The sequence below is a fragment of the Kitasatospora sp. NPDC018619 genome (genome assembly GCF_044391605.1).
Classification (GTDB): domain Bacteria; phylum Actinomycetota; class Actinomycetes; order Streptomycetales; family Streptomycetaceae; genus Kitasatospora.
In genome coordinates, this window is record NZ_JBISAI010000014.1 from 1 (window position 1) to 55,853 (window position 55,853).

General features: G+C 76.0%; 51 protein-coding genes and 2 pseudogenes (1 of these 53 running past the window's edge). 34 read left to right on the plus strand and 19 right to left on the minus strand.

Going from position 1 to position 55,853, the window contains the following annotated elements:
* Window positions 1-159: 159 nt before the first annotated feature.
* The 4 genes from pcp to ACH5AR_RS22330 form a co-directional block, all read right to left on the minus strand.
* Window positions 160-843, minus strand: coding sequence for a pyroglutamyl-peptidase I (pcp, locus tag ACH5AR_RS22315; protein WP_396303435.1), 684 nt, complete (start codon window positions 841-843; stop codon window positions 160-162).
* A 120-nt stretch (window positions 844-963) separates the two neighbouring features.
* Window positions 964-2,169, minus strand: a complete 1,206-nt coding sequence (locus ACH5AR_RS22320) for an alpha-hydroxy-acid oxidizing protein (protein ID WP_396303210.1) — start codon at window positions 2,167-2,169, stop codon at window positions 964-966.
* A gap of 135 nt (window positions 2,170-2,304) precedes the next feature.
* Window positions 2,305-3,063 carry a MerR family transcriptional regulator gene (locus ACH5AR_RS22325; protein WP_396303211.1) on the minus strand — a complete coding sequence of 253 codons (759 nt, stop codon included), beginning with the start codon at window positions 3,061-3,063 and terminating at the stop codon, window positions 2,305-2,307.
* A gap of 46 nt (window positions 3,064-3,109) precedes the next feature.
* Entirely contained in the window at window positions 3,110-4,024 is a 915-nt protein-coding gene (locus tag ACH5AR_RS22330) for an alpha/beta fold hydrolase (protein ID WP_396303212.1), read from the minus strand.
* A gap of 295 nt (window positions 4,025-4,319) precedes the next feature.
* Here ACH5AR_RS22330 and ACH5AR_RS22335 point away from each other — a divergent pair, with 295 nt between their 5' ends.
* From ACH5AR_RS22335 to ACH5AR_RS22355, 5 genes are all read left to right on the plus strand, one after another.
* Complete coding sequence (locus ACH5AR_RS22335) at window positions 4,320-5,738, plus strand: DUF2079 domain-containing protein (protein ID WP_396303213.1); 1,419 nt, start codon at window positions 4,320-4,322, stop codon at window positions 5,736-5,738.
* Between the two features lie 112 nt (window positions 5,739-5,850).
* Window positions 5,851-6,300, plus strand: coding sequence for a GntR family transcriptional regulator (locus ACH5AR_RS22340; protein ID WP_396303214.1), 450 nt, complete (start codon window positions 5,851-5,853; stop codon window positions 6,298-6,300).
* Between the two features lie 85 nt (window positions 6,301-6,385).
* Complete coding sequence (locus ACH5AR_RS22345; RefSeq protein WP_396303215.1) at window positions 6,386-7,300, plus strand: ABC transporter ATP-binding protein; 915 nt, start codon at window positions 6,386-6,388, stop codon at window positions 7,298-7,300.
* Window positions 7,297-8,295 carry a hypothetical protein gene (locus ACH5AR_RS22350; protein ID WP_396303216.1) on the plus strand — a complete coding sequence of 333 codons (999 nt, stop codon included), beginning with the start codon at window positions 7,297-7,299 and terminating at the stop codon, window positions 8,293-8,295. Before ACH5AR_RS22345 ends, ACH5AR_RS22350 begins: the two co-directional genes overlap by 4 nt.
* Before the next feature lie 206 nt (window positions 8,296-8,501).
* The gene (locus ACH5AR_RS22355) at window positions 8,502-8,708 is read left to right on the plus strand and encodes a hypothetical protein (protein WP_396303217.1); all 207 of its coding nucleotides are present in this window, start codon (window positions 8,502-8,504) and stop codon (window positions 8,706-8,708) included.
* A 70-nt stretch (window positions 8,709-8,778) separates the two neighbouring features.
* On the opposite strand, the gene ACH5AR_RS22360 is transcribed toward ACH5AR_RS22355, so the two are convergent.
* Complete coding sequence (locus ACH5AR_RS22360) at window positions 8,779-9,015, minus strand: hypothetical protein (protein WP_396303218.1); 237 nt, start codon at window positions 9,013-9,015, stop codon at window positions 8,779-8,781.
* Window positions 9,016-9,077: 62 nt separating this feature from the next.
* Between ACH5AR_RS22360 and ACH5AR_RS22365 the strand changes: the two are divergent.
* A pseudogene (locus tag ACH5AR_RS22365) lies at window positions 9,078-9,167 on the plus strand (hypothetical protein); the annotation flags it as partial.
* A 343-nt stretch (window positions 9,168-9,510) separates the two neighbouring features.
* A pseudogene (locus ACH5AR_RS22370) lies at window positions 9,511-9,597 on the plus strand (hypothetical protein); the annotation flags it as partial.
* Between the two features lie 66 nt (window positions 9,598-9,663).
* Here ACH5AR_RS22370 and ACH5AR_RS22375 read toward each other — a convergent pair.
* Window positions 9,664-10,740, minus strand: a complete 1,077-nt coding sequence (locus tag ACH5AR_RS22375) for a GlxA family transcriptional regulator (protein ID WP_396303219.1) — start codon at window positions 10,738-10,740, stop codon at window positions 9,664-9,666.
* 123 nt (window positions 10,741-10,863) lie between these two features.
* Here ACH5AR_RS22375 and ACH5AR_RS22380 point away from each other — a divergent pair, with 123 nt between their 5' ends.
* Together ACH5AR_RS22380 and uppS are read left to right on the plus strand one after the other, a co-directional pair.
* Entirely contained in the window at window positions 10,864-11,454 is a 591-nt protein-coding gene (locus ACH5AR_RS22380; protein ID WP_396303220.1) for a cysteine hydrolase family protein, read from the plus strand.
* Window positions 11,455-11,591: 137 nt separating this feature from the next.
* On the plus strand, window positions 11,592-13,400 hold the full coding sequence (gene uppS, locus ACH5AR_RS22385) for a polyprenyl diphosphate synthase (RefSeq protein WP_396303221.1): 1,809 nt from the start codon (window positions 11,592-11,594) through the stop codon (window positions 13,398-13,400).
* 138 nt (window positions 13,401-13,538) lie between these two features.
* On the opposite strand, the gene ACH5AR_RS22390 is transcribed toward uppS, so the two are convergent.
* A complete protein-coding gene (locus ACH5AR_RS22390; RefSeq protein ID WP_396303222.1) occupies window positions 13,539-14,252 on the minus strand; it encodes a hypothetical protein in 714 nt (237 codons plus the stop codon).
* Window positions 14,253-14,573: 321 nt separating this feature from the next.
* On the opposite strand from ACH5AR_RS22390, the gene ACH5AR_RS22395 reads away from it, so the two are divergent.
* From ACH5AR_RS22395 to ACH5AR_RS22410, 4 genes are all read left to right on the plus strand, one after another.
* Window positions 14,574-15,353, plus strand: a complete 780-nt coding sequence (locus ACH5AR_RS22395; protein ID WP_396303223.1) for a DUF2071 domain-containing protein — start codon at window positions 14,574-14,576, stop codon at window positions 15,351-15,353.
* Complete coding sequence (locus ACH5AR_RS22400; protein ID WP_396303224.1) at window positions 15,350-16,225, plus strand: class I SAM-dependent methyltransferase; 876 nt, start codon at window positions 15,350-15,352, stop codon at window positions 16,223-16,225. Before ACH5AR_RS22395 ends, ACH5AR_RS22400 begins: the two co-directional genes overlap by 4 nt.
* Window positions 16,222-16,644, plus strand: a complete 423-nt coding sequence (locus tag ACH5AR_RS22405) for a hypothetical protein (RefSeq protein WP_396303225.1) — start codon at window positions 16,222-16,224, stop codon at window positions 16,642-16,644. The genes ACH5AR_RS22400 and ACH5AR_RS22405 overlap by 4 nt, the downstream gene beginning before the upstream one ends.
* 64 nt (window positions 16,645-16,708) lie before the next feature.
* Entirely contained in the window at window positions 16,709-17,215 is a 507-nt protein-coding gene (locus ACH5AR_RS22410; protein ID WP_396303226.1) for a hypothetical protein, read from the plus strand.
* Window positions 17,216-17,264: 49 nt separating this feature from the next.
* Here the strand turns inward: ACH5AR_RS22410 and ACH5AR_RS22415 are convergent, their stop codons facing one another.
* Window positions 17,265-18,029, minus strand: a complete 765-nt coding sequence (locus ACH5AR_RS22415) for an alpha/beta hydrolase (protein ID WP_396303227.1) — start codon at window positions 18,027-18,029, stop codon at window positions 17,265-17,267.
* A gap of 200 nt (window positions 18,030-18,229) precedes the next feature.
* Between ACH5AR_RS22415 and ACH5AR_RS22420 the strand changes: the two genes are divergently transcribed.
* The gene (locus tag ACH5AR_RS22420) at window positions 18,230-19,036 is read left to right on the plus strand and encodes a hypothetical protein (protein ID WP_396303228.1); all 807 of its coding nucleotides are present in this window, start codon (window positions 18,230-18,232) and stop codon (window positions 19,034-19,036) included.
* A gap of 41 nt (window positions 19,037-19,077) precedes the next feature.
* On the opposite strand, the gene ACH5AR_RS22425 is transcribed toward ACH5AR_RS22420, so the two are convergent.
* The gene (locus tag ACH5AR_RS22425; RefSeq protein WP_396303229.1) at window positions 19,078-19,431 is read right to left on the minus strand and encodes a DUF6401 family natural product biosynthesis protein; all 354 of its coding nucleotides are present in this window, start codon (window positions 19,429-19,431) and stop codon (window positions 19,078-19,080) included.
* 164 nt (window positions 19,432-19,595) lie between these two features.
* On the opposite strand from ACH5AR_RS22425, the gene ACH5AR_RS22430 reads away from it, so the two are divergent.
* The 5 genes from ACH5AR_RS22430 to ACH5AR_RS22450 all read left to right on the plus strand — a co-directional run bounded on the left by ACH5AR_RS22430 (window position 19,596) and on the right by ACH5AR_RS22450 (window position 23,946).
* On the plus strand, window positions 19,596-20,522 hold the full coding sequence (locus ACH5AR_RS22430) for an LLM class F420-dependent oxidoreductase (protein ID WP_396303230.1): 927 nt from the start codon (window positions 19,596-19,598) through the stop codon (window positions 20,520-20,522).
* A 95-nt stretch (window positions 20,523-20,617) separates the two neighbouring features.
* Window positions 20,618-21,328: an AAA family ATPase gene (locus tag ACH5AR_RS22435; protein WP_396303231.1), complete on the plus strand. Its 711-nt coding sequence runs from the start codon at window positions 20,618-20,620 to the stop codon at window positions 21,326-21,328.
* Between the two features lie 92 nt (window positions 21,329-21,420).
* Window positions 21,421-22,398 carry a zinc metalloprotease gene (locus tag ACH5AR_RS22440; RefSeq protein ID WP_396303232.1) on the plus strand — a complete coding sequence of 326 codons (978 nt, stop codon included), beginning with the start codon at window positions 21,421-21,423 and terminating at the stop codon, window positions 22,396-22,398.
* Window positions 22,399-22,578: 180 nt separating this feature from the next.
* Entirely contained in the window at window positions 22,579-23,037 is a 459-nt protein-coding gene (locus ACH5AR_RS22445; RefSeq protein ID WP_396303233.1) for a universal stress protein, read from the plus strand.
* 60 nt (window positions 23,038-23,097) lie between these two features.
* The gene (locus ACH5AR_RS22450) at window positions 23,098-23,946 is read left to right on the plus strand and encodes a DNA-formamidopyrimidine glycosylase family protein (RefSeq protein WP_396303234.1); all 849 of its coding nucleotides are present in this window, start codon (window positions 23,098-23,100) and stop codon (window positions 23,944-23,946) included.
* Here the strand turns inward: ACH5AR_RS22450 and ACH5AR_RS22455 are convergent.
* From ACH5AR_RS22455 to ACH5AR_RS22465, 3 genes are all read right to left on the minus strand, one after another.
* Window positions 23,894-24,529, minus strand: a complete 636-nt coding sequence (locus tag ACH5AR_RS22455; RefSeq protein WP_396303235.1) for a uridine kinase — start codon at window positions 24,527-24,529, stop codon at window positions 23,894-23,896. The genes ACH5AR_RS22450 and ACH5AR_RS22455 overlap by 53 nt on opposite strands.
* Window positions 24,530-24,618: 89 nt before the next feature.
* Complete coding sequence (locus ACH5AR_RS22460) at window positions 24,619-25,947, minus strand: PQQ-binding-like beta-propeller repeat protein (RefSeq protein WP_396303236.1); 1,329 nt, start codon at window positions 25,945-25,947, stop codon at window positions 24,619-24,621.
* 107 nt (window positions 25,948-26,054) lie between these two features.
* Complete coding sequence (locus tag ACH5AR_RS22465) at window positions 26,055-26,381, minus strand: DUF4326 domain-containing protein (RefSeq protein ID WP_396303237.1); 327 nt, start codon at window positions 26,379-26,381, stop codon at window positions 26,055-26,057.
* Between the two features lie 106 nt (window positions 26,382-26,487).
* On the opposite strand from ACH5AR_RS22465, the gene ACH5AR_RS22470 reads away from it, so the two are divergent.
* The 6 genes from ACH5AR_RS22470 (at window position 26,488) to ACH5AR_RS22495 (ending at window position 35,576) form a co-directional block, all read left to right on the plus strand.
* A complete protein-coding gene (locus ACH5AR_RS22470) occupies window positions 26,488-29,016 on the plus strand; it encodes a SpoIIE family protein phosphatase (RefSeq protein WP_396303238.1) in 2,529 nt (842 codons plus the stop codon).
* 205 nt (window positions 29,017-29,221) lie between these two features.
* The gene (locus ACH5AR_RS22475; protein WP_396303239.1) at window positions 29,222-30,907 is read left to right on the plus strand and encodes a sensor histidine kinase; all 1,686 of its coding nucleotides are present in this window, start codon (window positions 29,222-29,224) and stop codon (window positions 30,905-30,907) included.
* Between the two features lie 187 nt (window positions 30,908-31,094).
* On the plus strand, window positions 31,095-31,763 hold the full coding sequence (locus ACH5AR_RS22480; protein WP_396303436.1) for a response regulator: 669 nt from the start codon (window positions 31,095-31,097) through the stop codon (window positions 31,761-31,763).
* A 557-nt stretch (window positions 31,764-32,320) separates the two neighbouring features.
* Window positions 32,321-33,052, plus strand: coding sequence for a transglycosylase family protein (locus tag ACH5AR_RS22485; RefSeq protein ID WP_396303240.1), 732 nt, complete (start codon window positions 32,321-32,323; stop codon window positions 33,050-33,052).
* Between the two features lie 928 nt (window positions 33,053-33,980).
* A complete protein-coding gene (locus tag ACH5AR_RS22490) occupies window positions 33,981-34,754 on the plus strand; it encodes an SDR family NAD(P)-dependent oxidoreductase (protein WP_396303241.1) in 774 nt (257 codons plus the stop codon).
* 216 nt (window positions 34,755-34,970) lie between these two features.
* Window positions 34,971-35,576 carry a TIGR03086 family metal-binding protein gene (locus ACH5AR_RS22495; RefSeq protein ID WP_396303242.1) on the plus strand — a complete coding sequence of 202 codons (606 nt, stop codon included), beginning with the start codon at window positions 34,971-34,973 and terminating at the stop codon, window positions 35,574-35,576.
* A gap of 328 nt (window positions 35,577-35,904) precedes the next feature.
* Here ACH5AR_RS22495 and ACH5AR_RS22500 read toward each other — a convergent pair whose 3' ends face one another.
* Entirely contained in the window at window positions 35,905-36,372 is a 468-nt protein-coding gene (locus ACH5AR_RS22500) for a (2Fe-2S)-binding protein (protein ID WP_396303243.1), read from the minus strand.
* Between the two features lie 42 nt (window positions 36,373-36,414).
* The gene (locus ACH5AR_RS22505) at window positions 36,415-38,691 is read right to left on the minus strand and encodes a molybdopterin cofactor-binding domain-containing protein (protein WP_396303244.1); all 2,277 of its coding nucleotides are present in this window, start codon (window positions 38,689-38,691) and stop codon (window positions 36,415-36,417) included.
* A 651-nt stretch (window positions 38,692-39,342) separates the two neighbouring features.
* Here ACH5AR_RS22505 and ACH5AR_RS22510 point away from each other — a divergent pair.
* The 4 genes from ACH5AR_RS22510 to ACH5AR_RS22525 all read left to right on the plus strand — a co-directional run bounded on the left by ACH5AR_RS22510 (window position 39,343) and on the right by ACH5AR_RS22525 (window position 43,332).
* The gene (locus ACH5AR_RS22510) at window positions 39,343-40,605 is read left to right on the plus strand and encodes an MFS transporter (protein ID WP_396303245.1); all 1,263 of its coding nucleotides are present in this window, start codon (window positions 39,343-39,345) and stop codon (window positions 40,603-40,605) included.
* Between the two features lie 130 nt (window positions 40,606-40,735).
* Window positions 40,736-41,518 (plus strand): Mut7-C RNAse domain-containing protein, encoded by a 783-nt coding sequence (locus tag ACH5AR_RS22515; protein WP_396303246.1) that lies wholly within the window; start codon window positions 40,736-40,738, stop codon window positions 41,516-41,518.
* A gap of 96 nt (window positions 41,519-41,614) precedes the next feature.
* Window positions 41,615-42,040 (plus strand): cupin domain-containing protein, encoded by a 426-nt coding sequence (locus tag ACH5AR_RS22520; RefSeq protein WP_396303247.1) that lies wholly within the window; start codon window positions 41,615-41,617, stop codon window positions 42,038-42,040.
* Between the two features lie 74 nt (window positions 42,041-42,114).
* Window positions 42,115-43,332, plus strand: a complete 1,218-nt coding sequence (locus ACH5AR_RS22525; protein WP_396303437.1) for a CocE/NonD family hydrolase — start codon at window positions 42,115-42,117, stop codon at window positions 43,330-43,332.
* Between the two features lie 483 nt (window positions 43,333-43,815).
* Here the strand turns inward: ACH5AR_RS22525 and ACH5AR_RS22530 are convergent, their stop codons facing one another.
* Window positions 43,816-44,892, minus strand: a complete 1,077-nt coding sequence (locus ACH5AR_RS22530; protein ID WP_396303248.1) for a restriction endonuclease — start codon at window positions 44,890-44,892, stop codon at window positions 43,816-43,818.
* Window positions 44,893-45,002: 110 nt separating this feature from the next.
* Window positions 45,003-45,821 carry a hypothetical protein gene (locus ACH5AR_RS22535; protein WP_396303249.1) on the minus strand — a complete coding sequence of 273 codons (819 nt, stop codon included), beginning with the start codon at window positions 45,819-45,821 and terminating at the stop codon, window positions 45,003-45,005.
* 97 nt (window positions 45,822-45,918) lie between these two features.
* Here ACH5AR_RS22535 and ACH5AR_RS22540 point away from each other — a divergent pair, with 97 nt between their 5' ends.
* A complete protein-coding gene (locus tag ACH5AR_RS22540) occupies window positions 45,919-46,419 on the plus strand; it encodes an inorganic diphosphatase (RefSeq protein ID WP_396303250.1) in 501 nt (166 codons plus the stop codon).
* 38 nt (window positions 46,420-46,457) lie between these two features.
* Here the strand turns inward: ACH5AR_RS22540 and ACH5AR_RS22545 are convergent, their stop codons facing one another.
* Window positions 46,458-47,732, minus strand: coding sequence for a pyroglutamyl peptidase (locus ACH5AR_RS22545; RefSeq protein ID WP_396303251.1), 1,275 nt, complete (start codon window positions 47,730-47,732; stop codon window positions 46,458-46,460).
* Window positions 47,733-47,913: 181 nt separating this feature from the next.
* Here ACH5AR_RS22545 and ACH5AR_RS22550 point away from each other — a divergent pair, with 181 nt between their 5' ends.
* Together ACH5AR_RS22550 and ACH5AR_RS22555 are read left to right on the plus strand one after the other, a co-directional pair.
* The gene (locus tag ACH5AR_RS22550) at window positions 47,914-49,059 is read left to right on the plus strand and encodes a TerD family protein (protein ID WP_396303252.1); all 1,146 of its coding nucleotides are present in this window, start codon (window positions 47,914-47,916) and stop codon (window positions 49,057-49,059) included.
* Window positions 49,060-49,162: 103 nt separating this feature from the next.
* Window positions 49,163-49,759, plus strand: coding sequence for an SUKH-4 family immunity protein (locus ACH5AR_RS22555; protein WP_396303253.1), 597 nt, complete (start codon window positions 49,163-49,165; stop codon window positions 49,757-49,759).
* Between the two features lie 125 nt (window positions 49,760-49,884).
* Here ACH5AR_RS22555 and ACH5AR_RS22560 read toward each other — a convergent pair whose 3' ends face one another.
* Window positions 49,885-50,559: a TetR/AcrR family transcriptional regulator gene (locus tag ACH5AR_RS22560; RefSeq protein WP_396303254.1), complete on the minus strand. Its 675-nt coding sequence runs from the start codon at window positions 50,557-50,559 to the stop codon at window positions 49,885-49,887.
* Between the two features lie 115 nt (window positions 50,560-50,674).
* Between ACH5AR_RS22560 and ACH5AR_RS22565 the strand changes: the two genes are divergently transcribed.
* Window positions 50,675-51,712, plus strand: a complete 1,038-nt coding sequence (locus ACH5AR_RS22565) for an aldo/keto reductase (protein WP_396303438.1) — start codon at window positions 50,675-50,677, stop codon at window positions 51,710-51,712.
* A 126-nt stretch (window positions 51,713-51,838) separates the two neighbouring features.
* On the opposite strand, the gene ACH5AR_RS22570 is transcribed toward ACH5AR_RS22565, so the two are convergent.
* A complete protein-coding gene (locus ACH5AR_RS22570; protein WP_396303255.1) occupies window positions 51,839-52,807 on the minus strand; it encodes an NAD-dependent epimerase/dehydratase family protein in 969 nt (322 codons plus the stop codon).
* A gap of 383 nt (window positions 52,808-53,190) precedes the next feature.
* Here ACH5AR_RS22570 and ACH5AR_RS22575 point away from each other — a divergent pair, with 383 nt between their 5' ends.
* Window positions 53,191-55,853, plus strand: partial view of an SdrD B-like domain-containing protein gene (locus ACH5AR_RS22575; RefSeq protein WP_396303256.1) — the 5' portion only. 109 nt of this gene lie beyond the right edge of the window; only the first 2,663 of its 2,772 coding nucleotides appear in the window; it begins with the start codon at window positions 53,191-53,193; the stop codon falls past the right edge of the window.

A 55,853-nucleotide genomic window follows, 5' to 3' on the forward strand; every position in this document is an offset into this window, starting at 1 on the left:
GATGGTACTGCAGGGGGGACCCTGTGGGAGAGTAGGACGCCGCCGAACAATTCTTCAGAAGAGCCCCTGATCCCTTCGGATCAGGGGCTCTTCGCATTTCCGGAACTCCGGGAGAGACCTGGAGGCCACGGCCACGGCCACGGCCGGCGTACCGGCAGGTCAGTCGGTTCGGCGGGACAGCCAGGGGCGGCGGCGGGGGACGGGTGCCGCGGCGACGGGTGGGGCGTGGAGGGTGGTGACGGCGCTGCGGATCAGGATGCGGATGCCTTCGGCTGCCGTCTCCGCCGACATCGATCCGCTCTTCTCCCGGCCGGAGGCCTGGCTCGGCAGGTACGGCAGGCGGGCGAACCCGCCGTGCAGGACCGGGCGTTCGGTCGCGATCAGGTGCGCCAACCCGTAGAAGACGTGGTTGCAGAGGTGGGTGCCGGCGGTGTGGGAGAGGGTGGCCGGGATGCCGGCCTGCTGGACCGCCGCCACGCAGGCCTTCACCGGCAGGGAGGAGAAGTACGCGGCGGGGCCGTCCGGCACGACCGGCTGATCGAGCGGCTGGTGGCCCTTCCGGTCGGGGCCGCGGACGGCGTCGTCCAGGTTGACCGCCACCCGCTCCACCGTGAGGTCCGGGCGGTTGCCGCCCTGCCCGGTGGCGAGGACCAGGTCCGGCTCGAACCGGGCCACCGCCTTGCGCAGTTCGGCGATCGAGTCGCCGTACACCCCGGGCAGGGCGGTGAATTCCAGGGCCACCCCGGCCGGCGGACCGGCGGCGACCAGCCGGCCCGCCTCCAGGGACGAGTTCAGGGCATCGCGGCCGAACGGTTCGAAGGCGGTCAGCAGGACGCGGATGATGGCGGACCTCCCAGCGTACGGGAACGTACGGACCCGATTTGTGCCGTTCGAGCGTAGGGCCGTCCCGAATGTCCCGGCAAGCCCCGGTGATCCCGCCGGACGGGGCGCACTGATCCCGCGTCAGGACGGGTACCGGACCGGGCGCAGCGCACCCTCCGCGCGGAGGGAGGCGAGGGTCGGGTACCCGTCGACGGCCATCAGGAGGTCGGCCTCGGCGAGCAGCGAGCGCAGCACGTGGACGATGCCGTCCGTGCCCGCCAGGGCCAGGCCGTAGGCGTACGGGCGGCCGATGCCGACGGCGGTGGCGCCGAGGGCGAGCGCCTTGACGGCGTCGGTGCCCGAGCGCACGCCCGAGTCGAAGAGGACGGGCAGGCCGTCGGCGGCCGCGACGACGTCGGGGAGCAGGTCGAGGGCGGCCAGGCCGCCGTTGGCCTGGCGGCCGCCGTGGTTGGAGCAGTACACGCCGTCGACGCCGCCGTCTCTGGCGCGGCGGACATCCTCGGGGTGGCCGATGCCCTTGAGGAGGATCGGCAGGTCGGTGAGCGAGCGCAGCCAGGGAAGGTCGTCCCAGGTCAGCGGGTTGCCGAAGAGCCCGACCCACTCCAGGACGGCTGCCTGCGGGTCCTCCTCCGGGGCTTTGGCGAGGCGGGCGCGGAACACCGGGTCGGAGGTGTAGTTGGCCAGGCAGTGGCCGCGCAGCTGGGGGAAGTTGGCGGTGGCCAGGTCACGCGGGCGCCAGCCGGTGACCCAGGTGTCCAGGGTGACCACGATGCCCCGGTAGCCCGCGGCCTCCGCCCGGTGCACCAGGCTCTCGGCCAGCGCCCGGTCGGTGGGGGTGTAGAGCTGGAAGAAGCCGGGGGTGTCGCCGAACTCGGCGGCCACCTGCTCCAGCGGATCGACCGTCAGGGTGGAGGCGACCATCGGCACGCCGGTCCGGGCGGCGGCCCGGGCGGTCGCCAGGTCGCCGTGGCCGTCCTGGGCGCACAGGCCGATCACCCCGATCGGCGCCATGAACAGCGGAGTCGGCAGCCGCAGGCCGAACAGCTCCACCGACAGGTCCCGGGCGGTCGCGCCGACCATCATCCGCGGCACCAGGCCCCACTGGCCGAAGGCGGCGGTGTTCGCGCGCTGGGTGGACTCGTCGCCCGCCCCGCCCGCGACGTAGGAGAGCACCGAGGGCGCCAGCGCCGCGCCGGCCCGCGCCTCCAACTCGGCGAAGGCCATCGGCATCGTCGGCAGCACGCCGCCGAGCCCGCGCAGGTAGATCTCGTTCTGGTAGTCGCCGAACCGTCCGTCGAACGCGGGACCGCTGTGCTGGCTGACCATCCGCCGGCCGTCCTTTCGCCCTCCGCCGCCCGGGACCGCCCCGGACGGCACCTCGGCATTCTCACCACGGACGGAGCGGACGGCCAGGGGCGGGGCGCGCCGTCCTCCGGGCGGACGGGGCCGGGCCCGGCGAGGTCAGCGCTTCCGGCGCGGGCCGCCGGCCCGTTCCTCCGCGAGGCGGCGCTGTCCGGCGCGATGGGCGAGGACGCCGAGGATGCGCTGCCAGGTCGGCGAGGCCTCGGCGATCCGGGAGAAGATCACCGCCTGTTTCCCGGGCCGGCTGCTGTCGCGTCCGTGGGCGGCCTCCCAGGTGTCCAGGTCGTCGATCAGCCGGTCCACGCGCGGATCGTCCGGCTGCCAGTCGAGCGACTGGTCGCAGAGCAGGAACAGCCGGACCGTCTCGGGGTCGTCGAAGGCCGCGTTCTTCTCCCGGACGCCCCGGCGCATCGCCTCCGGGTCCAGGGCCTGGAGCAGGATCCAGGTGTCGCGTTCGAGCCGGACCGACCGCTCGCTGACCCCGAGCGCGCGCATCCGGTCCAGGATGGCGACCACCTCGGGCGGCAGCGCGAGCCGTTCGCCGCTCGCCAGGTCGGCGATCCGGCGCCGGTGTTCGGTGAGCCGGTCGATCCGGTGCCGCAGTTCGGCGTCGAGGGCGGTGACGGCGGCGGCGAACTCCTCCGGCCGGGCCCGCAGCAGCGCGTCGATCCGGGCGAGCGGCACCCCGGCGTCGGCGAGCGTCCTGATCCGGATGAGGTCCACCGCCGCCTGCGCGCTGTAGCGGCGGTAGCCGGAGTGGTCGCGCTCGGGTTCGGGCAGCAGCCCGATCTGGTGGTAGTGGCGGACGGTACGCACGCTCACGCCCGCGGTCGAGGCGAGTTGACCGATCGTGAGCACCGTTTCGCTCCTTCTCCGGGGGTCCGTGTGGGCCGCCGGGCGAAGTCTAGGCGCGCGCTGCCCGGTCGACGACATCGCGGACGGCCTGGACGACGGCGTCGGCGCGCTCGAAGACGAACTGGCTGTGCCCGCTGTCGGGCAGGATGCGCTGCTCCCCGTTCGAGACGCGGCCCACCATGTCCGCGTACAGCCGCGTCTTGCCGTCGTGCATCGCCCGGAGGAGTTCCTCGCCCGTCACCGCCAGCTGGCCAGGGTCGACGCCCAGTGGGGTGAGGGCGACCAGCGGCACGTCGGGGAGGTCCGGGCCGGCCTTCAGCTCGGCGGCCAGGTCGGCCATCGAGGCGCGTTCGGCCAGGCCGACCCGGATCCAGCGCTCGCTCACGTGGTACTCGACCATCGCGGCCCGGACGTCCGCCGGGTAGTCCACGAGCAGTTCCTCGCACATCCGGCGGATGGCCGGGAGGCCCTGCCGCAGTTGTTCCTCCGTGGGTGACAGCCGCAGGGTGGCGGACAGGCTCGCCTCGGCGGGCATGTAGTCGTCCCAGTCCCGGTGGAAGGCGTCCAGCCAGACCAGCCCGGCCACGTCCTGCGGGTACCGCTGGGCGAACGCGTGGGCGTACGCGCCGCCGAGCGAGTGCGCGGCCAGGACGTACGGGCCGGGCACGGCCTGGGCGCGCAGCAGTTCGCGGAGCTCGGCGGCGACCTCGGCCGCGGTGCGCGGCAGCGCGGCGTCGTCGCTGAAGCCGCTGCCGCCGCGGTCGTACACCACGGCGGTGGTGAACCGCGCAACCCCTTGCTGGACGCCGAAGTAGTCCAGGCCGACGGCGCTCGCGCCGGGCAGGAAGACGACGGCGGGGCCGCCCGTGCCCTGGCGGTGCAGGTAGAGGCGCCGGCCGTCGACCTCCTGGAAGCCGCCGAGCGGGGGGTGGAGCGGGGCGTCGGAAGTGCTCTCGTTCGTCATGCGGCAAGCCTCCGACCCTGACGTAGCGTCAAGGTCAAGCGGCTCCGTGGACGCGGCCTCCGGCGGCGGCGCGGGCCCGGGAGGGCAGCCGGAAGGCCCGGTCGGCGTCGGCCGACCGGGTTTGACGGCTGGCGGGGCTTCCATCACCCTTCCACTATTCGAATAGTGAAAGGGTACTTTGCCGATGCCCGCCTCCGTCTCCGCTTCGCGTGCTCACCACCCAGCGGCGGCCCCGCCGGTTCCGCCGGTCCCGCCCGCGCCCGCTCGGCCCGCAGGGTTCGCCGCCCTGCTCGCCGTGCGGGCCCTGGACGCCCTGCGTGCCCTGCGTGCCCCGAACCTCCTGAAGGCCCGCCGCCCCGCCGTGCTCGCCTGGGGGCTGGCGGCCGGGTTCGCGGCGCTGTACGCCTGCGTCGCCGTCAACCGGCACCGGCGCGGCCTCACCAAGGCCTACGACCTGGGCATCTTCGAGCAGGCCGTCCGGGCGTACGCCCACGGGCAGGCGCCGATCGTGCCGCTCAAGGGCCCCGGCTACCACCTCCTCGGGGACCACTTCCACCCGCTCGTCGCCCTCCTCGCGCCCGCCTACCGGGCCTTCCCGAGCGCGCTCACCCTCGTCGTCGCCCAGGCGCTGCTGATGGCGCTGGCCGTCGTGCCGCTGACCCGCTGGGCCCACGAGGTGGCCGGGCCGCGGGCGGCGGTGCTCGTCGGCTGCGCGACCGGGGCCTCCTGGGGGATCGTCCGGGCGGCGGCCGACGACTTCCACGAGATCGCCTTCGCCGTCCCGTTGCTCGCCTTCGCCGCCACCGCACTCGGCCGCCGCCGGCCGCTCGCGGCCGCCCTCTGGTCGCTGCCGCTGCTGCTGGTCAAGGAGGACCTGGGGCTGACGGTCGCCGCCGTCGGAGTCCTGATCGCCCGGCAGGCCCGGCGGGAGCGGCGCCGCAGTCCGCTGCCCGGGCTCGCCCTCGCCGCCGTCGGCCTCGCCGCGACCGCGCTCACCGTGCTCGTGGTGCTTCCGGCCGTCAACCCGAACGGGGGCTTCGACTACTGGCAGCAGCTCGACGGCGGCGGGCAGGACTCGCCCTGGACGCTGCCGCTGCGGCTCGGCTGGCCGCCGGTCAAGTGGCTGCTGCTGTTCCTGCTCGCCGCCACCGCCGGCTTCGCCGGCCTGCGCTCGCCGCTCCTCCTGCTCGCCGCACCCACCCTCGCCTGGCGGCTGCTCTCCTCCAACCCGCACTACTGGGGCGTCAGTTACCACTACAGTGCGGTGCTGATGCCGATCGTGTCCGCGGCCCTGGTGGACGTCCTGCGGCACTCCGACGCCCGCCGCATCCGCCGTGCCCTCGCCGTCAGCGCCCTGGTGACGGCCGTGACGCTGCCGCTCTACCCGCTGCACGAGGTGGTGATGCCCGAAGCCTGGCGCACCTCGCCCCGGCTCGCCGAGACCAGGGAGCTGCTCCGCCGGATACCCGACGACGCCACCGCGGCCGCCTCCAACCGGCTGGCGGCCCAGCTGGCGGGCCGTACGGAGGTCACCCTGGTGTGCCGGGTGCCGCAGGGCCCCGGGCCGCAGTGGGTGGCCGTCGACCTGCGCGACCCGAGCGTGCGGGCCCCCTGCGCCACCGCCGACACCGCGCGGATGCTGGCCGGCTACCGGGAACGGGGCTACCGGCCGGTGGTCGACCACGACGGCCTGCTCCTGCTGCGGCGCCCCTGACGGTCGCGGCATCCTCGACGGCTCCGCATGGCATCCCCCGGGGTCCGGCTTGACCCGCGCGCCGCGGTGGGCCACCATTCCACTATTGAACTAGTGAAAGGCCGAAGCGCGGGTGATCGAGTACCGCATCGAGCGGCGCAGCGGCGTCTCCACGTACCAGCAGATCGTCCAGCAGACCAAGCAGGCCCTGCGGCTCGGACTGCTCCGCCCCGGGGACAAGCTGCCGACTGCGCGCGAGGTGGTCGAGTTGACCGCGATCAACCCCAACACCGTGCTGAAGGCCTATCGCGAACTCGAACGCGAGGGGCTGGTCGAGCCCCGCCCGGGGCTCGGCACCTTCGTCCGGCGCTCGCTCGCCCGTCCGGAGGCGGCGGCCGACGGCCCGCTGCGCGCGGAGCTGGTCGGGTGGGTGGACAAGGCTCGGGGGGCCGGACTGGAGCGCGAGGACATCGCCGCGCTGATGGCCTCGGTGCTGGAGCAGCGCTTCGACACCGGGGTCCTCGGCGCCGCCGGTCCCGGCCCCGGGGCTTCCGGCGCCGCCTGTGCCGAGCCCGGCTCCTGAGCGGGCTGCGGCCCTCGATCCGCCGACGGCACCCGAGCCCGGGCAGCCCCGACAACACCGAACCGAAGAACAGTGGGGGGACCGGGTGGAAGACCCGACGACCACGGCGCCCGCGTCGGCGCCGGCCCTGGAGGCCGCGGGCCTCGGCAGGAAGTACCGCGGCGGCTGGGCCCTGCGCGGCTGCGACGTGACCGTCCCGGCCGGGCGGATCTGCGGCGTGGTAGGCCCCAACGGCGCGGGCAAGAGCACCCTGCTCTCCCTCGCCGCCGGCCAACTGGAGCCCACCGAGGGCGGATTGCGGGTGCTCGGCGCCGCCGCCGGCGCGCCCGGGCTGCGCGCACGGGTCGCCTACGTGCCGCAGGACAAGCCGCTCTACCCGGGCCTCACCGTCGCCGAGACCCTGCGGATGGGCCGCGAACTCAACCCGGCCTGGGACGACGATGCGGCCCGACAGGTCGTCGAGCAGGGCGAGTTGAACCCCCGGGCGAGGATCGGCTCGCTCTCCGGCGGCCAGCGCACCCGGGTCTGCCTCGCCCTCGCCCTCGGCAAGCTCCCCGACCTGCTGCTGCTCGACGAGCCGATGGCCGACCTCGACCCGCTCGCCCGCCACCAGCTGATGGGCACCCTGATGTCGACCGCCGCCGAGCGCGGCACCAGCATCCTGCTGTCCTCGCACATCCTCCCCGAACTGGACGGTGTCATCGACCACCTGGTCCTCGTCCAGCGCGGACGGGTCCGGCTGGCCGGCGACCTGGAGGAACTCCTCGACGGACACCGGCTGCTCACCGGGCCGGCCGCCCAGGGCGCCGCCCTGCCCGCCGCATCGGTGGTCGAACGGCGGGTCAGCGGCCGCCGGTCGATCGTCCTGGTCCGCACCGACGGGCCGCCGGACGGCGCTTGGGAGAGCGAGCGCCCGGGCCTGGAGGAGCTGCTGCTGGGCTACCTCCGGGCGCCCGCCGACCCGCCCGGCCAGCACGGCCCGGGGGAGGCGGCCGCATGAGCACCGGTGTCCTGCCCGACCGTCCCGCCACCGCCGCTGCGGGACCCGCGGCCTCCCCGGCCCCGGGCCTGCGCGGGCTCCTGTGGCTGACCCTCCGTCAGAACCGGCTTCTGCTCTGGGTGCTGGGCGCCGCGCTGGTCCTGGCGGTAGTCGGCCTCCTCTGGGTCCACTTCACCTGCGGGCACATCGTGGACGAGCTGCGCCGCACCGACTGCTACTACCCCGCCTCCTGGGAGCGCCGGGAGTGCTGGGACCTCGTCCAGCCGATCGACCGCCCCGACTTCTGGTACCTGGAGGTCCTCCAGCCCGCCGTCACGGCACTGCCCGTGCTGCTCGGGGTGTTCGTCGGAGCCCCGCTGCTGGCCCAGGAGTACGAACGCGGCACCATCCGCCTGGTCCGCGCCCAGTCCGTCAGCCCGGTCCGCTGGCTCGCCGTGCGCCTCGCCGTCCCCGGCCTCGCCGCGCTGGCGGTCAGCGGTGTGCTCGCGGTGCTGATGACCTGGGTGTGGTGGACGGACATCGTGCACGGCCCCGTCGCCTTCGACCCGCCCTTCCAGGCCTTCACCTACCCGGCCCTCGGCGTCGCCCCGGTCGCCTGGTCCCTGTTCGCCCTGACCCTCGGCGCCCTCGTCGGCCGGCTCGTCCGCCGCACCCAGCCCGCGATGTTCGCCACCGGCGCCCTCGTCGCCGCCGCCCACGCCGTCATGGCCTGGGCCCGCCGGTACTTCTACCCCGCCGTGGACCAGACCGCCCCCGTGGGCACGGCCCACCCCACCAACTCCTGGCTCATCGACCAGGGCGTCATCCTCCCCGACGGCACCCGCGTCCGCACCGACAGCTGCGTGCTCAACACCACCTGCGACACCGCCGACGCCTCCTGGCTCCGCTTCCACCCGGCCGACCACCTGGTGCCCGTCCAACTCGTCGAAGCCGGCCTCCTGGCCGTGCTCACGCTGGCCCTGCTCGTCGTCCTCTTCCGCCGCATGCGCGGGTAGCACTCCCACAGGCGTGCTCCGGGGAGGGCTGGGACGCCGACTGGCGGGGCCGGTGTCGTGGAGCGAGGACGGGCCGGTCACGGCCGTTCGCGTCGTGGGGTGCGGACCGGGCGGTGGCTCCGGGCGGCAGGCGGCTCCGGTGGTTCGTCCACCGGGGCCGCCGGTGCGTTGCGGGCCCGGACCAGTGGGCGCCGGCGGACGGGATCATGGGGCGTCCTGGGATCGACCGCCGCCGCGACGCCTGCCGCAGCACCTTCGAGCACGACATGGCCGTCTGGGTGCCCTTCGACCGCCGTACGGTCTCCGGGCTGGTCGAGGGCGGCGCCTGCCCGGACGGTTCGCGCCGCTGGTCGTACCTGGCGCCGCTGGTGGCCCGGGAGGCCTGGCGGGCGGCACAGCAGCAGCGGAGGTAGGCCGGAACGGGCGTTCCCGAGAACGCCCGTTCCGCCGACGGAACGCTCGTTCCCGGCGGTTCCGGGGTGGTCAGCCGACGGTGGCGCGCCAGTCGGCCGGGCCGCTCGCCGGGAGGTGTTCCGGCAGGCCCGGGGTCCGGCGTTTGGTGCCCTCCGGCAGCACGGCCAGGGCCTCGACGCCCGGCCGGCGGGCGACCCAGGCGAGGGCGCGGTCCGCGCCCGTCGCGAAGGCGGCGCGGTGGCCCAGGCGTCGGGCCGCGCTCAACCGGATGCTCGGGCCGTCGGCGACGCGCCGACCCGCCGCCACGCGGTGGAGGAGCGGCTTCGCGGCTTCGCCGCCACGCCGGCCACGAGCTGCGCACCCCGGTCGTGGCGCTCCGCGGCCGTGCCGAGCCGGCGCTGCGCCACCCCGGCCCGGTGCCGGAGCCGGTGCGGCACTCGCCGGAGCGGATCGGTGCCGAGGCGGTGCGGATGGGGGCGATCGTCGAGGACCTGCTGCCGGCCCGGCTGGACGCGGGCCGCCCCGCTGGCCCAGGAGGAGGTGGACCTGAGCCGGATCGCCCTCGACGCGGTGGCCGACGCCCCGCCGCCGGGCCGGAGCACCGCCGGCGGGTCGCCCTGCCCGGGGATGCGGTGCTGGCGCGCGGGGAGGGGCACCGGCTGAGCCAGGTGGCGGTCGATCTGCCGGCCAACGCCCGGAGTCACACCCCGCCCGGCACCGAGGTCCGGCTGGCCCTCGAACGGTCGGACGGGCAGGTCGAGCCGAGCGTCTCGGACGACGGCCCGGGGGATCGCGCCGGAGCTGGTCGGCCGGGTCTTCGAGCGCTTCGTCCGGGGCGACCGCGCCCGCTCCCGCGCCACCGGCTCGACCGGGCTCGGCCTGGCGATCGTCCGGGCCGTGGTCGGGGCGCAGGGCGGCACGGTGACGGTCGAGAGCCGGCCGGGCGCACGCGGTTCACCGTACGGCTGTCGTGACCTCCCTCGCCGTCGCCGGTGCGGTCGCCGTCGCGGTGGTGGTGCGGAAGCGCTGCCGGTAGTCGGTCGGCGTGGTGCCCAGACGGCGGCGGAAGGCGCGCACCAGGGTGTCGACGGTGCCGAACCCGCAGGCGGTGGCGAGGCGTTCGAGCGTCTCGTCGGTGGACTCCAGCCGGTGGCGGGCGCGTTCGACCCGGGCCGCCTCGACGTAGGCGCTCGGGGTGGTGCCCAGCTCGGTCTTGAAGATGCGGGTCAACTGCCGCTCGCTGACGTGGGCGTGGGCCGCGAGGTCCGGGACGGTGAGCCGCCCGGAGAGGTTGCGCAGGATGTGGTGGCGCAGCTCCTCGATCCGCCGGGTGGTCGACACCGGCTCCAGCGGGACGCTGAACTGGCTCTGGCCGCTGGGGCGCTTGAGGTACAGGACGAGCTGGCGGGCGACCCGCAGCGCCAGTTCCTCGCCGAAGTCCTCGGCGACCAGCGCCAGTGACAGGTCCAGGCAGGCGCTGATGCCGGCGCCGGTCCAGACCCCGCCCTCGCGGATGAAGATCGGATCCGCGTCGACCTCGACCTCCGGGTGCTCCTCGGCGAGTTGGCCGGCCGTGGACCAGTGGGTGGTGGCGCGCCGCCCGTCCAGCAGCCCGGCGGCGGCGAGCAGGTGCGCGCCGACGCAGACGCTGGCCACCCGGCGCGAGCGGGCGGCCAGGGCGCGGACCCGGTCCACCACCGCCGGGTCGGTGAGCGCGCGGACCCTGCGGTGCTCGTCCACCTCGACCGCGCCGGGCACCAGCAGGGTGTCGATCCGGCTCCGGGCGGCCTCGTCGAAGGTGAGGTCGGGCAGCACGCGCACGCCCGCCGCGGTGGTGACCGGCTCCGTCGTCTCGGCGGCGAGGACGACCCGGTAGCCGGTCGCGTCCTCGCTCTCCCGGCGGACCAGGGAGAAGACCTCGGGCGGCCCGGTCACGTCGAGCAGGTCGACGCCCTCGAACAGCACGATGACGACGAGCCTTTGTGCGGCCGGTGCGGGCACGGCTTCCCTCCTCGATGTCGGAATCTGCATGTTAGGCGACATTGCCGCCATCCGGGCGCCGCCCGTAGCGTGGGCGGAGCCGGGCCGCACCCGTGATGCACCAGGTGTGACCTGCGAGAACCCCGAATCCCGACCCCGTGAAGGCGGTACCCCGTGCCCACGACGACCCTGCGCACCCTCAACGGCCTCGACGAGACGCCGGCCGTGCTCGGCGACGCCACCCTGATCATGATCGACTACCAGAACACCTACGTGCGCGGCGTGATGGAGCTGGACGGCTGGCGGGAGGCGCTCGACGCCGGCGCCGACCTGCTGGCCCGGGCCCGGGAGGCCGGTGCCACCGTCCTCCACGTGGTCAACGACGGCGGCGAGGGCACTCCGTACGACATCCGGGCCGAGATCGGGCGGATCCACCCGGACGTCGCCCCGGCCGAGGGGGAGCCGGTGGTGGTCAAGCGGGCCCCGGACGCCTTCGTCGGCACCGACCTGGGCGACCTGGTGGACGCGGCCGGGCACCGCGACGTCGTCGTCGCCGGGTTCATGACCCACATGTGCGTCACCTTCACCACGGCCGGCGCCTTCCTGCGGGGCAACCGCCCGACCGTCGTGGCCGCCGCCTGCGCCACTCGTCCGCTGGAGTCGGCAGGCACCGAGCTGACGGCGGACCAGGTGCACCGCGCGGCGCTGGCGACGATCGGTGACCTGTACGGCGTGGTGGTGCAGTCCCCGGCGGACCTCGGCTGACGCGTGCCCGTGGCCGCGCGGTCGGGGCCGTGACCGGCGCCGGAGCCATGGGGGACCGCACCCCGGATCGCCACCGATCCGCCGCCGTCTCGTTGGACCGGTCGGCGCACGGTGTCGGCGGAGGGTCGGGAACGGGCATGGCGGGGAGCAGGGCGGCGGCGGAGGATCCGCCGGAGCTGGCGGAGTCGTACCGGGCCTGCGAGCGGGAGGTGGCCGCCCACCTGGCCCCGCTGCGGGCGGTCAGCGACCTGCTGCCGCCCGAGGTGCGGCCCCACCTCCACGCCGTCAACGCCTTCGCCTCCCGCTCCGACCGGCTCGCCGACGATGCCGACGCCCGGGAGGACGACGCCGGGGGCGCCGAGGCCGATGCCGACGCCGATGCCGTCCAAGGCCAGGGCCAGGGCGGAGCCGGCCCGGCCGAGCGGGAACGCCGCTTCGCCCGCTGGCGGGCCGACACCCTGGCCGAGCTCGCGGCCGGCCACAGCGGGCACCCGCTGCGCCGGGCCTTCGTGGACACCGTGCGGCGCTGGGAACTGGACCCGGCCCTCGTCGAGGAGTTCCTGGACGCCACCCGTGCCGGCGGCGCCCGCCCGCCCGCCTTCGAGACCTCCGCGGACCAGCGCCGTCACCTGCGGGGCATCGCGGGGACGGTCACCGAGCTGTGGGCCCCGCTGCTGGGCGCACGGGCCCCCGGGGCGGCGGGTGCGCTGTCCGCCCTGGGGGAGGCCTGCCAGCTGGCCGACATCCTGGAGGACCTCCCGCTCGACCTCGCGGCCGGCCGCTGCTACCTGCCGCAGGAGGACCTGCGCCGCCTCGGCCTCACCGTCGCGGACCTGCGCCAGGGCGTCCGCGGCCGGGGCGGCCGGGGCCCGGACGATCACCGGGGCGGCCGGGGCCCGAACGGCCGCCGGACCGACCGCCGGGGTGTCCTGGACGAGCTGGTCGAGCTCCAACAGGCCCAGCTGCACCGCCTGTTGGAGCAGGCCCTGCCCGCCACCTGGCTCGCCGCCCCCGGCTGCCGCCCGTTCCTGCACGCCCTGCTGCTCGGTGCCCAGCTCCAGTACGACGAAGCGAGCCTGCTGCGCTCGCGCGTGCTGACCGAGGGCCTGGTGCCGCCGAGCTCCGACGGCGTGACACCCCGCCGCCGCGCCCCGTCGGTGCCTCCCGGGGGCGCGCCCGGCCATGTCGCGGTGATCATGGACGGCAACCGCCGCTGGGCCGAGGCCCGCCGACTGCCCGCCGAGCACGGCCACCAGGCCGGGCGGCGGGCCGCCCTGCGGCTGGTCAACGCGGCGCTGCGGCTGGGCGTGCGCCACCTGAGCCTGTACGCGTTCTCCACCGAGAACTGGGGCCGCCCGTCCGAGGAGCTGACCGCGCTGTTCGACTCGCTGGCCGACGGCCTCACCCGCAGCGCGGAGGGCCTGCACGCACTCGGCGTGCGGATCCGCTGGTGCGGCCGCCGGGACCGGGTGGACGAGTCGCTCGCCTCCTCCATCGCGCTGGTGGAGAGCCTGACCTCCAACAACGGCACGCTGACCCTGACGGTCTGCGTGGACTACGGCGGCCGGGAGGAACTGGCCGCCGCGGCCCGGCGCCTGGCCGCCGAGGCGGTGGCCGGCCGGATCCTCCCGGAGGAGATCGGCCCGGCCGACCTGGCCCGGCACCTCTACGTCCCGGACCTCCCGGACGTGGACCTGCTGATCCGCACCTCGGGGGAGCAGCGGATCAGCAACTTCCTGCCCTGGCACCTCGGCTACGCCGAGCTGCTGTTCGACCCGACGCCCTGGCCGGACTACGACCTGGCCCGGTTGCGCGGGGCCGTCCGGGCCTACGCAGCCCGCCAACGCCGCTTCGGCGCCGGCGTCCCCGCCCAGTCCCGCAAGGCCCGCCCGACCGCGGACGTCGCGGACCCCGCGGTGAGCGCCCCGCCGAGCGCCCCGCGGTGACCGCCCCGTCCAGTGCCCCGCGGTGACCGCCCCGCCGAGCGCCCCGCGGTGACCGCCCCGCCGAGCGCCCCGCGGTGACCGCCCCGTCCAGTGCCCCGCGGTGACCGCCCCGCCGAGCGCCCCGCGGCGGCCGCCCCGCTACGGGGACTGCGGCCGTGGCTCCGGCCGCGCCTGCGCCTGCTGCTCCTGCGCGGCCGGCGGCGGGGTGTACGTCCCCTGGGCGGTGACGTACGCCAACACCGTGTCCACGGTGACCGGGTGGGCCCCGAAGTTCGCGGTGTACGCGTCCACCGCCTCCTGGGTGGGGCGCAGCGGCACCCCGCTGAGCCGGACGTTCACCGGCTGCCCGGCCGGTACCGGATCGGCCCTCAGCGTCCCCTCGGTGAGGCCGCAGCGGAAGGCCGAGCGGTGCCCCATCTCGGCCCCGCTGACCTCGCACCGGCCGGAGCCCAGGCCGTCCCTGATCGCACCGGCCAGGTTCACCACCCGGTAGTCGCCCTTCGAGGTGCTCACGCAGACCCCGCCGTCCAGCGCGCCGTCGCCCCGGGCCTTCGGCGGGTCGGCGAGGGATGGGTCGCCGACGGCCGAGCGGATCGGCAGGTGGACGGCCGGGCCGTGCTCGTCGAGCACCATGCGCGCCGGGGCGACGACGTCCACCAGCGCGTGGAAGCGGTCCAGTTGGGCCTGCGCCTCCGGGGTCCAGCGGATCTCCACCCAGCCGTCGGAGAGCGTGCCGAGGCTCCCGGAGAGATCGGTGCCGCCGTCCGCGGCACCGGCCGCGGTCCCGGTGAGCCACCCCAGGAGCGGAGCGGCCAGGGCCGCGCCCAGCAGCGACCGCCGCGTCGTGCTCATCGTCCCGAACCGTCCTTCCAGGGCCGCCCGGCGCGGCCTCGTCGGAAGGGATCATCCGCTCCCCGACCGTCCCCGCCGGTGCCGCGGAGGGCGAAACCACCCGGGTGGGGGGAGCGGGACGCCGTCCGGGGTGGCTCGGGCGGGAACAGGAGCCCTCCGGGACCACCGTCCGCGCCCCCTCCCCTCCAAAGTTGAACGCGTTCAAACTCGTGCGCCATGATGAGGAGGCGCGAGAGCACCCGCACCGCGGCCCGCGGCGCGGGGCGCTCCCGTGCTGCCCCGCCACGCTCCGAACCCCCCTACTCGAACCCGGAGTCGACCGTGCGACACCTGCTGCAACGCCACCCCTTCGCGATGCGCGCCCACTTCGCGCACTCGCTCGTCCTCACCTACGCCCTGCCGCCCCGCCTGCTCTCCCCGCTGGTGCCGCCCGGCCTCTCCCTCGACACCTACACCGACCCCGACGGCACCGAGCACGGCTTCGTCGCCGCCGCCCTCGTGGACACCCGGGCGCTGCGCCCGGCCGCCCTGCCCGCGCGCCTCGGCCGGGACTTCGTCCTGACCGGCTACCGGGTCTTCACCCGCTTCCCGACCCCGGGCGGCCGCACCATGCGCGGCCTGCGGATCCTGCGCTCGGACACCGACAGCCGGATGATGGCGCTCGGCGGCAACGCCTTCTCCCGCTACCACTACCGGCACGCCCGGATCGGCACCCGGGTGGTCGACGGCACCCTGGAGTTCGCGGTGGTCAGCGACGACGGCCGCGCCGACCTGCACGTGCGCGCCGACCTCGCCGGCGCCCCCGCCGCCCTCCCGTCCGGTAGCCCGTTCGCGGACGCCCGCGCCGCGCGCCGCTTCGCCGGACCGCTGCCCTACACCTTCGAGTACGAGCCGCAGACCCGCTCGGTGATCGTGGTCAAGGCCGTCCGCGCCCACTGGGAGCCCGAGCCGGTGGCGGTCGAGGTGCCCCGGCTCACCTTCTTCGACCACGGCCCGCTGGCCGGCAGCCGGCCGGTGCTCGCCAACGCCTTCCATGTCGCCGGCCTGGACTACGGCTGGCACGCCGGGCAGCGCCGCGCCCTCAGTGGAGCCGGCCGGTGACCGCCCCCGCCCCGGCCGGCCCCCGCCCCCACGGCGCCCGCCCGTCCGCCGCCGGCTCCGCCCTCCGCCCCGCCGCCCGCCCCGCCGCCGCCGCCCGCCCCGCCGCCGGCCCGGCGCCGACGGCCGGCCCCCGCCCGTCCGGGGTGCGCGAGGTCGTCCGCTACAACTGGCCGATGTACGCGGCCGGCGCGCTCACCGCCGTCGCCGGCCTGGCCCTGGCCCGCCGGCTGCCCGGCCCCGCCGCCGCAGTCACCCGCGCGGCCGCCGCCACCGCCGCCGGCTACCTCGCCGTGAGCACCCTCGCCACCTGGTGCGTCTACGACCGCTCCGGGCTCCACCGCTACGACTGGCTGCCCGCCCTGCTGCCCGAGGGCCCCGGCGACCACCTGGTGGTCAGCACCGGCCTGGACGAGGCCGGCCGCCCGCTCGCCGCCCGCCACCCCGGAGCCCGCGGACGGGTCGCCGACCTGTACGACCCGGCGCTGACCACGAGCGGCTCGATCCGCCGCGCCCGCCGCCACACCCCGCCCGCCCCCGGCGGCATCCCGGCCCGGCCGGACGCCCTGCCCGCCGCGACGGGCGCCCTGGACACCGTGTTCGCCGTCTTCGCCGCCCACGAGCTGCGCCGGCCCGCCGACCGCACCGCCCTGTTCGCCGAGGCCGCCCGCACCCTGCGCCCCGGCGGCACCCTGCTGCTGGTCGAGCACCTGCGGGACGCCGCCAACACCGCCGTCTACGGCCCCGGCGCCTGGCACTTCCTGCCCCGGGCCACCTGGCTCCGGCACGCCGCCGAGGCGGGCCTCACCCCGGCCGCGGAGCGCCGGATCGCCGGCCTGGTCACCGTTTTCGCCCTCCGGAAGGCCGCACCATGACCGGACTGCTCACCCTGGAAGCCCAGTTGCGCCTGGTCGGCGCGGCCCTCGTGACGACCGGCCTGGTGCACGCGGTGCTGCCCCGCGCCATCGGCTGGCCCGCCGACCTGTCCGGCACCACCCTGCTGACCCGCCAGGTCTCCTACGCCCACGTGTTCTTCATCGGCCTCGCCTGCGCCCTGCTCGGAGTGCTCCCGCTCTGCCTGGCTCCCGACCTGCTGGCCGGCGGCCGGCTCGGCACCGCCCTGCTGGCGGCCCAGACGCTCTTCTGGGGCCTGCGCTGGCTCGCCGAATTCGCCTACTTCTCGCCCCGGTTGTGGCGCGGCGACCGCCTGCGCACCGTCGCGCACCTCGGCCTCTCGGTCCTGTGGACCTGGGTGGCGGGGGTCTTCACCGCCGCCCTCTGGCACACGGTCTAGAAAGCGTACGGTCTAGGATCAGTCCCGACCCCAGCAGCCCACACACCCCCTCAAGGATCATGCGGTGACCGTTGCTTTCCCCCGTGCTCGCGCCGTGCGGTCGGCCCTGTCGGCCGGCGCCGTCCTGCTGGCGGCCACCTCCTGCTCCGGTTCGGCCGACGCGCCGCTGACCAGCGCCCAGGCCAAGCAGAAGACCGACGCGTACTTCACCGAGACCTTCCTCGCCTTCCCGAAGCCGATCTCCCCGGTCGTCGACCGGGACGGCGAGGACGCGTGCGTCAGGAAGGACGCCCCCGGGGAGCCGGACGGCCGGGTCAGGGCCGTGACGTACCGCTACCTGCGCGACATCCCGGCCGACCACCACGACACGGTCTTCGACGCCTTCCGCGGGCACCTCGTCGTGGCCGGGTTCCGGGTCACCGACAGCCGGCCCGGGGTGATCGTGCTCACGAACCCGGACAACGGCTTCAAGGCCTCGATCTCGGACGGTGACAACTGGCCCGCCACGCTGGTGGTCGGCTTCGAGTCCTCCTGCGTCTGGCCCCACGGCACCAAGCCGCCCACCGGCTGAGCCGGCCCGCCGGGCCCGGCCCGTCGCCCGGTGGCCGACGGGCCGCCGGTCAGCGGTTCGCCGGCCGGGCCGCGGCCCGGCGGGGCTGGCGGGGGAGGGCGAGGGTGAGGGCCTCGCGGGAGGCGGTCGGCAGGGCGAGGGCGGAGGCGGTCTCGGCGGGGAACGGGTGGAGCCCGAGGAGCGCCGTGGTCAGCCGGGTGGTCGCACGGTGCCAGTCGGTGACGCGCTGGAGCATGGCGTGCCCGCTGCCGGTGACGGTGTAGCCGCAGACCCGGGCGCCCGCGGCGCGGCTGCGGGCGGCGAAGGCACGGGTGTCGGCCGGCGGCGTCACGGTGTCGCGGTCCCCGTGCAGCAGCAGGACGTCCCGCCCGGCGAGCTGCTCGCACGGGTCCTCGGCCGGGCACCAGGGTGCCAGGGCGACCAGGCCGGTGACGGACGGGTGCCCGCCCGCCCGGAGCGCGGCGCGCCCGCCCATCGAGTGGCCGACCAGCACGGTGGGCACCGGTCCGAGCTGCGCGGTCAGCTCGTCGAGCGCGGCGGTCGCGTCCCGTGCGGGGTCGGCCCGCTCGCCGTTCCAGCCGCGGTGGCGGTAGCGGACCGTCCCGACGGCCACCCGGGCCGGGGCGGTCGCCCGGGTGAGCCCGCGCAGGAAGCCGTGCATCCGCAGCAGCGGGAGGTTGAGGCGCCCGGGCCGGGCGAGGTTGTGCTCCTCGCCGCCGTGCAGCACCAGCACGGCCGCCGCGGCCCCCTCCGGCCGGACCTGCCAGTGCAGCGCCCGGTGGTCCACCGCGCGCTCCGCCGCCGTACCGCTCACTTGCCGCACCGTCCCGTCCGTCCCGCCCCGTGGCCCGACCCCCCGGACCGCCACTGTACGCGGGCGCGGGGCCAGGGCATTCACCCGAGGGGACCATCCCGGGCACCGGGCGCGCGCGGCGGGAGCGGGCGCCTGCTATCCACGAAGGGTGGGGGGCCGAAGCGCCGCTCGTGGCGCCGTGTCACCGAGTGGAGGACTCCGTGGCTCAGCAGCTCGCACTGTCCGTCGACTTCGGATCGGGCTTCACCGACGCCTGGTCGAAGATCGCCAAGGTCATTCCGCAGTTCATCGCCTTCCTGGTGATCCTGGCCATCGGCTGGTTCGTGGCCAAGGCCATCGGCAAAATCCTGGACCGGGTGCTCCGCAGGGTCGGTTCGGAACGGGTCGCGGAGCGGTCCGGCGTGGCCGCCCACCTCCGGGGCTCCAAGTACGACATGACCGGCATCATCAGCAAGGTCGTGTACTACATCGTCCTGCTGATGGCCCTGCAGCTGGCGTTCGGGGTCTTCGGCACGAACCCGATCAGCACGATGATCCACAGCATCGTCGCCTGGCTGCCGCGCGGCATCGTCGCCGTGGTGATCGTGGTGGTCGCGATGGCCATCGCCAACGCCGTGCGCGACATCGTGGGCAACGCGCTCTCCGGCGCCTCGTACGGCCGGACGGTCTCCACCCTGGTCTGGGCGTTCATCGTCGGCCTCGGCGTGATCGCCGCGCTGGGCCAGGCCGGGATCGCCACCACGATCACCGGACCGGTGCTGATCGCCGCGCTCGCCGCCATCGTCGGCGTGCTGGTGGTGGGCGTCGGCGGCGGCCTGATCATCCCGATGCGCCAGCGCTGGGAGCGGTGGCTGGACGGCGCCGAGCGGGAGACCGCCCGGCTGCGCGGGACCGCCTACCAGGCCGGCCGCTCCGACGCGCTGTCCAACCAGCCCGTCCGGCCGACCACCCAGACCGGCCCGGGCACCCCGCCCGCGCCGGGCATCGAGGGCGACCCGAACCTGTAGGGCGCCCGCGACCGCACGGCCCGGGCAGGGCCTGCCGGGGTTCAGACCCCGAGCAGGCCCTGCTCGCGCACCAGCCAGCAGATCGCGGTGAGCCGGATGACGGCGTAGTCGTAGCCGACCGGCTCCCGCCAGCCGATCTCGGCGAGCGCGTCCAGGAACCCCAGCGCGTAGTCCGACAACTCCTCACGGTCCAGGGGCCGGGGCGCGAGCTCCGGCCCTTGGGCGTACAGCACCTCCCGCAGCATCGCCGCGTGCTGGTCGACCGCCGCGACGAAGCCGGGCTCGAAGGCGAACTCGGCCAGCCGGGGCGTGAAGGCCGTCACGATGCCGGGCAGTGGACAGCCGGCCGGCTCGTCCGGGGAGCGCCGGAAGGAATCGTCGGAGGTGGCGAACATCCGTCCACGGTAGGCGAGCCCCGGAGCGGGAAATGACGCGCGGGGCGCTTCCGGGCTGAGACCTTGGCCACCCCTCCCGCCCGCGCGGGCCGCGGCGGGGACGTTCCGTGGCGCGGCGGACGCGCTGTGCCGATCACCCGGCCGTCCGTACCAGAATGGCCGGTATGGATCTCCGCATCTTCACCGAGCCCCAGCAGGGGGCGAGCTACGACACCCTGCTCACGGTCGCCCGCACCGCCGAGGAGCTCGGTGCCTTCAGCGCCTTCTTCCGCTCCGACCACTACCTGAAGATGGGCGACGCCGACGGCCTGCCCGGCCCCACCGACGCCTGGATCACCCTGGCCGGCCTCGCCCGCGACACCCGCACCATCCGGCTGGGCACCCTGATGACCGCCGCGACCTTCCGGCTGCCCGGCGTCACCGCGATCCAGGTCGCCCAGGTGGACGCGATGAGCGGCGGGCGGGTCGAGTTCGGCCTCGGCGCCGGCTGGTACGAGGCCGAGCACACCGCGTACGGCATCCCGTTCCCGAAGGAGAAGTTCGGGCGGCTGGAGGAGCAGCTGGCGATCATCACCGGGCTGTGGAGGACCAAGCTCGGCGACACCTTCGACTTCGTCGGCGAGCACTACACGCTGACCGACTCGCCCGCGCTGCCCAAGCCCGCCCAGGAGCACGTCCCGGTGCTGGTCGGCGGCCTCGGCCCCAAGCGGACCCCGGCCCTGGCCGCCCGCTTCGCCGACGAGTTCAACCTGCCGTTCGCCTCGGTGGACGACACCGCCGCCCAGTTCGGCCGGGTCCGGGCCGCCGTGGAGGCGGCCGGGCGCCGCGCCGACGACCTGGTGTACTCCAACGCCCTGGTGGCCTGCGTCGGCCGCGACGACGCCGAGGTCGCCCGCCGGGCCGCCGCGATCGGCCGGGAGGTGGCCGAGCTGAAGGAGAACGGCCTGGCCGGGACCCCGGACGAGGTGGTCGAGAAGATCGGCCGGTACGCGGAGGTCGGCAGCGAGCGGATCTACTTCCAGATCCTCGACCTGGACGACCTCGACCACCTGGAGCTGATCGCCTCCCGGATCGCCCCGCAGCTGGGCTGACGCGCCCGCCGCCCCGGCCCGCGCGGCCACGGCGCCCGGGCCCGGCGGGAATCGTCCGTACCCGCTCCGAGCTCGCCCTTTACGCGTTCTTGGGAATGGGCGATCCTCGTCGCAGGGGAACGGCGGGGGGAGACCGGGTGAGCGGGACGAGAACGCTGCGGACGGCGGCGGTACCGACGGTGCCGCCGCCACGCGGGGCCGGGGAGCTGGTCGTGCTGCCCGCGCCGCACGACCGGCCCGCCCGGCACGACCTGCGCGGGCCCGGGCCGGCGGTGCTGCGCTACCCGGCCGGGGACCTGCTGGTCGTCACCGGCCTGCCCGGCAGCGGCAAGAGCACCCTGATGCGCCGCTGCGTCCGCGCGCCGCTGGTCGACTCCCAGCTGGTCCGCGAGGAGTTCGCGGCCCGGCTGCCCGGCCGCCTGCCGTACGCGCTCTACCGACCGCTGGCCCGGCTCGCCCACTACCGGCGGCTGCGCCGGGTCGTGCTGGAGGGCGGGCCGCTCGCGGTGCACGACTGCGGCACCCTGCCGTGGGTGCGCGGCTGGCTGGTGCGCGCCGCCGCCCGGCAGGGCCGCCGGGTGCACCTGCTGCTGCTCGACGCCGAGCCGGGCGAGGCCCTGGACGGGCAGCGGCGGCGCCGGCGCCGCGTCTCGCGCTACGCCTTCGCCCGGCACCGGGCCGCCTTCGCCCGGCTGCGGGGCCTGGTCCTGGAGGCCGGGCGGCTGCCGGCCGGCTGTGCGTCGGCCGTGGTACTCGACCGGGCCGCCGCGCGCGCCCTGCGGGAGATCGACTTCACGGCGTCGTAGTCTCGGCGAGTCCGCGCCGGGCACCGGCGGGCCGGCCGGAGCAGGCCCCGGGCGCGGCGAGACCCCGTCGACTCCCCCCGTCAGGAGCGCTGATGCGCCGTACCGCCCGGGTGCGCCCGCGTGCCCCCCGCCTGTTCCCCTGCGCCGCCGCGCTGGTCGCCGCGGCCGGTCTGAGCCAGTTCGCCGCGCCGGCCGGGCACCGGGCCGCGGCCGCTCCGGCGGCCGAGTGCGCGGACGGCGGCGCCGGTGGCACCGGTGCCGCGGCCCGGATGCCGGCCGGCCACCGGCCGGGCCGGGACCCGAACGAGGTCAGCGCGCAGGAGGCCCGGGCGATGCAGGCCGACCTCGACCGGCGGCTCGCCGCACTGGGCGGGGCCCGGCACCGGGCCGCGACCCCGACCACCGTCCCGGTCCACGTCCACGTGATCCACGACGGGGACGCCGGACGGCTGGACCAGGCCGCCGTCAACGGCCAGGTCGACCACCTCAACGAGAGCTACGGAGGCCGGGGGGAGGGCAATACCGCGAGCCCGTTCCACTTCGAACTGGTCGGTACCGACTGGACCGACAACGCCTCCTGGTACACCGGCATGACCCCGGGCTCGCCGGCCGAACAGGCGATGAAGACCGCCCTGCGCAAGGGCGACCAGGGCACCCTCAACCTCTACACCGCGCGGCTCGGCGACTCCCTGCTCGGCTGGTCCACCTTCCCCAACGCGTACCGGGCGAACCCGACCGACGACGGCGTGGTGGTGCTCGACGCCTCCCTGCCGGGCGGCTCGGCCACCCACTACGACGAGGGGGACACCGCGACCCACGAGACCGGCCACTGGCTCGGCCTCCTCCACACCTTCCAGAACGGCTGCCGGGCCCCGGGCGACTACGTGGAGGACACCCCGGCCGAGCACACCGCCGCCTCCGGCTGCCCCGAGGGCCGGGACACCTGCCCGGCCCCGGGGCTCGACCCGGTCCACAACTTCATGGACTACGGCTACGACTCCTGCATGACGATGTTCACCCCCGGGCAGGTCCAGCGGATGGCCAACGCCTGGGCCGCCTACCGGAGTTGAGGGAAGGCCGGAGGCCGGCCCGGCAGGGCGCTCCGAGGACGCCCCCAGGCCGGACCGCGGCTGCGCGTTCGAATTGAATGCGGCGCGCCGCTTCCGGCGTGGCAGATACCGACCGTTTGTCCGATTTGATCTATGTTCGGAGGGTCGGGACCGATCAGGAGCAACCGAAGGAGCAACGGCATGAGTGCCAACCCCCGGATCGTCGTCGGCGTGGACGGCTCGCCCGCCTCCGAGCAGGCGCTGCGCTGGGCGATCGACTACGCGCGGGCCGTCGGCGGGACGGTCCACGCGATCGCCGCCTGGGAGTACCCCGCGTTCTACGGCTGGGCCGGGCAGGGCGTGCCGACCGTGGAGTCCTTCAACCCCGAGGAGCTCGCCGGGCAGACCCTCACCGAGACCGTCGCCAAGGTGGCCGGCGACGACGCCGGCGTGCGGATCACCGAGAGCGTGCTGCCGGGCAACGCCGCCCAGGCGCTGCTGGAGGGCGCCAAGGGCGCCGCGCTGCTCGTCGTCGGCAGCCGAGGACTGGGCGGCTTCTCCGGCGTGCTGCTCGGCTCGGTCAGCCGCCACCTCACCGAGCACGCGCCCTGCCCGGTGGTCGTGGTGCGCGAGGCCCACGCCGCCGAGCCCTCCGCGTAGCCGCAGCCGAACCCCGGGGGCGGTACCCCGCCGGGCCGCCGCGCGGACCAGAATGGAGGCATGCCAGAAGGTGACTCCGTCTACCGCGCGGCGGCCCGCCTGCACGAGGCCCTCGCCGGACGACCGCTGACCAGCGCCGACCTGCGGGTGCCCGCGCACGCCACCGCCGACCTCACCGGACGCCGGGTGCTGGAGGTCCTCCCGCGGGGCAAGCACCTGCTCGCCCGCTTCGAGGGCGGCCTCACCCTGCACACCCACCTGCGGATGGACGGCCGCTGGGCGGTCTACCGCCCCGGCGAGCGGTGGAACGGCGGCCCCGACTGGCAGATCCGCGCCGTCCTCGGCACCGACGGGGCCACCGCCGTCGGCTACCGGCTGCCCGTCGTCGAACTGCTGCGCACCGCCGACGAACCGCGCGTCGTCGGCCACCTCGGCCCCGACCTGCTCGGCCCCGACTGGGATCCGGTCGAGGCCGTCCGCCGGCTCCTCGCCCGCCCGGGCCGCCCGGTCGTCGAGGCGCTGCTCGACCAGCGCAACCTCGCCGGGATCGGCAACGTCTACGCGAACGAGCTGTGCTTCGTCGCGGGCGTCACCCCGTGGACGGAGGTCGGCGAACTCCCGCACCCCGACCGGCTGGTGGAGCGCGCCCGGCAGATGCTGGAGGCCAACAAGCTGCGCCCCGGCCACATCACCACCGGCGACACCCGGCCCGGCTACCAGCACTGGGTCTACGGCCGGGCCGGCCGGCCCTGCCCGCGCTGCGTCACCCCGGTGGCCGCCGGGCGGCAGGGCGAGCCGCCGCGCGACCGGGCGGTCTTCTGGTGCCCGTACTGCCAGCGCGGCCCGGCACCGGAGGTCAGGGCAGCTCGACCAGGGCGGGGTGGCGCGGGTCGTCGACCCGGACGGTGACGTCGGCCGCCGTGGCGGGCCCGGTCTCGGCCTCGTAGCGGGCGAAGGCGGGCAGCGTCCACTGCTGGTCGGCCGGGGTCCGGCGGGCCAGCGCGGCCGGACCGAGCGCCAGGTGGACGGTCAGTTCCAGCGGCAGCCAGCGGCCGAGCAGCAGGGCGCCGTCCAGCAACAGCACGCCGCCGGGCGGGAGTCCGGTGTACGGGGCGCGGGTCGAGCGGTCGGTGACCGGGTCGCGCAGCGAGGGCAGGACCCGGCCGCTGCCGCCCGGCTCCAGCGGGTCGAGCACCTCGCGCGCCAGGGCCCCGTCGTCCAGCCAGAGGTCGTGGAAGGCGTCCGCGTCCCGGTGGCCGTACTCCAGCCGGATCGAGGCCGGGCGCAGGAATCCGGACGCCGAGACCCGCAGCGTCGGCAGGCCGCGCAGCCGCAGCGGCTCCACCAGCGCGTCGGCGAGGTCCTCGGGGCGGGCCGCGGCCGCGCCGTCCACCGCGACCCGCAGGTGCCGGGCGCCGGCGCCGGGCAGGTCGGCGATGCGGTCGGCGAGCAGCTCGGTCAGCTTGTCGGGGGAGATCGGGCGTACCTGCATCGGGCCGTCCTGCCGGGTCGTCGAGGGGGTCACGTCGGGGTCGTCGGGGCGTTCGGCTCCGCGTCGCCGGGGCGGGGCCGTCGGTGCGGTCAGCCCAGCGGGAGGGCGTGCAGGACGTCGTCGTGGCCGACGTAGAGGCGGCCGCCGTCCGAGGCGACCGTCCAGACGTCCTTGCCGGGCGCCGAGTCGTGGAACGTCCAGCCGAGCTCACCGGTCGCGGCGTCGATCGCGCAGACCCCGCCGGTCGCCGTCCCCGGGACGTACAGTGTCCGGCCGGCGGCCAGCGGGCGGTTGCGGCGGTCCAGCGGGAACGGCAGGCGGCAGGACCAGAGCAGCGCGCCGGAGCCCGGGTCGTGGCAGGTGACGAGGCCCTGGTCCCACGGGACGAACACCCGGGGGCCGTCCTGGACGGGCGGCAGCGCCCGCCGGGACTCGCCCCGGGCGGGGGAGTACGTCCAGCCCGGCTCGCCTGCGGCCCGCAGCACGCGCACGCCGCTGTTGCCGTCGGGGACGAAGAAGTCGTGCGAGTCGCTGACGCACCAGCGCAGCTCCTCCTCGCCGGGGCCGGTCCACAGCTCCCGGCCGGTGGCGGCGTCCCGGACCACCAGTTCGGCCCGGCCGCCGAGGAAGCGGACACAGGCGAGGCGGCCGTCGGCGCCGCTGTGCGCGGCGGGCGTGACGGGCTGCTCCACCTGCTCGGTGCGGACGGACCAGAGCAGTGAGCGGTCGGAGACCCGCAGGGCGAACAGGCGGTGGTCCGGCAGGCTGCCGTCGGCCTTCGCACGGCCCCAGGAGTAGCCGTAGAGGACGCCGGGGGCGAGGCCGTCGTAGCCGGCGAGACGGGTCTGCCCCTGGAGCTCGTCGGGCAGCGGCAGGCTCCAGTCGGCGGCGGGGTCGGTGAGGTGGCGGGCCTCGACGTGGCCCTGGAAGGTCGTGAAGAGGTGCTCGGGCCCGAACACGACCTTGCCGAGCGTGTCGAGGTCGCTGGGCCAGCTGCGGGCGTCCGGCGGGTCGAAGACCAGCAGGCGGCCGGGCACGCCCCGGGCCGGGTCGAGGACCTGGAGGCCCTTCCGGGAGAGGAAGACGGGGTGGCCGGGCGGGTCGGTGAGCCGCTCCGGGGTCATCGGCTCCGGCCCCCGGTAGGACCAGAGCGGCGTCGGCCCGGACAGCGCGGTCGGCGCCGGCCCGGGCGGCGCCGGCGAGGGCCCGGCCCCGCCGCCGCCCGAACGGCCGAACGCCCAGGCGGCCCCGCCCGCCGCGAGTACCCCGGCCCCGGCCAGCAGCAGCCGCCGCCGGCTCGGCCGCACGCGCTCCCGGCCGCCCGCGACCACGTCCCCGGTGGCCTCGCCGCCGTCCGTCTCCTCGTCCCACTGCCACGACGTACCGTGCGCGGAGCTCCCGGACGACGGCGACTGCATACGGCTCTCGCTTCCCCACCGGCGGCTCGGTGCCGCCACCCGTCCGGAGGATATCGAACAGGTGGTTCCGGGTCCGGGACGGCGGGGTGCCGGGACGGGAGCGGCCCTCACCGCGGCGGGTGGTCCGCGAGGTCGGCGAGGACGTCGGCGTGGCAGGGGAGAGGGGCGCACCAGCAGCCGAGCCGGTGGCCGCGCAGGGCCGGGACGAGGGCCAGCAGCTCGGGGTGGGCGAGCAGGTGGGCGCGGTACTTGTCGACCATCTCCTCACGGGTGAGGTCCGGGCCGGGGCGGTACGGGCAGTGCAGCGGGGACTCGTCGAGGTGCCAGCCGCCGCGGTGCATCGCGCGGCCGACGTAGACGACGTCCCGGTACTCGGGGTCGTCGCGGTGGCCCTTCAGGTTGACCACGGTGGTGCGGCGGGATTCGCTGGGCATGCCCTCCATGCTGGTGCACCGCGGCCCGCGCGGCAGCCCGGGGCGGGGCCGCGGGCCGCCGCGGGCTCGCCTTGACACCGCTGCGGGCCCGGCGTAGCAAAAGAGCATGCGCCAACCGCACGCGACCGGTGGGGCCCCCGGGGCGCCCGGTGCCGACCGGCCGCCGCAGGCCGGTGCCGGCGCGCAGGCGGGCCCGGCGGCCCCGCGCTCCGTCCGGGACACCGCCCGGCGGGCGGAGCACCGGCGGGACGAGCTGTTCGCCGGGGCGGTGCGCCGGGTGCTCGCGACCACCGGGGCGTACGGCGCGCTGGTGTACCTGCGCTCGCGGGACCGCCGCTCGCTGGTGCTGCGCACGGTCGCGGGCGTCCCGCTGGCGGTGATGAGCCCGTTCCGGCGGGTGGCCGCCGCGGGGCCGCTGCCGGTCGCGGTCTGCTTCCGGACCGGGCACGTGGTCGTCCTGACCGACACCGAGGACACCATGCGGCGCTTCCCGCAGCTCGCCGTCGGCCTGCCGTACGACTTCGCCTCGGCGTGCGTGCCGGTCGCGCACCGCGGGGAGCGGTTCGGCGTGCTGAGCGGGCTGTGGGCGGCCTCGGACGAGGGGGTGCCGGAGCCGGCCGCCCGCGGGCTGGCCGAGGTGGCCGACCGGCTGGGGCGGGACCTGGCCGACCTGGCGGAGCCCGGGCGGTCGGTGGAGCCGGGCGGCGAGGTGGCCGTGGTGCAGCCGCCGCCGTCGGCGGCGCCGACCACCCGGGTCGGGCTGTTCGACTGGGACGTGGCCACCGGCACGCTCGCCGTCGACGAGCGGTTCCGGGAGATCTTCGGCTTCGGGCCGGGGGAGTTCGACGGGACGGTGGCCGCGCTGAACCGCCGGGTCGCCCCCGGGGACCTGCCGGAGTTCCGGACCGCCGCCCGCGTCGCGCTGGAGCGCGGCGAGGTGCTGGCCGCCCGCGTCCGGGTGCTCGGGCCCGACGGCCTGCCGTACCCCGTGGAGCTGTGGGCCCGGGTGCCCGGGGCGATCTCCGACGGCCGCACCCACCTCGTCGGCGCGGTGCTGGACGTCCGGGACCTGACCGCCGCCGCGGCCGCCGTCGAGCGCCTGCCCGAGGGCGTGTTCTCGCTCGACCCCGACGGCCGGATCTGCTACGCCAACCGTGCGGTCGAGCAGCTGCTCGGGGCCGGCCGCGAGGACCTGCTCGGCCACCACCCCTGGGACGCACTGCCGTGGCTGACCGACCCCTTCTACGAGAACCGCTACCGCGCCGCCCTGCTCTCCCGGCAGCCGACGGCCTTCCTGGCCGCCCGCCCGCCGGACGGCTGGCTCGCCTTCTCGCTCTACCCGGACGCGCACGGCGTCACCGGCCGGGTGACCGCCGCCGAGGCGCCGCCGGGCACCGCCGAACCGCCCGCCGCCCCGCCGCCGCGCGCCGACCGCGCCGGGGTGGGCGTCACCCACCACCTGCTCCAGCTGGCGAGCGCGCTCACCGAGGCCGTGACGGTGCGCGACGTCTGCCGGGCGGTGGCCGAGGAGATCCTGCCGGCCTTCGGCGGCCAGGAGCTCGCCATCTACGCGGTGCGCGAGCAGCACCTGCACCTGCTCCTGGAGACCGGCTACCCGGCCGGCTTCCTGGACTCCTTCGAGGGCCTGCCGATCGACGCCCGGGTGCCCGGCTCGGAGACGCTCAGGACCGGCACCCCGATCTTCTTCGAGTCGGTGCGCGAACTCGCCGCCACCTACCCCGGCCTGGCCCTGGACGAGATGGGCGCCTGGGCCTTCCTGCCGCTGATCGCCTCCGGCCGGCCGGTCGGCAGCTGCATCCTCGGCTTCGACCTGCCGCGCCCGTTCACGGTGGAGGAACGGGGCCTGCTCACCGCGCTCGGCGGCTTCATCGCGCAGGCCCTGGAGCGCGCCCGGCTGTACGACGCCGAGTTCGCGCTGGCCCGCGGCCTCCAGCAGGCGCTGCTGCCGCACCGGCTGCCCGAGGTGCCCGGCATCCGGATCACCGCCCGCTACCTGCCCGGCACCCAGGGCATGGAGATCGGCGGCGACTGGTACGACGCGATCGTCACCGGCGGGGACGTCACCCTGGTGATCGGCGACGTCGAGGGCCACAGCGTCGGCGCGGCCGCCGCGATGGGGCAGCTGCGCAGCGCCGTACGGGCCTTCGCCACCGGCGGCGACCCGCCCGACGAGGTGCTCGCCCGCACCAACCGGCTGCTGCTCGACCTCGACCCCGGGCTGCTCGCCAGCTGCTGCCTGGTCCGGCTCACCCCGGCCGCCGGGCTCGCCCGGATCGCCCGGGCCGGGCACCTCCCGCCGGTGCTGCGCCACCCCGGCGGGCGGGCCGAGGCGCTGTACGTCCCGGGCGGGCCGCTGCTCGGGGTGGTCGAGCGGGCCGAGTACCCGGTCAGCGAGCTGCGGCTGGGCAGCGGGGCGGTGCTCGCCCTGTACACCGACGGGCTGGTGGAGGACCCGGCGGTGGCGATCGACCAGGGCGTGGACCGGCTGCGGGCGGCGCTGGCCCGGGCCGAGGCGGGGGAGGGGCTGGAGCAGGCCGCCGAACGGCTGCTGCGCGAGGTCGGGTCCGCCCGGCGGGTGGACGACGTGGCGCTGCTGCTCACCGCCGTCGGCTGAGCGGCGGTCGGGCGCGGTCGCCCGGGGCGGTCGGGCGGGGTGGTCGGTCGGGGTGGTCGGGCGGGGCGGCCGGGTCTTCGGGCGAGCGGTGGCGGACGGGCCCGTCGGTCGGCCCGCGAGGGCGCCGACCAGGCGACTTTCGTCGGCGAGGGGCGGCGACGAAGGAGGACGGCGGGTTCCGCGCCCGGACCGATAGCCTCGGTGGGTGGAAGCGATCGCACGGGCCTGGAACAGGGCGGTACGGACGGCACTGCCAGGGCCCTGGCGGCCCCGGCGGGTGGTGGGCGAGGCGCTGCTCGCCGTGCTGATGGGCGGGTTCACCGCCCTGTTGGAGCTGCTCGCCAACACCGGCCTGGCAGTGCCCTACGGGATCGCCGTCGCGGTGCTGTGGGTGCTGCGCAAGGGCCTGCCGGTCCCCGTGCTGCTCGCCACCGCGGCCCTGGCCGGCTGGTCCGTCGGGCCGATGCCGCTGCTGGTGTGCGCGGGCTGGACGGCCGGGGCGCGGCTCCAGCGGGTCTGGTCGCTGGTCGCCGCCTTCGTCGGGGGCTGGGTGCTGTTCACCGCGACAGGCGTGCTGAAGGACGCCGTCTCGCTCTCGCCGAAGCTGGTGCTGCTGCTGTCACTCGGCTTCTTCCTGGTCTTCGCCGTGCTGCCCGCGCTCTACGGCCGCTACCGGGCGCAGCGCCGCGCCCTCCTGGACGCGCTGCGCGACCGCAACGAGCAGCTGCTGCGCGAGCGGGTCATGGTGGTGCACCAGGCGCGGCTGCGCGAGCGGCACCGGATCGCCCAGGACATGCACGACAGCCTGGGCCACCAGCTGGCGCTGATCTCGGTGCACTCGGGCGCGCTGGAGGTGGACCGGACGCTCACCGACCGGCAGCGCGAGGCGGTCGGGGTGCTGCGGCAGGCGGCGGTCGCGGCGATGCGCGAGCTGCGCGAGGTGGTCGGGGTGCTGCACGACGAGTCGACGGCGCAGCCGCCCGCCGTCGGGGCGCCCGGGGCCGGAGCCGCCGGCGGGCCGCCGGCCCGGGGCGGGGTGGACGGGGTCGGGGGACTGGTGGACTCCTCCCGGGCGGCCGGGGCGCAGGTCGACCTCGTGGTGGAGGGGGAGCGGCGTCCGCTGCCGGCGGCCGTCGACCACGCCGCGTACCGGATCGTGCAGGAGTCGCTCACGAACGCGCACAAGCACGCTCCCGGCGCACCGATCGCCGTCGCGCTGCGCTACGAGCCGGACGCGCTGGTGGTGGAGGTGACCAACGCCCGCGCGCCGGAGCTCGTGGGGGCACGGGCGGGCGCGGGCGCCGCCGTCAGCGGCGGTCAGGGGCTGGCCGGCCTGCGGGAGCGCGCCCGGTTGGTCGGCGGCATGGTGCACGCCGGGCCCACGCCGGAGCAGGGGTTCCGGCTGGCGGCCCTGCTGCCCTACCAGGGGGCGGAGCAGGACGCGGCGTCGGCGGACGGGGCCGAGGACTGGATGCTGGACGGCCTGTCGCCGGCCGGGCCGGGCGGGGAGCCGGCGCGCGGGCGGCGCAGCCCGGCGATGGGCTGCGCCGTCGGGGTGGTCGCCGTCGCGCTGACCGTGCTGGTGCTGCTGGTCTGGGGCGTGATCGCGTTCGTCAAGGGCACCAACGACGCGACCGTGCAGCAGCCGATGTACGAACAGATCAGGGTGGGCACCGCCGAGTCCGAGGTGCTGCAGACGCTGCCGCGCGGCAACGACTTCTTTACCGACACGTACAAGGGGACAGGGCCCGAGGTGCCGGCGGGCGCGCAGTGCCGCTGGTACGTGCTGAACGGTGCGCCCGGCGCGGGCTGGAACGAGGAGCACGTGGCGAGGTTCTGCTTCAAGGACGGGGCACTGGTGGAGAAGGTGGAGTACGTGGCCAGGGGCTGAGTGCCCCCGTGCGCGGGGGGTGCTCCGGCCGGGGCGGGTCGCGCCGGGGCCTGACCGGGGTGGTGCCCGGGGTCGGGCCGAGGCGGGTGCCGGGGGGCCTGGGGTCGGACCGGGCGGTACGGAGCGGTCCCGCCGGGATGTGAGGATGGTGCCGCAGCCGAAGCACCGTTCGAGGGGAATGACCAGCGTGATCCGAGTCCTCGTCGCCGACGACGAGCCGCTGATCCGGGCCGGAATCAGGATGATCCTCGGTTCCGCCGACGACATCGAGGTGGTGGCGGAGGCCGCCGACGGTCGCGAGGCGCTGGAGCTCGCGCGGGCGCACCGGGTGGACGTGGTGCTGCTGGACATCCAGATGCCGGTGATGGACGGGCTGACGGCGCTCGGCGAGCTGGCGCGGGTCGCCCCCGGCGCGCGGGCGCTGATCCTCACCACCTTCGGGGAGCGCGAGAACGTCCTGCGCGCCGTGACCGAGGGCGGTGCCGGCTTCCTGCTCAAGGACACCGCGCCGCACGAGCTGATCCAGGCCGTCCGGGCCGCGGCGGGCGGGAACGCCTTCCTCTCCCCGGCCGCCACCCGGCACATCGTCGACTCACTGGCCTCCGGGAGCAGTGCCTCGCTGGCCGCCCGAGCGGTCGCGGCGCGGCGCCGGCTGGAGGTGCTCACCCCGCGCGAGCTGGAGGTGTTGGCGCTGCTCGGGGAGGGTCTGTCCAACGCCGACGCGGGGGCGCGGATCCACATGAGCGAGGCGACGGTGAAGACGTACGTGAGCCGGATCCTGGCCAAGCTGGGCTGCGAGAACCGGGTCCAGGCGGCGCTGTTGGCGCGGGACGCCGAGCTCGACGGCCGTCACTGAGGGCGTTCTGGTGGTGACGTTCGGCAACGGATGTGATGGATGTCACACGATGGCGGCGCGGAATCCGGAACTTCGGGTGAGGTAGTGACGGAGCGTCAGCTGACGCTTCCTCAGCGTGGAGGGTGTACCGACTTTCTCGGGTGGACAGGTGTGAGTGAGGGCACGGAATTTGACCGTTTGATCTTGAAAAATCGGTCAAAAGATATCAAATCGGGCATCATTTTCTGATCCGTACCGCCGGTAACAGTCAACTGACCTGCGACGTCGAAGAATTGCTTGCTGCGTCCGGGTGATGGCCCCTAGCTTCATTGGCGGCGCAACGAGCGCCACCCGGGTTCACCCCGACGCACTGCCCGCCGACTGACCCGCGGCGCGAGGGCGGTGCCCGCCGAACGAGGCCGGCTCGAACAGGCCGTCGGCGTGCGGAGGTGACCGGGGCGGCACGGCACGTCCGACACGTGTCCGGCCGCCCGTCGAGTGAGGTGAGCGAAAGACTGCCGGCCCATGTCCCGGGCCTGGTTCCGCATGCCCACCCGGGACTTGTCGAGAGGACCTGTATGAATCCCCGTCACGAGACCGCCGCTGCCACCGACACCAACGCCACCGTCAAGCGCCACCGCGTGCGGATGGCGGTCGTCGCGGGAGCCGCCGTCGCGGCCCTGCCGGTGGCCGGCCTCGTCACGGCCACCTCGGCCTCCGCCGCGACGTCCTCGACCTGGGACGCCGTCGCCCAGTGCGAGAGCGGCGGGAACTGGAGCACCAGCACCGGCAACGGCTTCCACGGAGGGCTGCAGTTCAGCCCGTCCACCTGGGCCGCGTACGGCGGCACCGCGTACGCCGCCCAGGCCAGCAAGGCGAGCAGGGACCAGCAGATCGCCGTCGCGGAGAAGGTCCTGGCCTCGCAGGGCCCCGGCGCCTGGCCGGTCTGCTCGCAGAAGGCGGGGCTGGGCCGGGGCGGTGCTCCGGCCGCCGCCGACACCTCGGGCAGCACGGCGGCCAAGCCCGCCAAGCCGAGCACGAAGGCGGCGAAGCCGGCCGCCAAGCCCGCCGCCAAGCCCGCGGCCGCTCAGCGGGCGCCCCAGGCGGGGCCCTCGGCGAAGCCGGCGCAGTCCGCGCCGGTCGCGCCGAAGAACACCGCCGCCGGCGGCTACACCGTCCGCAGCGGTGACACCCTGAGCGACATCGCGGCCAAGTTCGGCGTCGACACGGACAGCCTGTACCGGAAGAACGTCAGCACCATCGGCAGCGACCCGGACCTGATCTTCCCGGGCCAGACGCTGACCGTCTGACCATCTGACCGCCTGACCGCCTGATCGCTCGGCCGTCAGACCGGCCGACCACCGGGCTACCGGGCGGGACGCCGTCCGACGGCCTGCCGACCGGCCGAGCGGCCACCCTGGACGGGGGTGGTCGCTCGGCCGGTTCCGGCACGTTGACGGGCCTTCGGCGGCCCGTTGAGCGCCCGTTGCCGGGTGGACTTCCGGGTGGGGGCGCAGGAGCCGGTGAGCCCACTGCCGCCGGTTGGCGCGGACTTCGGGTCGTGGCCCCTCCCTCCGGCCGGGCGGGCGGTCGCCGACGGCACGGCGAACCGCGGGGGACGGCGCCGCCCGGGTGCCGGGTCCCGACGGTTCCTGGTGCCGCGTAGGGGGGTGCCGGCCGGCTGCGCGGGCCGGGCGCCGGAGCGGCCTGATCGGCTGTCGGTGCGGGCTGCGCCGCGCCGGAGGCCGGGGCGCGGCCCGGTCGCCTGCGTCGTCCGCCGGCCGACGCCGGGCGGCTCCCGGTGCCGCGTACGGGGGTGGTCGGCCGGGGCGCCGGCGGCTCGCTCCGCTGCCGCGCGCCGTCGCCCGGGCGACCGGTCGGGTGTGATCGCCGGCGCCCTCTGCCGGCCGGCTTCGCGTGCCGGGTGCCGGCGCCCGGCACCCGGCACCCGGCACCCGGTGCTTCCGGGCGGCGGGCGGGAGGCCGCACCGGCTTCCGGGTGCGCCCGAGCCGACCCGGTGGCCGGGCCGGCCCGCGGCGAGCAGCCCGCCGTGGGGCGTACGCCTGGTGGTCGGTGGCCGCTCCGCACGACCGGGGGTGCCGTCGCACGCCGGGGTGCGGAGGCGGGGCGGCGCTTGGTTGAACGTTGAACGCAGCGTCCGAATCCCGCCGGAAGTCCGTGGGACGGCGGAGCAGGATCGAGTCATGTCCGAGATCGGAACAAGGAGTTCTGGAGATATGACGACGATCGATGTGGCAGTGTCCGACCGCCTCGGCGCTCTCGACGGCAGGGTGGCCCTGGTGACCGGTGGCAGCCGGGGCATCGGGGCGGCCGTCGCCCTGCGGCTGGCCGAGGACGGTGCCGACGTGGTGCTGACGTACCGGGGCGGGGCGGCGCAGGCCGAGGAGGTCGCCGCGAAGATCACCGCGATGGGGCGGACGGGCTGGGCCGTCCGGGCGGACGCCGCCGACCCGGAGGCCGCGCGAGGCGTGGTCGAGGCCGTCGTCGAGCGGTTCGGGAGGTTGGACGTCCTGGTCAACAACGCCGGTGTCGGTGTGCTCGGCCCGATCGGCGAGCTCGCGCTGGAGGACGTCGACCGGGCGCTGGAGGTCAACGTCCGGGGGCCCTTCCTGTACGCCCGGGAGGCCGCCGCGCACCTGGCCGAGGGCGGGCGGATCGTCACCGTCGGCAGCTGCGTCGCCCAGCGCGTCGCCTTCCCCGGCGCCACGCTGTACGCGACCAGCAAGGCCGCGCTGACCGGCCTGACCAAGGCGCTGGCCAGGGAGCTCGGGCCGCGCGGGATCACCGCCAACCTGGTCCACCCGGGGCCGATCGACACCGACATGAACCCGGCCGACGGCCCGTCGGCGGAGTTCCAGAGCGGGCTCACCGCGCTCGGCCGGTTCGGCACCGCCGCGGAGGTGGCCGCCGCCGTCTCCTACCTGGTGGGCGAGGGCGGCCGGTACGTCACCGGCGCCGAGCTGGCGGTCGACGGCGGCTTCGCGGCCTGACACCTCTGCCACGCCCGGCCGCGCTGACGGGCCCAAGCGTCCCCGGCCGCGCTGACGGGTCTGGCGCCCCCGGTCGCTCCTGCGCGCCCCCGCCGCCCCGGACACGCCCGGGGCGGCGGGGCGCACGGTGTCCTGCCGTGCGGCGGTGGGCCGCCGCGCTTACGATCTCCCGGCACGGCCCCGCCCCGACCGGGGCCCGTTCCCGAGAGGTGTGCCATGACCGCAGCGGAAGACCCGATCGGGCTGCTCGCCCGGGCCCTCGCGCAGACCGCCGGGCTGATCGACGGCACCGGTGTGGAGCTGGCCGGCCACCCGACGCCCTGCCGTTCCTGGGACGTCGGCGACCTGGTCAGCCACCTCCTGGACGACCTGCGGCGGTTCACCGTCCGGGCGCGGGGCGGGCAGCCCGACTGGTCGCGGCCGTCCGAGCGGGTCGAGGAGGGCTGGCTGCACGCCTTCGAGTCCGGGGCGGAGGAGCTGGTCGAGGCCTGGCGCGCGGCCGGTGATCTCGGCGGGACCCTGGAGGTCCCCGGCGCCGGCACCCTTCCGGCCCGCTTCCCGGTCGACCAGCAGATCGCCGAATTCGCCGTCCACGGTTGGGACTTGGCGCATGCCACCGGTCAGTCCACCGAGGGGCTGGACCACGAGGTCGCGCTCGCCGCGCTGGCCTGGGCCCAGGGGGCGCTCAAGCCGGAGTACCGGGGCGCGGAGGAGGAGCACCACGCCTTCGGCCGCGCCGTCGCCGTGCCCGAGGACGCCCCGGTGTACGACCGGCTCGCCGCCTTCTTCGGCCGGGACCCGGCGGCGCCGCTCGCGCCGTAGCCCGCTACCCGCGGCTCCGGCGGATCGCGATCTCCGGGTGGTGCGGGGACGGGGCGGGTCGGGCGGCGGCGCGCGGCGCTCGCGCAGGAAGCGGTCCGCGAAGGCCCGGACGTCGGTGCGGTTGCGGGCGGTGGCGCGGACCGGGGCGATGGTGCCGGGGGCCGGCGGCATGGTCTGTTCGGTCGCGGGTGCGACCCGGGGGCGGTGGAGGGGGGCGCGGGGCCGGCCGGCGGGGCCGCGCGCCGGGTACCGGAACCGCACCGTCAGGCCGCGGGCCGGGGCGGGTGCGAAGAAGGCGAGTCGGCCGTGGGTGCGGGCCGGTGGCGGGTCAGGGCTTGGCGGCCCCCCGGGCGGCGGCCTGCTTGATCGCCTCGCGGATGCGCGGGTAGGTGCCGCAGCGGCAGACGTTCTGGATCCGGTCGATGTCGGCGTCCGTCGGGTTCGGGGTGCGGCGCAGCAGGGCGACGGCGGTCATGATCTGGCCCGGCTGGCAGAACCCGCACTGGGCGACGTCGCAGGCGAGCCACGCCTCCTGGACCGGGTGCAGCACCTCGCCGTCGGCCAGGCCCTCGATGGTGGTGACGGCGTGGCCCGCGCAGTCCTTGACGGACCGGGTGCAGGGCTGGAACTCCTGGCCGTCCAGGTGGCTGGTGCAGGCGCGGCAGACCCCCACCCCGCAGCCGTACTTGGGGCCGGTGACGCCGAGCTTGTCGCGCAGCACCCAGAGCAGCGGCATGTCGTCCGGGGCCTCGACGGTGACGGGCTTCCCGTTGAGGACGAAGGTGTGGGTGGGCATGGGGTCGGGATCCTCAGCTGGTGGTCAGGGGCCGGGGCGGGGTCAGAAGTTGATCGGGAAGGAGCGCGGGCCGGTGCTGGTCGCGCGGGCGTAGGCGTTGGCGACGGCGGCGGAGGCGGCCGGGACGCCCAACTCGCCCGCGCCGCCGGGCGGTCCGCTCGGCGGCATCAGGTGGATCTCGACCACCGGCGGGGTGTGCCGCTGCCGGGCGTAGTGGAAGTCTCCGTAACTGCCCTCGCGGAAGGCGCCGTTGTCCAGGTGGTTGCCGGCCCGCAGGATCACCGAGATGCCGTCGACCAGCGCGCCGGTCAACTGGGCCTCCAGGCCCCGGGGGTTGATCACCCGGCCGACGTCGGCGACGACGACCGCCCTGGTGACCCGGGGGTCGGTGCGGTCGGTGGCGTCCAGCTCGACCAGGTAGGCGACGCAGGCGCTGTGCTCGTCGTGGTAGCCGATGCCCTGGGCGTGGCCGGGGGGCATCGGGCGGCCCCAGTCGCCCCGCCGGGCGAGCTCGTCGAGCACCGCGCGGCCGGTGGCGGCGCGCATCCGGTCCCGGCGGAAGGCCAGTTCGTCCTGGCCCATCCGGCGGGCGAGCTCGTCCATCATGATCTCGTCGGCGACCCGGACGGTTCCCGAGTAGACCGACCGCCAGCTGCCGGTGTGCAGCTCCAGCGGCACCTCGGCGAGCAGTTGGGTGGGCACCCCGACGTCGTACGGGATCTTCTCGGTGAGCAGGAAGAACAGCTCGGCGGCGGTGAGTCCGGCCAGCGGGAGGTTGTAGCCGGCGGCGGTGAGCATGTCGCCGAGGCCGTGCCCGAGGTCCGTGCGGATGCCGGCCACGTGGTGCTCCCAGCTGAACACCTGGCCGAGGCCGTAGGTGGCCCGGATGACGTGGTGGCTGGCCGGGCGCATCCGGCCGTGGCGCATGTCGTCGTTGCGGGTCCACATCAGCTTGACCGGCCGGCCGGCGGCCTTGGAGACCTGGGCGGCCTCCAGGGCGGCGTCGAAGAACAGCCGGCGGCCGAAGGAGCCGCCGCCGCGCACCACGTGGACGGTGACGGCGTTCTGCGGCAGCCCGAGTTCGGCGGCGATGGCGCCCTGGGCGAGGATCGGGCTCTGCGCGGCGAACCACACCTCGGCCCGGTTGGGCCGGACGTCGGCGACGGCGGTGAGCACCTCCATCGGGGCGTGGTTGACGAAGGCGAAGTCGAACTCTGCCTCCAGCCGGCGGGAGAGCAGCGGTGGTGGAATGGAGGGCAGTTGGGCGGCGCGCAGCCGGGCCCGCACGTCGGCGTCGGACAGGCCCGCGACGGGGCCGGGGTTCCAGGTGGTGCGCAGCGCGTCGCGGGCCTTGAGCGCCTGGTCGAAGGTCTCGGCGAGGACGGCGACGCCGCTCGGGATCCGGACCACCCCGAGGACCCCGGGCATGGCGCGGGCGGCGGAGGCGTCCAGCGACGCGAGGGTGCCGTTGACGGTGGTCGGGCGGGCGACCACGGTGGGCACGGCGCCCGGGACCTGGAGGTCCCCGGCGTACCTGGCGCGGCCGGTGACGATGTCGCGGGCGTCGATCCGGCCGGTGGGCCGGCCCACCAGGCGCGGCCGGCTGTCGCTCCGGGGGACGGCCGGGACGGCGGGAGCGGCGACGGTGGCGGCCTCGGCGGCGAGGTCGCCGTAGCCGAGCCGGCGGCCGTCGGGGGCGAGGACGGCGGAGTCGGCGGTGCGCAGGGTGTCTGCGGGAACGTTCCAGCGCTTGGCTGCGACGGTCACCAGCCGGGCACGGGCGGCGGCGGCCGCGGCGCGCACCGGGTCGTACAGCGAGCGGATCGAGTTGGAGCCGCCGGTCAGCTGGTTGAACAGCAGCTCGGGGCGGGCGTCGGAGAGCGGGACGTCGACGTCGGCGAGGCGGGCGTCGAGCTCCTCGGCGACGATCATGGCGATCGCGGTGGTGAGGCCCTGGCCGACCTCCAGCCGGGGCAGGTGCAGCGCGGCGCGTCCGGCGGGGGTGACTTCGAGGACCAGCAGGTGCGCGGTCGGCAGCCCGGCGATGATCATCGCGTCGCCGAGGTCGACGATGTCCGGGATGCCGGGCAGGCCGATCAGCTGCTGGGGGAGGGCGGTCTCGCGGACCGGTACGGCGGCTGCGGCGGGGGCCGGAACGGGGGGCGGGGCGGCCTGCGCGGCGGCGGGTGCGGCGGTGTCGGCGGCGAGGCGGGCGCCGACGGTGAGGGTGGGCGCGGCCAGCAGGTAGGTGAGGAAGCGCCGGCGGCGGGTGGTGCCGCCCGCGGCCCCGGCGGCCCCGGTGCCCGGCGCGGCCTGCACGGTCGGGGCGCTCCGTGCGGCCGGGGCGTCAGCGGTGTCCCCGGCGTCCGGGTGGGCGCCGCCCGGACGACCGGTGGAGTCCGCGGGAGCGATGGAGCTGCTGATGGGAGGACACCCTTCGAGCCGGAGACGGCGACGGAACGGGCGGGCGGGGCGGCCTCGGCCCGGTGCCGGATCGCGAACGCCGTTGAGCATAAAAGGGGCCTACTGACGGGTCAACACGGTCAAAGTTGGCCCTCGGTCGGACCGGTCGCGGTTTTGCAACGGTCGGCCGGGGCGGAGGCGGAGCGGGTACGGACGGCGCTTCGGCGGCGCGGGCGAGGCCGGGGAACGGGCGGCCGGAGCAGTGTGGAAGCGCCAACTCAGGCCCCTCGCACGCGAGTTCAGAGGTCGGTCGGCGGTGCGGCGGCAGCCGGAAGTGGCCCAGGAAACTCCGTGATCACTGGACCGTTCCACTGGTCCGCTTCCTCCCTAGGGTAGGGGGGTGCAGCAGCACCGGCGGTGGTGCGGAGCGACGCCGCGCGCCACCCGTCCGGGGGCCGCGGACGGGGGTGACGACCCGTGAGGTCGTTTACGGCCCGGGGGAGTGCGGGTGCGGCCGGCCGGAAGCCTCCCGGCCGGCCGCACCCGCGGACGAGCGAAGGATGGGGCATGCCGACCGACCGAACCGCCCGCTGGGGCGCACTGCCGCCCGCCGGGCCCCAGCGGACCCTCGTGGCCGCCCAGTTGGCCGCCGCCGTGGGCGACGGCGCCTACTACACCTGCTCCGCCCTCTACTTCACCCGGGTGGTCGGGATGTCGCCGACCGCCCTCGGGACCGGCCTCACCCTCGCCTGGGCGCTCGGCTCGCTCGCCGGCGTTCCGCTCGGCTCCCTCGCCGACCGGCGCGGCCCCCGCCGTACCTCGGTCGCGCTCGCCCTCGGCACCGCGGCCGTGGTCGCCGCCTTCCTGGTGATCCGCTCCTACCCGCTGTTCCTGCTCGCGGTCTGCCTCTACGCCACCGCGCAGTCCGGCCTCACCGCCGCCCGGCAGGCGCTGGTCGCCACCCTGGTGCCGCCCGCCCGGCGGACCGCGCTGCTCGCCCACGTCCAGTCGATGCTCAACGGCGGGCTGGCCGTCGGCGCGGCGCTCGGCGGCATCGCACTCGCGATCGGCACCCGCGCCGCCTACCTGGCCGCCTTCGCCGTCACCGCGCTCGGCTTCCTGCTGGGCGCGCTGGTCCTGCGGCGGCTGCCCGAGGCCCCGCCGGCGCGGGGCGCGGCGGATGCCGGGCCGCGGCTGGCCGTCCTGCGCGACCGCCGGTACGCCGCCGTCACCGCCGTCAACGCCGTGCTGCTGCTGCGGATGCCACTGCTCAGCCTGATCATCCCGCTCTGGATCGCCGCGCGCGCCCCCGGGATCGGCTGGCTCGGCTCGGCGCTGTTCGTGCTCAACACCCTCGCGGTGCTGGCCTTCCAGGTCCGGGCGGCGCGCGGCATCACCGGGCCGGGGCCGGCCGCCCGGGCGGTCCGCGCGGCCGGGCTGCTGCTGCTCGGCTCCTGCGCCGTCTTCGCGCTGTCCGCGCTGGACGTGCCGGTCTGGGCGGTCGGCGCCCTGCTGGTCGCGGCCTCCGTCCTCCAGGTCGCGGGGGAGATGCGGCAGTCGGCCGGGAGCTGGCAGATCGCCTTCGACCTCGCCCCGCCCGGGCGGATCGGCCAGTACCAGGGCTTCTTCGGCACCGGCGTCGCCGTCGCCCGCGCCCTCGGGCCGCTGCTGCTCACCACGCTGCTGCTGGACGGGGGCCCGGTCGGCTGGCTGGTGCTGGGCGCGGTGTTCCTGGCCGCCGGGTGCGCCATGGGGCCGGTCGTCCGCTGGGCGGAGCGGGACCGCGGCCGCGACGTGCCCCGCCCGCAGCCGGTGGCGGCGGGGGCCTGACCGCGGGCGCCACCAGGGCCCGGCCCCGCACGCCACCAGGGCCCGGGCTCCGGCACCAGCAGGGCCGGCGCGGCGGAGCCGCCCGGAAACCCGGTGGCCCCGGCCCGCCGCCCGCTGGCATGCTGGCCGCGTGGAACGACCCCAGATCCGACTCGACGTCGCCCCCGAGCTGCACCTCTTCGTCTCCGCGCCCCGGCGGGCCGGCCGTACCGCGCTGCGCACCGACGGCAGCTCCACCCTCGGCCACGTCGTCGAGTCCCTCGGCATCCCGCTCACCGAGGTCGGCGTCCTGCTGGTGGACGGCCGGGAAGTGCCCGACAGCCACGTCCCCGCCGACGGCGAGGAGATCGCCGTCCGGGCCGTGACGAGGCCGCAGCCCTCGCCCGGCCCGGTGCGCTTCCTGCTGGACGTCCACCTCGGCACCCTCGCCCGCCGGCTGCGCCTGCTCGGCGTGGACGCCGCGTACGAGAACCCGGACATCGGGGACGCCGCCCTGGCCGCCCGCTCGGCCGCCGAACAGCGGATCATGCTCTCCCGCGACCGCGGCCTGCTGCGCCGCCGGGAACTGTGGGCCGGCGCCTACGTCTACAGCCACCGCCCCGCCGAGCAGCTGCGCGACGTGCTGTCCCGCTTCGCGCCGCCGCTCGCCCCCTGGAGCCGCTGCACCGCCTGCAACGGCACGCTGCACCCGGCCACCAAGACCTCCGTGCGCGAGCAGCTGCGGGACGGCACCGAGCGCTCCTACGACGCCTTCGCCCAGTGCGGGGACTGCGGCCAGGCGTACTGGCGCGGCGCCCACCACGCCCGACTGGAGGCGATCGTCAGCGAGGCCGTGCGGGACTTCGGCCACGGCCTGGCCGGCGGGGCGGAGCAGGAGTCCGGGGACAGCCGGGTCGGGGCCGTCTCAGGGTAGCCAGCCCGCCCTGGCGCACGGCCCGGCCCGGTGGTCCCATCGGAGGTGGGGGACGGGCCCACGCTACTCGCTCGGACGGGAGAGGCCAGGTGTCGCATGGACCATCAGGCAGCGCAGCAGCCCTTCCGCACCACGGACGTGGCGCACGCCCCCGTGGTGACCGCCCCGGACGGGGCCGAGGTGCACCCGCTGCTGGTGCTGGAGGGAGCCGGCAGCCTCGCGGTGTTCGCCCTCGCACCGGGGCAGGTGACCCACGCGGTGTCGCACGCCACCGTGCAGGAACTGTGGCAGGTGAGCTCCGGCCGCGGCGAGCTGTGGCGCCGCCAGGGCGGGCACCAGGAGACCGTCCGGCTCGCGCCCGGCACGGCCGCGTCGATCCCGCTGGGCACCGCGTTCCAGTTCCGGGCGGACGAGGACTCCGACGGGCCGCTGCGGATCACGGCCGTCACCATGCCGCCCTGGCCCGGGACGGACCGCGAGGCACGCCCCGAGGAAGGCCCCTGGAAGGCGACCCTCCGATGAGGCGGCCGCCGCAGGCCCCGCCGAACTGACCCTGCGCTCGCGCTACGTGACCATGCCGGACGGGGTCCGCCTCGCTGTCGACGTCCACCTGCGCCGGGGTACCCGGGCCGGCCCCCGGCTGCTCACCGTCCGGACCACCCGGCGCCGCCGGCGGGCCCGGGTGCGGACCGGCGGCCCGACGCTACGCCTTCGGGCCCGCCGAACTGCGCCGCACCGGTGCCTCCTTCGGCACCCTCGCCTCCGGGCTCGGCACCGACGTGACCGTCGACAGCGGCCCGCTCAGCGACCGGATCGCCGCCCAGCCCTGGTCCAACGGACGGGTCGGCGCCACCGGCATCTCCTACGGCGGCGACACCGCGATGCTCGCCACCTCGCTCGGCAACCACCACATCACCGCCGCCGCCGCGATCTCCTACGACTTCGACCCGTACGAGGACCTGGTGCGCCCCGGCGGCCTGCTCATCGAGCCGCAGATCGCGCGCTACGCACTGCTGCTGCGCGTCCTCGACCAGGCCGGCGGCACCACCTGCGAGACCGACGGGCGGACCCGCGAGCTCTGCGCGGAGAGCGGCCTCACCGGCCTCCAGCCCCGGCCGGTCGACGGCCCCGACGGCCGGGCCCTGCTCGCCGCCGGGCGTGCCGGGCACGCGCACAACGCCGACCTGGTCGAGTTGGCGAGCGCCGGTGCCCGGGGCGGCCCCCAGAACCGGATGGCCGGCAGCGTCGGCGAGCGGACGCAGGCCGTCGAGGCCGGCCGGGTGCCCGTCCTGACCCGCGCCGGCTGGCTCGACGCCGGCACCGGCAACGGGGTGCTTCCCCCGTTCACCGGCCTGTCCGACACCCAGGACGACTGGATCGGCCCGTGGAACCACGGCACCGACCGGTTCGCCGACCCGTTCCGGCCGGCCCGCCCGCTCACCGCGCCGGCGCGCGACGAGAACGACCGGCGCGTGCCGGACTCCTTCGACCGCCACGCCCGGGGCGACGCCCGCCCCCGACGGCCGCCGACAGGTGCGGTACCACGCTTCGGCGAGGGCGTCCGGCGCGCCGCCAACCCGCTGGCCGGTGCCCGGCAATCGCACCCAGCGGCTCCACCTGGGCACGGAGGGTACGCACCCTCGTCGCCCGGCCGGACGACCGCCGCAGCGGCTCCGACCCGCTGTGCCTGGACCCGACCGCGGGCACCGGCCCGCTGGACCGCTCGACCACCAACCTCGGCGGTGACGAGGTCAGTTGCCCCGACCGCGCCGCCGTCCACGCCCGACTGCTCAGCCACACCACCGCCCCGCTGACCGCCGAGACCCTGGTCACCGGCAACGGCAAGGCCGCCCTGGACGTCACCGGACTGGCCGGTTCGGCCCGCGGCGCCCTGCACGCCTACCTGGAGGACGTCACCCCCGACGGCCGGGTCACAGACCCGACGGCCCGTCAATCCACCCCACGCGAAAGGACGTTGGCCGATCGCTCGGGCACCCCGGACCGGCGCCGGCTGCGCGCGCCGCGCAGCTACACGGCCGAGGACGCCGAGGACTTCCCGCAGGGGGCACCGAGCAGGTCACCGTCGACCTCCAACCCTTCTCGATGGTCTTCCGGCCCGGCGACCGGATCCGGCTCGCCGTCGCCGACCCCGACTCCTTCCGACTGCTCCCGGCCGACCGCCGGGCGGAGTACCGGATCGGCCGGGGCGGCGGCCGGGGCTCGGCCCTGGACCTGCCCGTCGTGCGCTGGAACCGGCGGGCGGGGGGCACCCGGAGGCGGCCGGGTGCCCCGGCCCGTCACGCGTCCGCGACCTCCAGCCCGTACGCGGTCACGGCCTGCCGCAGCCCGCCCGGGTACCCGGCCAGTGCCGGGGTGAACTCCCAGTCCCCGGAGGGCTCGCGGTCGAACCGGCCGAGCCGCATCGCGGTGTTGGTCTCCGCGCCGTCCGCCAGGTGCACCACGGCCGCGTCCTGCCCGGAGCCGGCCTCCAGGATCAGGGCCGGCCCGGCGAACCCGCCCATGGTGGCCCCGGGGTGGTTCTCGGTGTCGGCGGCGGCGATGACGACCAGCCGGTCCACCTCGGCGGGCAGCGCCTCGAAGTCGACCATCAGGCAGGCGTTCGCGTCGCCGTAGCCGGTCACCAGCCGCACCGAACCGTCAGGTGTCGAGGCGTTGTTGTAGAAGACCAGGTGGTCGTCGGAGAGCGCCACGTTGCCCGTGCAGACCAGCGCGGCGATGTCGTACTCCTCCTCGCCCGTCCAGTGCAGCAGCAGCCGCGAGGGCTCGGCGGCCACCTCGATCGCGGGCAGGCCGTCCAGGGCGGCGGCCCCGGCCGGGTCCTCGTCCTGGGCGGTCGCGAACACCTCCTGGAAGCCGTGGTGCTTGAGCAGCCCGACCAGCTCGGCGCCGTTGATCAGGCTGATCGGCTTGCCCGCGACGAACTGGTGCGAGCTGGGGCCGAACCGGCTGGTGGTGACCAGGACGGCCTTGGTCGCCTGTCCGTCGTGCCGCAGCGTCCCGTACAGGTCCCGCACCGCGGAGGGCGCCACCGTGTCCCGGTACCGCTTCACCTGCACGATGACGTTGCCGCCGCGGAACGGGTCGGGGTCGATGCCGCGGACGTCCACCCCGCCGTCCCGCGAGCGGGCGGTGAGCTCGACCTTCATGCCCATCGCCTCCATGAGCCGGGCGATGAGGCCCTCGAACTCGACCGGGTCCATCGCCAGCAGGAGCTGGAGTTCGCGCACGCGCCTGGCCATCCGGCCGCGGTCGGCGTTGGTGTCGTCGCGCAGATGACGGAAGAGCGCGCGCTGGGCGCGGCGCTCGTCGACGTCGGGGTTGCTGAGGCGGTGGAGCTTCCGGCTCCGGGACATGGGCGTGCCCCCTCTTGCATGGTGACGGTTGTTGCACGCGTCACGGTAGGGGAATCGTGGACGAAGGACTGCCGGGCCGTCAGTTCCGCCGCACAATCGAGACCTGGACGTCAGGGCGCGTGCAGGTCGAGCGTCCAGGCGTGGGTGGTGTAGCGGCCCATCCGGACCGGGTGGCGCTCGACCAGCGTGACGGCCAGGCGGTCGCCGGCCCGGTGCAGCGAACCGGTGAAGCGCGCCCGTCGCTCGGGGGCGAGCGGGAGCAGCTCGGCCAGGACGGCGTCGTCCAGGTCCGGCCCGACGGCACGCAGCACCCCCGCGTCCAGCACCAGCAGGGTGCCGTCCGCCAGCACCAGCGGTGGCGGGGCCTGCGGGTCGGCGAGCAGCGGGCCGCGCTCGATCCGGCCGCCGGGCAGCAGCCGGACCACCCGGTTCCCGGTGGGCTCGCGGCGGTCCGTCTCGACCACCCGCAGGCCCGCGCCGACCACGTAGTGGCCGTAGCTGTGCCAGGCGTCGACCGGGGTGCCGTCGCGGTCGAGGGTGACGGTCCCGAAGGCGCCGTCACCCTTCCGGCCGAGTGCGAAGAGGCCGTCGTCGAGCGCCGCGCCCCGCTCGCCGCGCAGCTCGGCGACGGTGCGGCCGTCGGCGAGGTCCAGCAGCAGGGCCGGGGCGAGGCGGCCGCCCCGGACGGTGCACTCGGCGGAGTCGGTGGTGACCAGCACCCGGTCGGCGGAGAGGTGCGCCGCGTTCGGGCGGCCCGGGCAGGGCCGCTGCCAGCGGCGCCGGCCGGTGGCGCCGACGCAGGCGAGAGCACCGCCCCGGGCGTGCAGCTCCACGCCGTCCCGAGCGGCCAGCGGCCCCTCCGGGAGCCCCTGCGGTCGGCCGCCCTCGCGGTGGTGGTGGTCCAGGACAGTGACCCGCCGGCTCCCCATGGGACGGATGGTAGGGGAACCGGTCGAACGGCGGGGGTGCTTTCGGTGGCCGCCCGGACGGCGGACAATTCCCGCAGGAGTCGAGGAGGAGGCCGCGGTGGAGTTCGAGGTCATGATCGAGACCCCTCAGGGGTCGCGCAACAAGTACGTGATGGACTTCGTGGCGGGCCGGATCCGGCTGGACCGCACCCTCTTCACGGCGACCGCCTACCCCGCCGACTACGGCTACGTGGAGGGCACCCTCGGGGGTGACGGCGAGCCGCTGGACGCCCTGGTGATCGGCGGCGAGCCGGCCGTCCCCGGCTGCGTGCTCACCTGCCGGGCGGTGGGCGTGTGGGTGATGCGCGACGAACGCGGCCCGGACCACAAGGTGCTCTGCGTCCCGGCCCACGACCCGCGCTACGCGGACCTCCAGGACGTCGGCGACCTGCGCGAGTTCGACCTGCTGGAGATCACCCACTTCTTCCAGGTGTACAAGGACCTGGAGCGCGGCAAGTCGGTCAGCGGCTCGCACTGGGCGGGCCGCGACGCCGCGTACGCCCAGATCGCCGAGTCGCGGGCCCGCGCGGTGGGCACCCGCTACGCCGGACGGGCGTAGCGGGCGCCCCCGGCGCCGGGGCGGCAGGGCCGTGCGGCTCAGGGCCGGCCGGGTCGGAGCCGGGCGGTGCTCAGGACCGCCCGCACCTCGTCGGCGATCGCGGCCTCGTTCTGCTCGAACTCCGGCCCGGTGAGCAGGGCCGGGTCGGCCGGCAGGCCGGTGAGGACCGGGGTGTGCAGGTGGCCGCCGGGCAGGTCCGGGGCGAGGAGCATGCGCAGCCGGTTGGAGCGGTAGGCGACTTCGTTGGAGAGGTAGCCGCCGCCCCCGCCGGAGACCGCCCGGGAGCCGGGGGTGGGACCGTCCGGTCGGAAGACCGGGGCGGTGGCGCCCGCCGGGATCTCGGTGACGAAGGTGTCGAGCAGCACCGGGAAGGGCTGCTGGACGGCCCGCATGGCGTCGGTCGGCAGGGTGGTGCGGACGAACTGCGGCCCGGGGGCCAGCCCCGGGGCGTCCACCGGGTGCTGGGCGGTGCCACCGGAGAGCGCGGCCACGTTGTCGGTGGCCGGGTCGGCGGAGCGGGCGCGCCCGGCCCACTCCTCCAGGGTGAACTTGCCCGGGTAGCCCTGGCTGATGCTGGTGATCAGGTCGGCGGACTGCCGTCCGGGCCGCAGGTGCGGGGCGAAGGCCCGTTCCACGATGCCGCCGTCGAAGTCCCCGTAGCGCACCGGCAGCACGACCGCCCGGACCTCGGCGGCGCTGCCGTCGGCCAGGGTGATCCGCTGCCCGTGCAGGGCGAGCACGGCCGAGCCGGAGGGGTTGGCGCGGCGCGGCTCGGCGTCCAGGCCGAACGGGTCGAAACCGCTGACGAAGATCCGCCGGACCCCGGGGGCGGACTCGAAGCCGTCGTCCAGACCGCGCGAGGCGTCCTCGAACCGGGCCCGCAGCGCGGCGTGGTCCACGTCGAACCGGGGCTGCCAGCGGGCGAGCTGGACGGTCATGGCGAGCCTGGTCCAGTACAGCGGGCGGTCGTCCCGGGCGGGCAGCCCGCCGCCCGGCCGGCGGCCCTGGGCGCGGTCCACGCCCGCCTGCCAGAGGGCGCGGCCCCAGTCGGTCACCACCCGTTCGGCCTGCCGGGCGGTGCGGGCGGCGCACAGGGCGGCGGGGAAGCCCCCGAGCGGCTCGCCCAGGCCGGAGCGCTCGGTGAAGGCCGCGGTGCGGGCGTCCTGGAGGCGGGCCTGCTCCGCGTCCGGCGGCACCGCGGTGGAGGTGCGGCAGCCGGCCGGGGCGGCCTGGGCGGCGGCCGGGGCGAGCAGGGCGACGAGTGTTCCGGTGAGCGCGGCGGCGAGTCCGGCGGCGCGGCGTAGACATGTCATGTGCGCTGACGATAGGTCCGGACCTGACGGCACGCCAGAGCGCCGGGGCCCCGCCTCGCCCCCCGGGCGCGGTGCTCCGGTGGGGGCGGAAAAGCCGACGGTTCGTCCGGGAACCGAGGCGGGCTCTACAGCGTTGTCGTGGTCGAAACAGCGGTACTCGTACGGTGGTGGAGGAAGTTCCATGAGCGTGGCCCTGACGAAGGGTGGCAACGTCTCCCTGGGCAGGCAGGCCCCCGGGCTGCGGGTGGTCCGGGTGGGCCTCGGCTGGACGGCCGGGGACGGCTACGACCTGGACGCCAGCGCGCTGCTCTGCGGTGCGGACGGGAAGGTCGCCTCGGACCAGCACTTCGTCTTCTTCAACAACCTGCGGAGCCCGGACGGTTCGGTCCGGCACCTGGGCGCGGCCGGCGGCGGCGTCGACCGCGAGCAGGTCGAGGTCCGGCTCGCGGAGGTCCCCGCCGGCGTGGAGAAGGTCGTCTTCGCGGTGGCGATCTACGACGCGGCGCAGCGCCGGCAGTCCTTCGGGCAGGTCCGGGGCGCCCACATCCGGGTCCTCGACCCGGACGGCGGCACCGAGGTGGCCCGGTACGACATCGCGCCGGAGGCCGCGGGCGAGACGGCGATGGTGTTCGGCGAGCTGTACCGGCACGGCGCGGACTGGAAGTTCCGGGCGGTCGGGCAGGGGTACGCCGCGGGGCTCGCGGGCATCGCCACCGACTTCGGGGTGGACGTCCTCCAGCCGGCGCCCGTCGCCGCCCAGCCTTCCGCCGCTGCGTCCGTCGCGGCTCAGGCCGCGGTGAAGCCGCCCGTCGCCCCGCCGCCCGCGCCGCCCGTCGCCCCGCCGCCTGTCGCCCCGCCGGTCGCCCCGCCGCCGCCCGTCGCGGCCCCGGTGCCCGCGGTGCCGCCCGCCGCCGTGCCCGCCGTCCCGACGACCCAGCCAGGAGCAGGGAGCCTGCCCGTGACGTGTTTCTTCGACCCCTCGCACGGCGCCGGCACCACGGCGGTGTACTGGTCGCCGCAGTGGGGCGTGCCGCGCCCGATCGAGGCCTGTGCGGCCTGCGCCCAGCGGGTGCAGACCAACGTCCCGCCGTTCTACACCCCGGTGCAGGCCGGCTACCCGCAGCCGGTGCAGCCGGTGCAGCAGGTCCAGCAGGGCCAGCCGCAGGCGCCCGGCCAGCAGGGCCAGGGCGGACGGCGCTTCGGCACCGGCGCGCTGATCGGCGCCGGTGCGGCCGGCCTGGTCGGCGGCGCGCTGCTGAACGAGGCCTTCGACGACGACCCGCAGGTGGTCGTCAACAACTACTACGAGGACGACGGCTTCTTCTAGACCGTCCGTGCGCGTGGGCCCGCCGGTGTCGGAGCGGTGCGCTCGGATGGCGGGGCACCGCGCGAACGGCGGGGCACCGTTCCGACCCGGGGGAGACACACCGATGACCACGTCCGACGCCGACCTGCGGGCCGCCGCCAGGACTCCGACGGCGGCCTGGCTGGAGTCCTGCTTCGGCCCCGGCACGCTCTGGCGGCCCGGGACACTGCCCGAGCGCCTGACGGCGCCGGGCGCCCGGGCGTTTCTGAGCGAGGTCGGCGTCCCGGCCGTGGAGCTCGGCTTCCTTGGCTTCGACGCCACGGACCTGCCCCGGAGCGGGATGTGGGAGGCGGACCTGGACGAGCTGTTCGGCGAGCGCACGCCGGGCGACGACAGCGCGCCGAGCTCCTGGGGCTACTGCGTCGGCAGGATCGACGAGCGGCACCTCATGGTGTCGGGCGACACCGGCACGGTACGGATCTACGACCCGGACGGCTGGGACCACGGGAGCGGCTACGGCGGCCGGGCGGCCGACTCGCTGCCCGCCCTGATCGGCGCGCTGGCGCTGCTGGCCCGTCTGGAGGAGCGGATCCTCGGCGGGGAGGCCGAGGCCGCGCTGGACGAGTTCGAAGCGCTGGCACGGGAGTCGGGCCAGGGGCCGGAGGAGTCGGACCTCTGGCCGGGGCTGCTGGAGAGCCTGCGCGAGGAGTACCAGGACTGACGCCTCCCGGGTGTGCCGCCCACCGGAGGCTCGACGGCCGCACGACGCTTCGGCGCTGTGCGGCCGTCGGCGTCACGGCGGCCGTCCGGGCCACCGGATCGGTTCGGCCACCGGCGCGGTCCGGGTCAGGCCCGTTCGCGCCGTCGGTACGCCCCGGCCCGGGCCGCCGCCCCGGCGGCCTCCGCCGCGCGGTCCGCGGCCGCCTCGTCCAGCGGTTCCGCGGTGGTGAGCATCCGGTAGTAGAGCGGCGCCGAGACCGCCCGGACGACCTCGAACCCGTCGGTGTCCGGCGGGAGTTCCCCGCGTGCGACGGCCGCCGTGACGCACGGCGCCCACTCCTCGACGCGGCGGAGGTAGAACCGGTGCAGCGCCTCGGCGGCGTCCGGGTCGCAGGTGGCCGCCACGAGGACGGCACGGAACAGCGCGCCGCGGCGAGGGTCGGCCAGGGTCCGCTGGACGAGCCGGGCGTTGGCCCGGAGGTCCTCGTCGAGCGACCCGCTCTCGGTGCGCGGCAGCGACTGCTCGGCCATGTCCGCGAGCAGGTCCGCGACCAGCGCGGTGGTACTGCCCCAGCGGCGGTAGACGGTGGTGCGGCCGACCTCGGCCCGCTGGGCGATGTCGCCGAGGTCGAGGCCGCCGAAGCCGCGTTCGACCAGGACGTCCTCGGCGGCGCGCAGGACGGCGGCGCGCACCCGGGCGGTGCGGCCGCCGGGGCGGACCGTTCCGGGGGTGGAGGGCTCCGGCGGGGAGGGCTGTGCGGGTGCGCCGGAGTCGGCGGGTGCAGCGGGCCCAGTGGCCATTAACGGGATTCCTGTTCCATTAGATCCGGGGGTCTGCTAGGTTCGCGGCATCCTAACGGAATGGGAGTCCCATTAGGGGCTTGAGGGGAGAACCGTCATGACCGTCGCCACCGAGATGGAGTACCGCCGGCTCGGCGCGTCCGGGCTCAAGGTGCCCGCGCTCAGCCTCGGCACCGGCACCTTCGGCGGGCGGGGACCGCTGTTCGGGGCCTGGGGCACCACCGACGTCCAGGAGGCCCGCCGGCTGCTCGACATCGCCGTCGACGCCGGGGTCACCCTCTTCGACACCGCCGACGTCTACTCCGACGGCGCGTCCGAGGAGGTGCTCGGCCAGGCCGTCCGCGGCCGCCGCGACCGGGTGCTGATCTCCACCAAGGCCGGACTGCCCACCGGGGGCGGCCCCCAGGAGGCCGGTACGTCCCGCGCCCGGCTCGTCCGCGGCGTGGACGACGCGCTGCGCCGCCTCGGCACCGACTACCTGGACCTGTTCCAGCTGCACGCCTACGACGCCGGCACCCCGATCGAGGAGGTGCTCGCGACCCTGGAGGACCTGGTCCGGGCCGGCAAGATCCGCTACACCGGCGTCTCCAACTTCTCCGGCTGGCAGCTGATGAAGTCCCTCGCCCTCGCCGAGCGGTACGGCCGCCCCCGGTACGCCGCCCACCAGGTCTACTACTCGCTGGTCGGGCGGGACTACGAGTGGGAGCTGATGCCGCTCGCCGAGGAGGAGGGCGTGGGCGCCCTGGTCTGGAGCCCGCTCGGCTGGGGCCGGCTCACCGGGAAGATCCGCCGGGGGCAGCCGCTGCCGGCGGGCAGCCGGCTGCACGAGACGGCCGACTACGGCCCGCCGGTCGAGGACGAGCTGCTGTACCGGGTGGTCGACGCGCTGAGCGAGGTCGCGGCCGAGACCGGCCGCACCGTGCCCCAGGTGGCGATCAACTGGCTGCTGCGCCGTCCGACCGTCTCCTCGGTCATCATCGGCGCCCGCAACGAGGAGCAGCTGCGCCAGAACCTCGGTGCGGTCGGCTGGGCCCTGACGCCGGAGCAGGTGGCCCGGCTGGACGCGGCGAGCTCCCGCACCGCGCCGTACCCGTACTTCCCGTACCGCCGGCAGGAGTCCTTCGCCCGGCTCAACCCGCCCCTCGCGGGCTGAGCCGCCCGGCGGCCCCGGCCGGACACGGCGCCGGCCCCGGCCCCGGCCCGGGAGATGTCCGGGCCGGGGCCGGGGGCGGCTGCCGCGGGGTGGCGGTCGGGGCCGCCGGGCGGCCTGTCGGGGGCGTCAGCGCCGGTGCCAGGCCGCGAGCAGTTCGGCCTCCCGGGCGGGGTCGAGGGTGCCCGGCACGGGCTCGAACGGCCGGATGTCCCGGGCGGTGTCGGCCACCGGGCGCAGCGTGAGGCCGGTGGCGAGGGCAGCGGCCGGGTCGGCGGTGTTGGTGGCGCGGCTCTCCGGGGTGGCGGGCCAGAGCGGCAGGGCGCGCTCGGGGACGCCGGCCGCGCGCAGGAAGTCTTCGGCCACCCAGGTGAGGCTGATGCCGGGCGGGGCGACCGCCGAGGCGACGGCGTCGAGCAGGTCCCCCAGGCCGTAGGGCGGCGGAGTGGCGGCGTGGTAGGCGCCGCAGGCACCCCGCTCCAGCAGGGCGAGCATCCAGGCGGCGAGGTCGCGGACGTCCACGACCTGGAGCGGGGCGTCCGGCCGGCCGGGCGCGAGCACCTCGCCGCCCCGGGCGAGGCGCTCCACCCAGTAGTCGAAGCGGTGGGTGTAGTCCCGGGGGCCGATCACGTACGTCGGGCGGACCAGCAGGGTCTGCGGGCCGAAGGCCTGCCGGGCGGCGCGCTCGCACTGGACCTTGAGGACGCCGTAGGTCTCGGCGGTGATCTCCTCGGCCTCCGGCCCGTCGGCGGGGAGCAGGGCGGAGTCCTCGGCGTAGCCCGGGGCCTTCGGGACGTCGTACACCGCGAGCGAGGAGACCAGCAGGTAGCGTCCGGCGCCGTCGGGGCCGAGTGCCTCGGCCAACCCCCGGACCTGCCGGGGGAAGTACGCGCAGAGGTCGACGGTGGCGTCCCAGCTGCGGCCGCGCAGGGCGGACAGGTCGGCGTCGCGGTCGGCGATCAGGTGGACGGCGTCCGGGAGCAGGCCGGGGCCGGAGCGCCCCCGGTGCACCACGGTGACCTCGTGCCCGGCGGCCAGGGCCGCCTCGGCGAAGTGGACTCCGATGAAGCGGGTGCCGCCGATGACCAGAATGCGCATTCGCACATCGTGCCAGTCCGCCGGGCGCGGTGGCCAGTCAGTAGCTGATCGCCGGTCAAGTGGGGGGCGCGGTGGGGGAGTCGTGGAGCGGAGTGTACGGTTCCGGGGGGAAGCGTGTTCGACTGTCGACGGAACGGGCGGCGGCCGTCGGCCGCGGCGGTCCGCGGTCGGCCGATCGGCGCTGGTCAGCCGCGCGGCGGCGGTGCCGGAAGGAAGGGCCGAGACGGCCTCGAAACGTCTGATGTTCCGTCAAAGTTCCTTGTTCCCCGGCGAACTTGTGCGAAGTCCCTTTAAGCTCCCGTTAACAACGACGGCTTTCCGCCACTCTCGGACTTCGCTCGCGAAGGTCGGGCGGTCGGCCCAACCGGACGATGAGAGCAGGGATGACGACGACAAGTGAACGAACCGCCGGTGCCGCGCGCGGCCCGAGCGGGCGGCGGACCGGCCCACCCGGCCGCCGCGCGGTGGGCCTGCGCACCGCGGGCGGTGCGGTGACGCTGGCCGTGCTGGCCGGTTCCTGGTCGCTGGCGGCGGCCCCGCCGGCCTTCCCCCAGGCCGGCGACGGCACGGTGAAGGTCCACGTGATCCGGGCCGTGGACAACGACGGCGTGTGGACGCCCGGGCTGGAATCGGGCATGGCGGGCGTGAAGGTGACGCTCACCGACACCGCCGGGGCCACCGTCGAGGGCACCACCGCGGCCGACGGCACGGTGACGCTGACGCCCGCCACCGGCAAGCTGACCGGCGGCAAGTACCGGGTCCAGGTGGTGAATCCGAAACCGGGCGCGCTCTATCCGGCGTTCGCCTCCCGCGAGGGCACGGACGGCGGCCCGAACAAGCTGAGCTCCAACGAGGAGTTCGTCGACGTCTCCGGCGGAAAGACGGCGGACATCACCACGGGCCTGTGGAGCCCGGGCGACTACTGCCAGAAGAACGCCCCGCTGGTGACGACCTGCCAGCCCGTCCCCCGGGACGGCGGGGCGGCGCACACGCTGGTGTCCTACCCGTACAACTCCCGCGGGGTGGCCGGCACCCAGGTGCCGGTGACCGACCTGGCCACCAGCGAGCAGACCGGCAACCTCTACGGCATCGCCTGGAACAAGGCCGACCGGCGGGTCTTCGCCTCGGCCCAGGCCAAGCGGACCACGAGCTACGGCCCCGGCGGCCCCGGCGGGATCTACGTCACCGACGTGGCGCAGAAGAAGACCACGCTGTTCACCACCGTCCCGGACGCGGGCACCACCCCGCACAGCCCGGGCAACGACGACGGCTTCCTGGCCGCGGTCGGCAAGGAGAGCCTCGGCGGCATCAAGGTCACCGACGACGGCAAGGACCTCTTCGTCGTCAACCTGCACGACCGCAAGCTCTACCGCTACGACGCCACCCTGGCGACGGCGGACGCTCCGAAGGCCGTCTACCCGATCCCGGACCCGGGCTGCCCGGCGGCGGGGGACTGGCGCCCGTACGGCCTCGGCCTCCAGGACGGGACCGGCTTCCTCGGCGGCGTCTGCTCCGGCGAGTCCACCGGCAAGGCCGCGGACCTGCGGGCCGTGGTGCTGCCGTTCGACCTGGCCACCGGCGCGTTCAAGCCGGCGGTGCTGAACCAGCCGCTCGACTTCCCGCGCGCCGTGTCGGTGGGCACCTCCTGCCCCGGCGCCGGCTGGTTCCCGTGGCAGGACACCTTCCCGACCTCGCAGAACGGCCAGGCCTGCACCGGCTACCTGGCCAACCCCGAGCCGGAGTTGGGCGAGATCGCGTTCGAGACCGACGGCTCGATGCTGATCGCCTTCCGGGACCGCTTCGGCGACCAGTCCTCGGCCGGCCCGACCCAGGGCCAGGGCAGCCCGGTGCTGCCCGGCGGCGACCTCAACAAGGCCTGCCTGGTGAACGGCACCTACGTGCTGGACACCAACAACGGCTGCGGCGCCACCACCCGGGGCACCCGGTTCTTCGACAACAACCGCCTCGGCCACAACAACGCCGCCAACGCCGGGCTGGCGTTCTCCAAGGTCGAGGACTCCATCGCGACCGCGGGCTACGACACCAACTACATGGTCGTCGGCTTCGGCACCGCCTCCGTCAAGCGCGACGGCAAGGCGGACGGCGGCGTGCGGATGAACCCGGAGAACGGCCCCTCGCCGTTCGGCAAGGGCGCCGCGATGGGCGACCTGGAGGTCCTCTGCGACCAGGCGCCGCTCCAGATCGGCAACCGGGTCTGGTACGACCCCGAGCGCAGCGGCCTCCAACTGCCGGGCCAGAAGCCCGTCCCGGGGGCCACCGTCCACCTGTACGACGAGGCGGGGAAGCTCGTCGGCACGACCACGACGACCAAGCGCGGCGAGTACTACTTCGACGACAGCAACGTCGAGGGCGGCCTCAAGCCGCGGACCAAGTACACGATCAGGCTGGACAACCCGGCGGACTACGCCAAGGGCGGCCCCCTCTTCCAGTGGGTGCCGACCGACCACGACGTCGGTGACAACCACTTCATCGACTCCAAGGGCATCGTTCCGAAGGGCGGGAAGTACCCGGAGCGGGCGCTGACCACCGGCGGCCCCGGTGAGAACGACCACACCTACGACTTCGGCTTCCGCCTCCAGGAGGGCGCGCTGCGCCTGGTCAAGCACGACCAGGACGGCAAGCCGCTGGCGGGCGCCAAGTTCCAGCTGTGGCACGAGACCAACGGGACCGACGGGCTCCAGACGGCGGGCGACAAGCCCGACGCCAAGCCCGACACCAAGGTCGGCGAGGCCTGCACGACCGGGGCCGACGGCATCTGCCAGGGCACCGGGGTGCCGGGAACGTACTACTGGCAGGAGCTGAGCCCGCCGGACGGCTACGCGGCGCCGGAGGTCACCGTCTTCGGCCCGCTGAAGCTCACGTCGGCCAACCTCGACGCCGGTGTGGAGGTGACGGCCGTCAACACGCTGATCCCCACGCCGACGCCGACGCCCACCCCGACCCCGACCGAGACGCCGGCCCCGGCGCCGACGTCGGCGGCTCCGGTGCCGCCCGCACCGCAGCCTCCCGCACCCGGGCACCTGCC

Bases quoted from the DNA above. Each gene is read 5' to 3' on its own strand.
- ACH5AR_RS22320 (WP_396303210.1), bottom strand. From the start codon at position 2,169: ATGGTCAGCCAGCACAGCGGTCCCGCGTTCGACGGACGGTTCGGCGAC.
- ACH5AR_RS22330 (WP_396303212.1), bottom strand. From the start codon at position 4,024: ATGACGAACGAGAGCACTTCCGACGCCCCGCTCCACCCCCCGCTCGGC.
- ACH5AR_RS22350 (WP_396303216.1), top strand. From the start codon at position 7,297: ATGAGCACCGGTGTCCTGCCCGACCGTCCCGCCACCGCCGCTGCGGGA.
- ACH5AR_RS22355 (WP_396303217.1), top strand. From the start codon at position 8,502: ATGGGGCGTCCTGGGATCGACCGCCGCCGCGACGCCTGCCGCAGCACC.
- ACH5AR_RS22375 (WP_396303219.1), bottom strand. From the start codon at position 10,740: ATGCAGATTCCGACATCGAGGAGGGAAGCCGTGCCCGCACCGGCCGCA.
- uppS (WP_396303221.1), top strand. From the start codon at position 11,592: ATGGCGGGGAGCAGGGCGGCGGCGGAGGATCCGCCGGAGCTGGCGGAG.
- ACH5AR_RS22390 (WP_396303222.1), bottom strand. From the start codon at position 14,252: ATGAGCACGACGCGGCGGTCGCTGCTGGGCGCGGCCCTGGCCGCTCCG.
- ACH5AR_RS22405 (WP_396303225.1), top strand. From the start codon at position 16,222: ATGACCGGACTGCTCACCCTGGAAGCCCAGTTGCGCCTGGTCGGCGCG.
- ACH5AR_RS22425 (WP_396303229.1), bottom strand. From the start codon at position 19,431: ATGTTCGCCACCTCCGACGATTCCTTCCGGCGCTCCCCGGACGAGCCG.
- ACH5AR_RS22430 (WP_396303230.1), top strand. From the start codon at position 19,596: ATGGATCTCCGCATCTTCACCGAGCCCCAGCAGGGGGCGAGCTACGAC.
- ACH5AR_RS22435 (WP_396303231.1), top strand. From the start codon at position 20,618: ATGGGCGATCCTCGTCGCAGGGGAACGGCGGGGGGAGACCGGGTGAGC.
- ACH5AR_RS22440 (WP_396303232.1), top strand. From the start codon at position 21,421: ATGCGCCGTACCGCCCGGGTGCGCCCGCGTGCCCCCCGCCTGTTCCCC.
- ACH5AR_RS22445 (WP_396303233.1), top strand. From the start codon at position 22,579: ATGAGTGCCAACCCCCGGATCGTCGTCGGCGTGGACGGCTCGCCCGCC.
- ACH5AR_RS22450 (WP_396303234.1), top strand. From the start codon at position 23,098: ATGCCAGAAGGTGACTCCGTCTACCGCGCGGCGGCCCGCCTGCACGAG.
- ACH5AR_RS22455 (WP_396303235.1), bottom strand. From the start codon at position 24,529: ATGCAGGTACGCCCGATCTCCCCCGACAAGCTGACCGAGCTGCTCGCC.
- ACH5AR_RS22460 (WP_396303236.1), bottom strand. From the start codon at position 25,947: ATGCAGTCGCCGTCGTCCGGGAGCTCCGCGCACGGTACGTCGTGGCAG.
- ACH5AR_RS22465 (WP_396303237.1), bottom strand. From the start codon at position 26,381: ATGCCCAGCGAATCCCGCCGCACCACCGTGGTCAACCTGAAGGGCCAC.
- ACH5AR_RS22470 (WP_396303238.1), top strand. From the start codon at position 26,488: ATGCGCCAACCGCACGCGACCGGTGGGGCCCCCGGGGCGCCCGGTGCC.
- ACH5AR_RS22485 (WP_396303240.1), top strand. From the start codon at position 32,321: ATGAATCCCCGTCACGAGACCGCCGCTGCCACCGACACCAACGCCACC.
- ACH5AR_RS22490 (WP_396303241.1), top strand. From the start codon at position 33,981: ATGACGACGATCGATGTGGCAGTGTCCGACCGCCTCGGCGCTCTCGAC.
- ACH5AR_RS22495 (WP_396303242.1), top strand. From the start codon at position 34,971: ATGACCGCAGCGGAAGACCCGATCGGGCTGCTCGCCCGGGCCCTCGCG.
- ACH5AR_RS22500 (WP_396303243.1), bottom strand. From the start codon at position 36,372: ATGCCCACCCACACCTTCGTCCTCAACGGGAAGCCCGTCACCGTCGAG.
- ACH5AR_RS22510 (WP_396303245.1), top strand. From the start codon at position 39,343: ATGCCGACCGACCGAACCGCCCGCTGGGGCGCACTGCCGCCCGCCGGG.
- ACH5AR_RS22520 (WP_396303247.1), top strand. From the start codon at position 41,615: ATGGACCATCAGGCAGCGCAGCAGCCCTTCCGCACCACGGACGTGGCG.
- ACH5AR_RS22530 (WP_396303248.1), bottom strand. From the start codon at position 44,892: ATGTCCCGGAGCCGGAAGCTCCACCGCCTCAGCAACCCCGACGTCGAC.
- ACH5AR_RS22535 (WP_396303249.1), bottom strand. From the start codon at position 45,821: ATGGGGAGCCGGCGGGTCACTGTCCTGGACCACCACCACCGCGAGGGC.
- ACH5AR_RS22545 (WP_396303251.1), bottom strand. From the start codon at position 47,732: ATGACATGTCTACGCCGCGCCGCCGGACTCGCCGCCGCGCTCACCGGA.
- ACH5AR_RS22550 (WP_396303252.1), top strand. From the start codon at position 47,914: ATGAGCGTGGCCCTGACGAAGGGTGGCAACGTCTCCCTGGGCAGGCAG.
- ACH5AR_RS22555 (WP_396303253.1), top strand. From the start codon at position 49,163: ATGACCACGTCCGACGCCGACCTGCGGGCCGCCGCCAGGACTCCGACG.
- ACH5AR_RS22560 (WP_396303254.1), bottom strand. From the start codon at position 50,559: ATGGCCACTGGGCCCGCTGCACCCGCCGACTCCGGCGCACCCGCACAG.
- ACH5AR_RS22565 (WP_396303438.1), top strand. From the start codon at position 50,675: ATGGAGTACCGCCGGCTCGGCGCGTCCGGGCTCAAGGTGCCCGCGCTC.
- ACH5AR_RS22570 (WP_396303255.1), bottom strand. From the start codon at position 52,807: ATGCGCATTCTGGTCATCGGCGGCACCCGCTTCATCGGAGTCCACTTC.